The organism is Halorubrum aquaticum, assembly GCF_900113615.1.
Classification (GTDB): Archaea; Halobacteriota; Halobacteria; order Halobacteriales; family Haloferacaceae; genus Halorubrum; species Halorubrum aquaticum.
This window is the reverse complement of record NZ_FOPZ01000001.1, coordinates 277544-333589: the sequence shown is the minus strand read 5'-3', so window position 1 is coordinate 333589 and position 56046 is coordinate 277544. Positions and strand designations below refer to the sequence as shown.

The 56046-nt window shown below is 68.9% G+C and carries 55 protein-coding genes and 1 pseudogene (2 of these 56 only partly in view); 26 read left to right on the top strand and 30 right to left on the bottom strand.

Annotated elements, in window-relative coordinates:
* From trkA to F3H10_RS01620, 3 genes are all read right to left on the bottom strand, one after another.
* A protein-coding gene (gene trkA, locus F3H10_RS01630; RefSeq protein ID WP_149783112.1) for a Trk system potassium transporter TrkA crosses the window boundary here: on the bottom strand, nt 1–460 show its 5' portion. The gene continues 878 nt to the left of window position 1, outside the view; the window shows 460 of its 1338 coding nt (coding positions 1–460); the start codon lies at nt 458–460; its stop codon lies beyond the left edge, outside the window.
* A gap of 71 nt (nt 461–531) precedes the next feature.
* Entirely contained in the window at nt 532–1410 is an 879-nt protein-coding gene (locus F3H10_RS01625; protein ID WP_149783111.1) for a mechanosensitive ion channel family protein, read from the bottom strand.
* Nucleotides 1410–1655, bottom strand: a complete 246-nt coding sequence (locus F3H10_RS01620) for a YhbY family RNA-binding protein (protein ID WP_149783110.1) — start codon at nt 1653–1655, stop codon at nt 1410–1412. The genes F3H10_RS01625 and F3H10_RS01620 overlap by 1 nt, the downstream gene beginning before the upstream one ends.
* A gap of 197 nt (nt 1656–1852) precedes the next feature.
* Here F3H10_RS01620 and F3H10_RS01615 point away from each other — a divergent pair, with 197 nt between their 5' ends.
* The 3 genes from F3H10_RS01615 to F3H10_RS01605 are packed head-to-tail and all read left to right on the top strand — an operon-like array spanning nt 1853 to nt 4781.
* The gene (locus F3H10_RS01615) at nt 1853–2908 is read left to right on the top strand and encodes a metal ABC transporter substrate-binding protein (RefSeq protein ID WP_149783109.1); all 1056 of its coding nucleotides are present in this window, start codon (nt 1853–1855) and stop codon (nt 2906–2908) included.
* A 2-nt stretch (nt 2909–2910) separates the two neighbouring features.
* The gene (locus F3H10_RS01610) at nt 2911–3777 is read left to right on the top strand and encodes a metal ABC transporter ATP-binding protein (RefSeq protein WP_149783108.1); all 867 of its coding nucleotides are present in this window, start codon (nt 2911–2913) and stop codon (nt 3775–3777) included.
* Nucleotides 3774–4781, top strand: coding sequence for a metal ABC transporter permease (locus F3H10_RS01605; protein ID WP_223174159.1), 1008 nt, complete (start codon nt 3774–3776; stop codon nt 4779–4781). Before F3H10_RS01610 ends, F3H10_RS01605 begins: the two co-directional genes overlap by 4 nt.
* Before the next feature lie 52 nt (nt 4782–4833).
* On the opposite strand, the gene F3H10_RS01600 is transcribed toward F3H10_RS01605, so the two are convergent.
* From F3H10_RS01600 to ribH, 6 genes are all read right to left on the bottom strand, one after another.
* On the bottom strand, nt 4834–5340 hold the full coding sequence (locus F3H10_RS01600; RefSeq protein ID WP_149783107.1) for a DUF5797 family protein: 507 nt from the start codon (nt 5338–5340) through the stop codon (nt 4834–4836).
* Complete coding sequence (gene gatA, locus F3H10_RS01595) at nt 5337–6659, bottom strand: Asp-tRNA(Asn)/Glu-tRNA(Gln) amidotransferase subunit GatA (protein WP_149783106.1); 1323 nt, start codon at nt 6657–6659, stop codon at nt 5337–5339. The genes F3H10_RS01600 and gatA overlap by 4 nt, the downstream gene beginning before the upstream one ends.
* Nucleotides 6660–7016, bottom strand: coding sequence for an Asp-tRNA(Asn)/Glu-tRNA(Gln) amidotransferase subunit GatC (gene gatC, locus F3H10_RS01590; protein ID WP_149783105.1), 357 nt, complete (start codon nt 7014–7016; stop codon nt 6660–6662).
* 78 nt (nt 7017–7094) lie between these two features.
* Entirely contained in the window at nt 7095–7583 is a 489-nt protein-coding gene (locus F3H10_RS01585) for a universal stress protein (RefSeq protein WP_149783104.1), read from the bottom strand.
* 91 nt (nt 7584–7674) lie between these two features.
* Complete coding sequence (locus F3H10_RS01580) at nt 7675–8871, bottom strand: pyridoxal phosphate-dependent aminotransferase (RefSeq protein ID WP_149783103.1); 1197 nt, start codon at nt 8869–8871, stop codon at nt 7675–7677.
* A gap of 18 nt (nt 8872–8889) precedes the next feature.
* Nucleotides 8890–9294 (bottom strand): 6,7-dimethyl-8-ribityllumazine synthase, encoded by a 405-nt coding sequence (ribH, locus tag F3H10_RS01575; protein WP_149783102.1) that lies wholly within the window; start codon nt 9292–9294, stop codon nt 8890–8892.
* A 99-nt stretch (nt 9295–9393) separates the two neighbouring features.
* On the opposite strand from ribH, the gene msrA reads away from it, so the two are divergent.
* The 5 genes from msrA to F3H10_RS01550 all read left to right on the top strand — a co-directional run bounded on the left by msrA (nt 9394) and on the right by F3H10_RS01550 (nt 13579).
* Nucleotides 9394–9930, top strand: a complete 537-nt coding sequence (gene msrA, locus F3H10_RS01570; RefSeq protein WP_149783101.1) for a peptide-methionine (S)-S-oxide reductase MsrA — start codon at nt 9394–9396, stop codon at nt 9928–9930.
* A gap of 74 nt (nt 9931–10004) precedes the next feature.
* Entirely contained in the window at nt 10005–10970 is a 966-nt protein-coding gene (locus F3H10_RS01565) for a rhomboid family intramembrane serine protease (RefSeq protein WP_149783100.1), read from the top strand.
* Nucleotides 10971–11888, top strand: coding sequence for an endonuclease V (locus tag F3H10_RS01560; protein WP_149783099.1), 918 nt, complete (start codon nt 10971–10973; stop codon nt 11886–11888). It begins immediately after the preceding gene.
* A gap of 49 nt (nt 11889–11937) precedes the next feature.
* Nucleotides 11938–12561: an adenylate kinase gene (locus tag F3H10_RS01555; RefSeq protein WP_149783098.1), complete on the top strand. Its 624-nt coding sequence runs from the start codon at nt 11938–11940 to the stop codon at nt 12559–12561.
* Between the two features lie 112 nt (nt 12562–12673).
* The gene (locus F3H10_RS01550) at nt 12674–13579 is read left to right on the top strand and encodes a DUF106 domain-containing protein (protein WP_149783097.1); all 906 of its coding nucleotides are present in this window, start codon (nt 12674–12676) and stop codon (nt 13577–13579) included.
* Nucleotides 13580–13651: 72 nt separating this feature from the next.
* Here F3H10_RS01550 and F3H10_RS01545 read toward each other — a convergent pair whose 3' ends face one another.
* Nucleotides 13652–14953, bottom strand: coding sequence for a DHH family phosphoesterase (locus F3H10_RS01545; protein WP_149783096.1), 1302 nt, complete (start codon nt 14951–14953; stop codon nt 13652–13654).
* A gap of 115 nt (nt 14954–15068) precedes the next feature.
* On the opposite strand from F3H10_RS01545, the gene thiL reads away from it, so the two are divergent.
* Nucleotides 15069–15992, top strand: coding sequence for a thiamine-phosphate kinase (gene thiL / locus F3H10_RS01540; protein ID WP_149783095.1), 924 nt, complete (start codon nt 15069–15071; stop codon nt 15990–15992).
* A 33-nt stretch (nt 15993–16025) separates the two neighbouring features.
* On the opposite strand, the gene F3H10_RS01535 is transcribed toward thiL, so the two are convergent.
* Complete coding sequence (locus F3H10_RS01535; protein WP_149783094.1) at nt 16026–16934, bottom strand: PspA/IM30 family protein; 909 nt, start codon at nt 16932–16934, stop codon at nt 16026–16028.
* Between the two features lie 116 nt (nt 16935–17050).
* Between F3H10_RS01535 and F3H10_RS01530 the strand changes: the two genes are divergently transcribed.
* Together F3H10_RS01530 and F3H10_RS01525 are read left to right on the top strand one after the other, a co-directional pair.
* A complete protein-coding gene (locus F3H10_RS01530; protein WP_149783093.1) occupies nt 17051–18022 on the top strand; it encodes a sugar phosphate isomerase/epimerase family protein in 972 nt (323 codons plus the stop codon).
* 109 nt (nt 18023–18131) lie between these two features.
* Entirely contained in the window at nt 18132–19265 is a 1134-nt protein-coding gene (locus F3H10_RS01525; RefSeq protein ID WP_149783092.1) for a Gfo/Idh/MocA family protein, read from the top strand.
* Between the two features lie 9 nt (nt 19266–19274).
* On the opposite strand, the gene F3H10_RS01520 is transcribed toward F3H10_RS01525, so the two are convergent.
* Nucleotides 19275–19739, bottom strand: coding sequence for a type IV pilin (locus tag F3H10_RS01520; protein WP_149783091.1), 465 nt, complete (start codon nt 19737–19739; stop codon nt 19275–19277).
* 122 nt (nt 19740–19861) lie between these two features.
* Here F3H10_RS01520 and F3H10_RS01515 point away from each other — a divergent pair, with 122 nt between their 5' ends.
* Nucleotides 19862–20479 carry a YIP1 family protein gene (locus F3H10_RS01515; protein ID WP_149783090.1) on the top strand — a complete coding sequence of 206 codons (618 nt, stop codon included), beginning with the start codon at nt 19862–19864 and terminating at the stop codon, nt 20477–20479.
* 131 nt (nt 20480–20610) lie between these two features.
* The gene (locus tag F3H10_RS01510; RefSeq protein WP_149783089.1) at nt 20611–22866 is read left to right on the top strand and encodes an OB-fold nucleic acid binding domain-containing protein; all 2256 of its coding nucleotides are present in this window, start codon (nt 20611–20613) and stop codon (nt 22864–22866) included.
* Between the two features lie 44 nt (nt 22867–22910).
* Here the strand turns inward: F3H10_RS01510 and fer are convergent.
* A pseudogene (gene fer / locus F3H10_RS16485) lies at nt 22911–23574 on the bottom strand (ferredoxin Fer).
* Between the two features lie 147 nt (nt 23575–23721).
* Here fer and F3H10_RS01500 point away from each other — a divergent pair.
* Nucleotides 23722–24891 carry a CobW family GTP-binding protein gene (locus F3H10_RS01500; protein ID WP_149783088.1) on the top strand — a complete coding sequence of 390 codons (1170 nt, stop codon included), beginning with the start codon at nt 23722–23724 and terminating at the stop codon, nt 24889–24891.
* Nucleotides 24892–24935: 44 nt separating this feature from the next.
* Here the strand turns inward: F3H10_RS01500 and F3H10_RS01495 are convergent, their stop codons facing one another.
* The 7 genes from F3H10_RS01495 to F3H10_RS01470 all read right to left on the bottom strand — a co-directional run bounded on the left by F3H10_RS01495 (nt 24936) and on the right by F3H10_RS01470 (nt 32019).
* Nucleotides 24936–26111: an ABC transporter ATP-binding protein gene (locus F3H10_RS01495; RefSeq protein ID WP_149783087.1), complete on the bottom strand. Its 1176-nt coding sequence runs from the start codon at nt 26109–26111 to the stop codon at nt 24936–24938.
* A gap of 1 nt (nt 26112) precedes the next feature.
* Nucleotides 26113–27018 (bottom strand): carbohydrate ABC transporter permease, encoded by a 906-nt coding sequence (locus F3H10_RS01490; protein ID WP_149783086.1) that lies wholly within the window; start codon nt 27016–27018, stop codon nt 26113–26115.
* 4 nt (nt 27019–27022) lie between these two features.
* Entirely contained in the window at nt 27023–27907 is an 885-nt protein-coding gene (locus F3H10_RS01485) for a carbohydrate ABC transporter permease (protein ID WP_149783085.1), read from the bottom strand.
* An 18-nt stretch (nt 27908–27925) separates the two neighbouring features.
* Nucleotides 27926–29113 carry an extracellular solute-binding protein gene (locus F3H10_RS01480; protein ID WP_149783180.1) on the bottom strand — a complete coding sequence of 396 codons (1188 nt, stop codon included), beginning with the start codon at nt 29111–29113 and terminating at the stop codon, nt 27926–27928.
* Nucleotides 29114–29406: 293 nt separating this feature from the next.
* Nucleotides 29407–30471 (bottom strand): glycerophosphodiester phosphodiesterase, encoded by a 1065-nt coding sequence (locus F3H10_RS01475; protein ID WP_149783084.1) that lies wholly within the window; start codon nt 30469–30471, stop codon nt 29407–29409.
* A gap of 135 nt (nt 30472–30606) precedes the next feature.
* Entirely contained in the window at nt 30607–30759 is a 153-nt protein-coding gene (locus F3H10_RS15890) for a hypothetical protein (RefSeq protein WP_185955725.1), read from the bottom strand.
* A 90-nt stretch (nt 30760–30849) separates the two neighbouring features.
* On the bottom strand, nt 30850–32019 hold the full coding sequence (locus F3H10_RS01470) for a glutathione-independent formaldehyde dehydrogenase (protein WP_149783083.1): 1170 nt from the start codon (nt 32017–32019) through the stop codon (nt 30850–30852).
* Between the two features lie 255 nt (nt 32020–32274).
* Here F3H10_RS01470 and F3H10_RS15885 point away from each other — a divergent pair, with 255 nt between their 5' ends.
* A complete protein-coding gene (locus F3H10_RS15885; RefSeq protein ID WP_188127838.1) occupies nt 32275–32442 on the top strand; it encodes a hypothetical protein in 168 nt (55 codons plus the stop codon).
* Between the two features lie 45 nt (nt 32443–32487).
* Here F3H10_RS15885 and F3H10_RS01465 read toward each other — a convergent pair whose 3' ends face one another.
* A complete protein-coding gene (locus F3H10_RS01465; RefSeq protein ID WP_149783082.1) occupies nt 32488–33066 on the bottom strand; it encodes a hypothetical protein in 579 nt (192 codons plus the stop codon).
* A 724-nt stretch (nt 33067–33790) separates the two neighbouring features.
* Here F3H10_RS01465 and fdhF point away from each other — a divergent pair.
* A complete protein-coding gene (gene fdhF / locus F3H10_RS01460) occupies nt 33791–35941 on the top strand; it encodes a formate dehydrogenase subunit alpha (protein WP_149783081.1) in 2151 nt (716 codons plus the stop codon).
* 91 nt (nt 35942–36032) lie between these two features.
* Nucleotides 36033–37745 (top strand): formate--tetrahydrofolate ligase, encoded by a 1713-nt coding sequence (locus F3H10_RS01455; protein WP_149783080.1) that lies wholly within the window; start codon nt 36033–36035, stop codon nt 37743–37745.
* 19 nt (nt 37746–37764) lie between these two features.
* On the opposite strand, the gene moaC is transcribed toward F3H10_RS01455, so the two are convergent.
* Both moaC and F3H10_RS01445 read right to left on the bottom strand, forming a co-directional pair.
* Entirely contained in the window at nt 37765–38271 is a 507-nt protein-coding gene (gene moaC / locus F3H10_RS01450) for a cyclic pyranopterin monophosphate synthase MoaC (protein ID WP_149783079.1), read from the bottom strand.
* A complete protein-coding gene (locus tag F3H10_RS01445) occupies nt 38264–39763 on the bottom strand; it encodes an NAD(P)H-hydrate dehydratase (protein ID WP_149783078.1) in 1500 nt (499 codons plus the stop codon). The genes moaC and F3H10_RS01445 overlap by 8 nt, the downstream gene beginning before the upstream one ends.
* 166 nt (nt 39764–39929) lie before the next feature.
* On the opposite strand from F3H10_RS01445, the gene F3H10_RS01440 reads away from it, so the two are divergent.
* From F3H10_RS01440 to F3H10_RS01420, 5 genes are all read left to right on the top strand, one after another.
* Nucleotides 39930–40763 (top strand): MBL fold metallo-hydrolase, encoded by an 834-nt coding sequence (locus F3H10_RS01440; protein WP_149783077.1) that lies wholly within the window; start codon nt 39930–39932, stop codon nt 40761–40763.
* A gap of 104 nt (nt 40764–40867) precedes the next feature.
* Nucleotides 40868–42559 carry a hypothetical protein gene (locus F3H10_RS01435; protein ID WP_149783076.1) on the top strand — a complete coding sequence of 564 codons (1692 nt, stop codon included), beginning with the start codon at nt 40868–40870 and terminating at the stop codon, nt 42557–42559.
* A 48-nt stretch (nt 42560–42607) separates the two neighbouring features.
* Nucleotides 42608–43513: a hypothetical protein gene (locus F3H10_RS01430; protein ID WP_149783075.1), complete on the top strand. Its 906-nt coding sequence runs from the start codon at nt 42608–42610 to the stop codon at nt 43511–43513.
* 621 nt (nt 43514–44134) lie between these two features.
* The gene (locus F3H10_RS01425) at nt 44135–44515 is read left to right on the top strand and encodes a DUF5805 domain-containing protein (protein WP_149783074.1); all 381 of its coding nucleotides are present in this window, start codon (nt 44135–44137) and stop codon (nt 44513–44515) included.
* Complete coding sequence (locus F3H10_RS01420) at nt 44508–45542, top strand: tyrosine-type recombinase/integrase (RefSeq protein ID WP_149783073.1); 1035 nt, start codon at nt 44508–44510, stop codon at nt 45540–45542. The genes F3H10_RS01425 and F3H10_RS01420 overlap by 8 nt, the downstream gene beginning before the upstream one ends.
* 218 nt (nt 45543–45760) lie before the next feature.
* Here the strand turns inward: F3H10_RS01420 and F3H10_RS01415 are convergent, their stop codons facing one another.
* Nucleotides 45761–46540 (bottom strand): MOSC domain-containing protein, encoded by a 780-nt coding sequence (locus tag F3H10_RS01415; protein WP_149783072.1) that lies wholly within the window; start codon nt 46538–46540, stop codon nt 45761–45763.
* Nucleotides 46541–46634: 94 nt separating this feature from the next.
* Complete coding sequence (locus F3H10_RS01410) at nt 46635–47135, bottom strand: molybdopterin-dependent oxidoreductase (protein WP_149783071.1); 501 nt, start codon at nt 47133–47135, stop codon at nt 46635–46637.
* 109 nt (nt 47136–47244) lie between these two features.
* Here F3H10_RS01410 and F3H10_RS01405 point away from each other — a divergent pair, with 109 nt between their 5' ends.
* From F3H10_RS01405 to F3H10_RS01395, 3 genes are all read left to right on the top strand, one after another.
* The gene (locus F3H10_RS01405; RefSeq protein WP_149783070.1) at nt 47245–48609 is read left to right on the top strand and encodes an MFS transporter; all 1365 of its coding nucleotides are present in this window, start codon (nt 47245–47247) and stop codon (nt 48607–48609) included.
* A 58-nt stretch (nt 48610–48667) separates the two neighbouring features.
* The gene (locus F3H10_RS01400) at nt 48668–49396 is read left to right on the top strand and encodes an SOS response-associated peptidase (protein ID WP_149783069.1); all 729 of its coding nucleotides are present in this window, start codon (nt 48668–48670) and stop codon (nt 49394–49396) included.
* Between the two features lie 130 nt (nt 49397–49526).
* On the top strand, nt 49527–50465 hold the full coding sequence (locus tag F3H10_RS01395; protein WP_149783068.1) for a DUF4349 domain-containing protein: 939 nt from the start codon (nt 49527–49529) through the stop codon (nt 50463–50465).
* 33 nt (nt 50466–50498) lie between these two features.
* Here the strand turns inward: F3H10_RS01395 and F3H10_RS01390 are convergent, their stop codons facing one another.
* The 5 genes from F3H10_RS01390 to F3H10_RS01370 all read right to left on the bottom strand — a co-directional run bounded on the left by F3H10_RS01390 (nt 50499) and on the right by F3H10_RS01370 (nt 55810).
* Complete coding sequence (locus F3H10_RS01390) at nt 50499–51353, bottom strand: VOC family protein (protein WP_149783067.1); 855 nt, start codon at nt 51351–51353, stop codon at nt 50499–50501.
* Nucleotides 51354–51440: 87 nt separating this feature from the next.
* Complete coding sequence (locus F3H10_RS01385; RefSeq protein ID WP_149783066.1) at nt 51441–52922, bottom strand: small ribosomal subunit Rsm22 family protein; 1482 nt, start codon at nt 52920–52922, stop codon at nt 51441–51443.
* A gap of 53 nt (nt 52923–52975) precedes the next feature.
* Nucleotides 52976–53749 carry an NAD(P)-binding domain-containing protein gene (locus F3H10_RS01380; RefSeq protein ID WP_149783065.1) on the bottom strand — a complete coding sequence of 258 codons (774 nt, stop codon included), beginning with the start codon at nt 53747–53749 and terminating at the stop codon, nt 52976–52978.
* Nucleotides 53750–53828: 79 nt separating this feature from the next.
* Nucleotides 53829–55058 (bottom strand): MFS transporter, encoded by a 1230-nt coding sequence (locus F3H10_RS01375; protein ID WP_149783064.1) that lies wholly within the window; start codon nt 55056–55058, stop codon nt 53829–53831.
* A 77-nt stretch (nt 55059–55135) separates the two neighbouring features.
* Nucleotides 55136–55810 (bottom strand): DsbA family protein, encoded by a 675-nt coding sequence (locus F3H10_RS01370; RefSeq protein WP_149783063.1) that lies wholly within the window; start codon nt 55808–55810, stop codon nt 55136–55138.
* Nucleotides 55811–55864: 54 nt separating this feature from the next.
* On the opposite strand from F3H10_RS01370, the gene F3H10_RS01365 reads away from it, so the two are divergent.
* A protein-coding gene (locus tag F3H10_RS01365) for a methyltransferase domain-containing protein (protein ID WP_149783062.1) crosses the window boundary here: on the top strand, nt 55865–56046 show its start. Its footprint extends 838 nt past the window's final position; the window shows 182 of its 1020 coding nt (coding positions 1–182); its start codon is at nt 55865–55867; its stop codon lies beyond the right edge, outside the window.

The window sequence follows — 56046 nt, the reverse complement described above, 5'->3', positions numbered from 1 at the left end:
ACTCCGCCATCTGGACGAGCCCGCTCGCGAACGGGTCGACGTCGATCGCCGCGGGGAGCCCGATGACGCGGACGATGTTCTGGGCGGTCAACAGGTCCGTACACACCATGAAGTCGACGCCGAAGGCCCCCTCGTTGCCCTCCCACGTCCGGAGGTACTCGGTGCTTTTCACCCGCGCGATGGTGAAGCCGTCCCCGAGCGTCTTCGCGGTCCCGCAGGTCACGAGGTTGGTCCGGTCGTCGTCGGTACAGGCGATGATCATGTCCGCCTCGTCGACGTTCGCGGCCGTCTGGATCCCGGTGGTCGTCCCGTCGCCGGCGATCGTGAGCACGTCGAGTTCGTACTTGAGCTGTTCGGCGCGGTCGGGGTCGACGTCGACGACGACGACCTCGTGGTCGGAGGCGAGGCTCGCGGCGATGCTCGTGCCGACCTCCCCCGCCCCGACGATGACCACGTGCATGGGGGCACCCACTGTGCGGACTTACAAGTGGGTTACTATCGCGGGCGGGGCGTCTTCGGCCCCGACGCCCGCTACTCCCCGCCGCCGAACGTCCCCGGCTCGGACCACGCGTCCCGGCCCGCGACCGTCCGCTGCGGGAACGGGACGGTGATCCCCTCCTCGTCGAACCGTTCCTTGACCGCCTGGACGTACTCCGCACGCGTCCGAATGAAGTCCGCCCGCGAGGGGTCGTCGATCCAGATCCGCGACTGGAGCCCGACGTACGAGTCGGCGAGTTCGTTCAGCCGCACCGACGGAGCGGGGTCCTCGAGGATCCCCTCGTGAGCCTCCGCCTCCTCGACGATGATGTCTATCGCCTCGTCGATGTCGTCGTCGTAGTCGATCCCGAAGACGAACTTCAGCCGGAGCCGTCCCTTGGCGACGGGGTTCTTCACCACGCCGCCGGTGAGCACGTTGTTCGGGACGGTGAGGAGTTCATTGTCGAACGTCCGCACGCGGGTGACCCGGAACGAGATGTCCTCGACGATCCCGGAGTGGCCGTCCCACTCGACCCAGTCGCCGATGCGGAACGGCTTGTCGGTGTAGATGAAGACGCCGGCGACGAAGTTCTTGATCACGTCCTGGAGGGCGAACCCGACCGCGAGCGTGGCCGCGGCGGCGATCGTCGCCAGCGACCGAAGGAACCCCTGGTAGCCGGCCGCGCCGAACGCGACGGTGATGCCGGCGAAGAGCACGAGGAACGTGACGATCTTCTGGAGCGGTCTGCGCGCGTGCTCGTCGAGCCCCTGTCGGTCGAACAGTCGGCCGACTAGCGGGGCGATGACCGCCTTGTTGAGCACGTACGCGACCGCGACCACGACGAGGAATATCGCCGCGTCGAGGACCAGTTCGGTCGCCCCCCCGAGGTACGGCTCAAGCGTCCCGGTGACGGCGAGAGACGACCCGACCATCAGTGGAAGACGGCGGTGTTCCCGCGCGTCTCGACGAGGTCCGCGTTCACCGCCTCGGCGAGCTCGTCGGCGAGCTCGTCGGTCGAGGTCCCGCCGCGGGCGGCCCGCAGGAACTTCGCTTTCACCAGTTTCCGGTCGTCGAGCTGATCGGACAGCTCGTCGACGACCGCCTCGATACCTCCCTTGCCGACCCAGACCGTGACGTCGAGGTCGTGCGCCTCCTTCCGGAGCTCCTGATCGGTCATACCCGTTTCACTCGCTCGCCCGCATTGAACCTTGAGGTTCGCGGGTCGCGTTCGCGGCCCGTGACTGCGGTTCACGGCTCGCCGGGACGGTCCCGACCGTGACGGGGAGTTCCGGACTCCCCGAAAATATTTAGATATATCTAATAATTCTATTAGGGGCACAAGCGTTATGTCCGTCCCCGGCGGACGGTCCGGTAATGAACTCCGAACGAACCGGAACGACGAGCGTCTCCAGACGGGGCGTACTCGCGGTCGGCGCCGGCGGGGTCGCCGGCGGGATCGCGGGCTGTCTCGGCGGGTCCGCGACTCCCGACGACGCCGATGACGACGGGAGCGCGAGCCGCGACGGCCCCACCGTGGTCGCCTCCTTCTTCACGTTCTACGACTACGCTCGGCGGCTCGCGGCGGGTACGAACGTGACGGTCGAGAACCTGGTTCCGACCGGCCTCCACGGCCACGGCTGGGAACCCGACCCGTCGATCCAGCGGCGGATCACCGACGCGGACGCGTTCGTCTACGTGGGTCCCGACTTCCAGCCGTGGGCCGACCGCGCGATCGACACGCTCGCCTCCGAGACGGTGGAGACGACGGTCGTGAACGCTCGCGAGGGCGTCGACCTGATCGACCTCGGCGAGGGGCTCACCGAGGACGAGGCGGTGGAAAACGCGAAGGACCCGCACTTCTGGCTCGACCCCGAGCGCGCGAAACGTTCGGTCGAGAACGTCGCGGACGGGTTGGTCGAGACCGCGCCGGACGCCGAGGAGACGATCCGCGAGAACGCGACCGCGCTCGAGGCCGACCTCGACGACCTCGACGCGGAGTGGGAGTCGGCGTTCGAGGCCGCCGAGCGCGACGTGGTCTTTCTCGCCGCCCACAACGCCTTCGGCTACCTCTCGGACAGGTACGGGACCACCATCGAGCCGCTGGTGGTGAACCTCGCGGCCGACGGCGACGTGCGACCCGCGGACATGCGTCGGGCCCAGGAGACCATCGCCGCGAACGACATCCGGCACATCGGCGCGGCCGTCTTCGAGCCGATCCGGCCGGCGAGACAGCTGTTGGAACAGACCGACGTGGAGGCGTACTTCCCCGTCACGCCGTACGCCGGGACCGCGGACTCGTGGGCCGAGCGCGGCTGGGGCTACTTCGACATCGCGCGCCAGGTCAACCTCCCGACGTTCCGGATCCTGTTGGGGATCGACGAGCCCGAGGACGTCAGCTTCGCCGACTACGGCCGCAACTTCGAGCCCTGACCATGTCGCTCGAAGGGATTCCATCGGTCGGGGTCGGCGGGGTCGAGACGAGCCGGGAGAGCGCGGAGGCCGGCGAGGGGCGAAGGGGAGAGGGCACCGCCGACGCCGACCGCGTCGTCGACGCCGTCGACCTCACGTTCGGCTACGCCGCGGCGCCCGTGGTCGAGTCCGTCTCCTTCGGCGTCGACCGCGGCGAATACGTCGGGATCGTCGGACCGAACGGCTCCGGGAAGAGCACGCTGTTGCGGCTCGTGTTGGGGCTCCACGAGCCCGACTCGGGACACGCCCGGCTGCTCGGGCACCCCTCGCTCGCGTTCGCCGAGCGCGAGCGCGTCGGCTACGTCGCCCAGGACGTGACCGAGAACACGAAGCGGATGCCGATCACGGTCGCGGAGGTCGTGTTGATGGGGCGGTTCCCCCACGCCGGATTCGGCCGGGTGACCGAGACGGACCGCGAGCACGCCCGCGAGGCGCTCCGAACGGTCGGGATCGAGCGACTCGCCGACCGGAAGATCACGGCGCTGTCGGGCGGCCAGCGCCAGCGCGCCTACATCGCGCGGGCGCTCGCCGGCGAGGCCGAACTCCTCGTGTTGGACGAGCCGACCGTCGGCGTCGACGCCGAGTCCGTGGACGCCTTCTTCGATCTCCTCGCCGACCTCAACGACGAGGGGATGACGATACTGCTCGTCGAACACGACATCGGGGCGGTCCTCGAACGCGCCTCCCGGGTGATCTGTCTCAACCGCGAGGTGTACTTCGACGGGTCGCCCGCGGCGTTCGCCGGGAGCGACGCCCTCGAGCGGGCGTACGGGACGAACCTCGGTCTGGGGGCGAAAACGGAAACGGACTCGAGGGGTGACGGCTCGTGACGACCCTCGTCTCGGAGGCCATCCGGGCCCCCTACGACTTCCTCGCGTGGCTGGTCGGGCTGTGGAGCGACGCCCTCTACGCCGTCGGCGACGCGCTCGGGATCGGGATGCTGGAGTACGTCTTCATGCACCACGCGTTCCTCGTCGGGACGCTGATCGCGGTGATGGCCCCGCTCGTCGGGACGTTCCTCGTCCACCGGCAGATGGCGCTCATCGGCGACGCGTTGGCACACACGGCGTTCGCGGGCGTCGCCGTCGGGCTGTTCGTCAACTCGATCCTCGGGACGGGGATCTCCCCGTACCTCACGGCGGTCGTCGTCGCGATGCTCGCCGCGCTCGCCATCGAACTGATCTCCGAGGTCACGGACGCGTACAACGACGTCTCGATGGCGATCGTGCTCTCGACGGGGTTCGCGCTCGGCGCGGTGCTGATCAGCGTGAACACCGGCGGGCTCGCGGTCGGGATCAACCAGTACCTCTTCGGGAACCTCGCGACCGTCTCCCGGGAGAACGCGGTCCTGCTCGTCGTCCTCTTCCTCCTCGTCTCGGTCGTCGTGACGGTCACGTACAAACAGCTGTTGTACGTCACCTTCGACGAGACCGCGGCCCGCGTCGCCGGGATCGACGTGACGTGGTACAACCGGCTGATGACGACGCTGACGGCGCTGGTGGTCGTCGGCGCGATGCAGATCATGGGCGTAATCTTGGTCGCCGCGATGCTCGTCGTCCCCGTCGCCGCGGCCGCGCAGGTCGCCCGCGGGTTCCGCGAGTCGCTTCTCGCCTCGGTCGTGCTCGCGCAGATCGCGGTGCTCGTCGGGATCACCCTCTCGTACCGGTACGAGGCGACCGCCGGCGGGACGATCGTCCTCGTCGCCGTCGCGGTCTACATCGGGATGGTGCTGGCCGGGAAGCTCCAGTCCCGACGGGGCGTCTCCGAGGAAGCCGGGACGGGATCGGTCGCGAGGGAGATCGACGCGGGCACGGGCGAGTCCACGGACGACTGACCGTTCGCGTCCGATTCCCCGCCTCCGTCGGATTCTCCCGTTCCGCCGCCAGCTACTCGACGATCTCCACGTCGACGGCGTCCCGCTCGACGGCGAGCCGGAACGTCGGCACGGTCCGGTAGACGACCTCGACGACGTTCTTGCGCTCTAGGCTCCGGAGCGCGCGGCGCACCTCCCCCACGTCGGGGTCGACGTCGTACGTCTCCCGGAGGTCCTCGAGGACGCTCACGACCGACTGCGAGCGCTCCTCGGGGCCGGCGACGACCGCGAACACCCGGGCCTCGAGCTCCGGAACGCGGATCGTGTCGGGAGCGGCCCCCTTCGCGACCGCGTCCGCCTCGATGCCGGGCTCGACGTCGACGAGGTCGTTCGCCTCCGCCGTCGTCCGGATCAGGCTGTCGTCGTCGCGGTAGTAGTACTCCTTCAGGTGGTCCTCGAGGTAGCGGTGGACCTCGCTACCGCCGTCGACCCCCCACGCGTCCTCCAGCTCGGAGTTCTTCGTCGGCTGGAGGCGAACCACGTCGGCGAGGCGGTCCAGCTCCTCGTCGGTCAGGCTCATCGGTCCTCGACCGCGCTCGCCGCGCGGATCACCGTCTCCTCGTCGAACTTCGGCCCGACGAGTTGGAGTCCGACCGGGAGCCCGTCGGCCTCCCCCGCGGGCACCGAGATCGCCGGCAGGTTCGCGAGGTTGGCGGGCGTCGTGTTCGCGTCCGCGAGGTACATCCGCAGCGGGTCGTCGAGGCTCTCGCCGAGCTCGAAGGGGAGGACGGGCATCGTCGGCGACGCGATCACGTCCACGTCCGCGAAGGCCTCCTCGAAGTCCTGCCGGACCCACTCGCGGGCGTCCTGGGCCTTCGCGTAGTACTCGTCGTGGTAGCCCGCCGAGAGCGCGTAGGTCCCGAGCAGGATCCGGCGTTTGACCTCCGAGCCGAACGCCTCGCGGGTCTCGGCGAACGACTCGTTCCAGTTCTCGTCGGAGTCGGCTCGGTGGCCGTAGCGAACCCCGTCGAAGCGCGCGAGGTTCGAGGAGGCCTCGCTGGTCGCTATCACGTAGTAGGCCTGGACCGCGTGCTCGACCGAGGGAAGGGATGTCTCGGTCGTCTCCGCCCCCTGTGCCTCGAGGTCGGCGATCGCGTCCTCGACCGTCTCGACCACGCGCTCGTCCGCCCCCTCGAACAGCTCGGTCGGCACGCCCACGGTCAGCCCGTCCACGTCGCCGTCGGCGGCCGCGGCGTAGTCGATGCCGCCGTCGGCACCGGCGTCGGCGTCGCCATCCCCGCCGCCGTCGACGCTCGTCGGGTCACGCGTCGTCCCGTCGTTCGGGTCCGGACCCGCGATGACCGAGAGCGCTTCCGCCGCCTCCTCGACGGTGCTCGCGATCGGTCCGATCTGCTCGAGCGAGTTGGCGTACGCGACGAGCCCGTACCGCGAGACCAGCCCGTAGGTGGGCTTGATCCCGACGACGCCGCAGAACGCGGCCGGACAGCGCACGGAGCCGCCCGTGTCCGAGCCCAGCGCCACGTCGGCCTCGCCCGCGGCGACCGCGGCCGCCGAGCCGCCGGAGGAGCCGCCGGGGACGCGGTCGGGGTCCGCGGGATTACGCGTCGGGCCGAACGCGGAGGTCTCCGTGGTGGTTCCCATCCCGAACTCGTCCATGTTCGTCTTGCCGACGACCGTCGCGCCGGCGTCCGTCAGCCGATCGACCACCGTGGCGGAGTACGGCGGGACGTAGTCGGCGAGCATCTCCGAGCCGCAGGTGGTCCGGATCCCCTCCGTCGAGATGTTGTCCTTGACCGCGACGGTCGTGCCCGCGAGCGGGCCGTCTTCGTCGCCCTCGATCGTCTCCTCGGTGATGAACGCGTTGTACTCGGTCGCCATCTACGACACCTTCGGCCCCTTGAAGAAGCCGTCCTCCGTCTCCGCGGCGTTCGCCAGCGCCTCCTCCTGGGCGAGTCCCGCCTCGACCTCGTCGGCGCGCATCACGTTGACGAGCTCCTCCTCGCGGTCGAGGTCGGGTACCTCGTCGAGCGCCTCGAAGTACTCGAGGATCTCCGCGAACTGGTCGGCGAACGTCTCCGTTTCCTCCTCCGCGAGACGGACGCGGGCCAGCTCCGCGACGTGCTCCACTTCGGCGGCGTCGACGACCGGCTCGCCGGAACCGGCCTTCGTGTCCCCGTCCGCGTCGCCGGCGTCGGGACCGGCGGACTCGCCGTCGGGGTCCGAGGTGTCTGTCATACGTGGGGGTACGACGGACCGGGAGTAAGGGTTTCGGAACGGCCGACCGGCCGGGAGCGAGCGGCCGCCAGTCCGGCGCTACTCGTCCTCGCCGTCGTCCTCGGCGTCGGCTCGAACCGTCACGACCGGCGGGTCGGCGAGCCGTACGACCTTCTCGGAGACGCTGCCGAGCAGGTAGCGCCTGACGCCGGACCGACCCTCGGTCCCCATCACGACCATGTCGATGTCGTTCTCGTCGATGTACTCGAGGATGACCTCGTGGGGGTTTCCGCCCCGGACCGAGGCAACCGTCTCGATCCCCTCGAAGTCGTTCGCGACCTCCTCGACGAACGGCGTGGCGCGCTCCTCGAGCTCGCGTTTCCGGTCCTCCTCGGACGGTCGGTCCCCCGAGTAGCCCTTCGGCCCGGAGATGTAGTTGCCGCTCATCCCGAGCGTGAACTGACGCGTGTCGACGACGTGTAACACGTGAACCGTCGCGTCGAACGCCTCGGCGATCTCCCGTACGTGTGATATCGCGGCCTCGGAGCCGGCACTCCCGTCCGTGGGGTACAGTATGTGCTTGTACATGTCGTCACCAAGGCAACGATCCGCACAGGTGTATAAAAATCCCACCGGCGAAACCGGGACGAAACGGCGCTCGACCGCACGGAGCCGGCGTTCAGAGCAGGTCGTTCGCGACCAGCCGGTCGACCGCCTCGCGCAGTCGCTCCTCGCTCGCGGCGTAGGAGATCCGTGCGAAGCCGGGCGCGTTGAACGCGCTCCCGGGGACGCACGCCACGGACGCCTCCTCGATGGCGCGCTCACACCAGTCGGCGTCGTCCGCTCGCGGCCCGTCGCCGCTCGCACTCGAGCCGCTCCGCGGCTCGCCTACCGGGATCATCATGTAGAACGCCCCGTCGCCGACGTCGACATCGACGCCGTGCTCGTCGAACAGGTCCACGAGCAGGTCGCGGCGGTCGGCGAACGCCTCCCGCATCTCCTCGACCGACTCGTCGGTGTTCTCGAGCGCCTCGATCCCGGCGCGCTGGACGAAGTTGGTCGCACACGAGACCGAGTGCGAGTGGAGCTTGCCCGCCTGCCCGACGAGCTCCTCGGTCGCGTGGAGGTACCCGAGCCGCCACCCGGTCATGGAGTACGCCTTCGAGAAGCCGTTGACCGTGACCGTGCGGTCGGCCATCCCGTCGAGGCTCCCGAGCGAGACGTGGTCGGCGTCGTAGACGATCCGCTCGTAGATCTCGTCGGAGATCACGGCGAGGTCGTGTTCGACCGCGAGGTCCCGGACGCCCTCCAGAGCGGCCTCCGAGAACACCGCGCCGGTCGGGTTCGACGGCGAGTTGACGACGAGCAGTTCGGTGTCCGCGGAGACCGCCTCGGCGAGGTCGTCGAGGGCGGGCTCGAGCTGGAAGCCGTGCGGGGCGAGGTCGACGCGGGTGAGGTCGCCGCCGGCGAGTTTCGCCATCGCCTCGTAGGAGACCCACGCGGGGTCCAGAAGCACGACCTCGTCCCCGTCGTCGATCAGCGTCTGGAACGTCTCGTACAGCGCCTGCTTGCCGCCGGGGGTGACGATCACCTCGTCGGCGTTCGCGTCGATCCCGTCGTCGCGGAGCTTCGCCGCGATCGCCTTTCGAAGCGGTAGGATCCCGTTCGAGGAGGTGTAGCCGGTGTGGCCGGCGTCGAGCGCCTCCTTCCCGGCCTCGACGACGTTCTCCGGCGTGTCGAAGTCGGGCTCGCCGACCGAGAGGTCGACGACGTCCGCCCCTTCGGCCTCCTTCTCGGCGGCCAGGTTCGATATCGCCAGCGTCGCGCTGGGCTCTACGCGTCCGATCCGGTCGGAGTAGTCGTATGCGTCGGTCATTGTGTTCCGTTGGTTCGGTCAGTCGAGTTCCTCCGCGAGGTCGACGGCGGCGCGTGCGGCCTCCGCGCCCTTGTCGATCCGCTCGCGGGCCTCCGCGCCGGACATCCCCGGGCCGCTCACGCCGAAGGTGACGGGGGTGTCGCGGTCGAGGCTCACCTGCGTGAGCTTCTCCGCGGTCGCGTTCGCGATGACGCGGTCGTGATCGGTGTCGCCGGTGACGATCGCGCCGATGACGGCGACCGCGTCGACGTCCTCGCGCCGCGCCAGCCGGTCGGCGGCGAGCGGGCTGTCGTACGCGCCCGGCACGCTCACTTCGTCGACGACGACGGCGTCGCGCTCGGCCGCCGCCTCCCGGGCGGCCTCGGCCATCGGCTCCGTGACGGAGTCGTTGAACCGCGCCACCACCAGTCCCAGCGAGACCATACCACGGCTCGGAGGGGGGACGCCAAAGGTTTACCGTTCGCCGCTGACGGCCGACTCGCTCGGACGGTGTTTAAGGGGTTCGCGCCCCTACGGGTAGGTATGACGAACCACCTCGAAACGGCGACGTTCGGCGGCGGCTGCTTCTGGTGTGTCGAGGCGGCGCTCGAGGAGCTCTCGGGCGTCGAGTCGGTGACCTCCGGGTACGCCGGCGGCCACGCGGAGGACCCGACGTATCGGGAGGTCTGCTCCGGGAACACCGGCCACGCCGAGGTCGTTCAGGTGGAGTACGACCCCGAGGTCGTCGGCTACGACGACCTCCTGGAGGCGTTCTTCACGATCCACGACCCGACACAGCTCGACCGGCAGGGCCCCGACGTGGGGAGCCAGTACCGGTCCATCGTCCTCACGCACGACGAGGAGCAACGCGAGCGGGCGGCGGCGTACATCGAGGCGCTCGACGAGGAGTACGACGACGAGGTCGTGACCGAGCTCGAGCCGCTGGAGACGTTCCACCGCGCCGAGGAGAAACACCAGGACTACTTCGCGAAGAACCCCGACGACGCCTACTGTACGTTCCACGCCCAGCCGAAGGTCGAGAAGGTGCGCGAGAAGTTCGAGGCGAAGGTCGCGAAGTGAGGGACCGGCCGGAGCGAGCGACGGGTCGACCGGAGAGCCAAACCGCTTTAGGACCGCCGCCGTAAGGGACGGTAATGGCGACGTGCGACGAGTGCGGGGAGTACGAGAACCTCCCGTACCAGTGTCGACGGTGTGGGCGGACGTTCTGTGCTGACCACCGCCTGCCGGAGAACCACGACTGCCCGGGGCTCTCCGAGTGGAACGATCCCGGCGGCGTCTTCGACAGCGGCTTCGACGACGGCGTCGAGGGCGGGAACCGCGGCGACGACGGCGTCGCGGGTCGGGTGAAACGACGGATCGAACGCGAGACGGGGACCGGCGGTCTCCTCGGCTACTTCCGCGGGAACGCGACCTACGCCATCCTGGCGGCGATGTGGATCACCTTCCTCGCGCAGTGGATCGCGCTCTTCGTCGGCGGAGAATCCCTACACAACACCCTGTTCGTCCTCCGCTCCGATTCGATAACCAACGTCTGGACGTGGGTGACCTCGGTGTTCTCACACGCTCCCGGACAGCTGTTCCACATCATCGGCAACAGCATCGTGATCCTGTTTTTCGGCCCGCTCGTCGAGCGCGCGGTCGGATCGAAGCGGTTCGTGGGCTTCTTCTTCGGGGCGGGGATCCTCGCCGGGCTCGGCCACGTCCTGTTCGCGATCGCGACGGCTCCCCCGGGTGCCCCGCCGACGGGAGTGCTCGGCGCCAGCGGCGCCGGGTTCGCGATCCTCGGCGTGCTCACCGTGTGGCGACCGAACATGCGGGTGCTCCTCTTCTTCGTCATCCCGATGAAGATCAAGTACCTGACGTGGGGGATCGCGCTCGTCTCCGCGATCCTCGTCGTCCAGACCGGTACGGGCGGTGTCGGCGGCATCGCGCACCTCGCGCACCTGATCGGCTTCGCGATCGGGCTCGCGTTCGGCAAGCGAAACGAGGGGCTCGCCGGGTCCGCGCGCGGTCCCGGCGGGATGCGTATGGGCGGCGCCGGCGGACCGGGCGGTCCCCGAGGACCGGGCGGACCGGGCGGTCCCGGCGGGCGGTTCTGAATGTCGCCGCCGGAACGATCGCCCTCGTGGACGCCGTCCGTCGACCCGACCTCGCTCGCGCACTCGGAGTTCCTTCCCGATCTCGGCCTGTCGCGCGAGGAGATGGAGTCGCTCCAGCGCGAACTGGCGGCGGAGGCGACGTTCGCGGACGAGATCGGATTCACTCCCGACGACGTCGCGATCGACGAGGCCGCGGACCTCTCGACCGGACTGCCGTCCCCGTCCCCCGAACCTACCGGCGACCTCGACGCCGACGCGCCGGTCGTCGTCGGGATCGACCAGGCGTTCCGTCCCGAGCACGACGAGGCGGTGTCGGCCGCGGTCGCGATCCGGAACGGGCGCGTGATCGAGTACGCGGACGCGGTCACGCCGCTCTCGATCCCGTATGTTCCGGGATTACTGGCCTTCCGCGAGGGTGAGCCGATGCTCGCCGCGCTCGAGGACCTCGCCGCGACCCCCGACCTCCTCGTCTGTGACGGGTCCGGCCGGATCCACTTCCGGCAGGCCGGGATCGCCACCCACGTCGGGGTGATACGCGACCTGCCGAGCGTCGGCGTCGCGAAGAGCCTCCTGTGTGGCGAGCCCGACGAGCCGGTCGCGGAGCGACCCGAGGGATGGTCGACACCGGTCCGCGCCGACGACTCGGTCGAGCGGGTCGGCACGACCACCGGCACCGGCGCGGCGACCGACTCCCCGAGGACCGACCCGCCCGTCATCGGTCACGCCTACCAGTCGCGGCAGTACCCGAACAGCCGTCGGGTGAATCCGCTGTACGTGAGTCCCGGCCATCGTGTCTCGTCGGAGACGACCGTCGAGCTCGTCGCGGCGCTGTGTGCCGGCTACAAGCTCCCGGAGCCGACCCGGCTCGCGGACGCACACGCGGACCGGGTGAAACGTCGACTCGACGGCGGCGAGTGACCGGCCGCGGATCTTCAAGGCTTTACGTGCGCGGGATGACCGCCCCGATATGAGTCACCGGATCCTGCTTTTGGGTGCGCCGGGCGCCGGCAAGGGGACACAGAGCGCGAAACTCGCCGAGGAGTACGGGATCGACCACGTCACCACCGGCGACGCGCTCCGCGCGAACAAGGACATGGAGACCGAGTACGGGACGCCTCGTTCGTTCATGGAGGCCGGCGATCTCGTCCCGGACCCGGTCGTCAACGAGATCGTGAAGACCGCCCTGGAGGACGCCGACGGCTTCGTGCTCGACGGCTACCCGCGCAACCTCGAACAGGCGGAGTACCTCTCTCAGATCACGGACCTCGACGCCGTGGTCCTCCTCGACGTCGACGACGAGGTGCTCGTCGACCGGCTCACCGGCCGCCGGGTCTGTGAGGAGTGCGGCGCGAACTACCACGTCGACTTCCAGCCGCCCGAGGAGGCGGGCGTCTGTGACGAGTGCGGCGGCGAGTTGGTCCAGCGCGAGGACGACACCGAGGAGACCGCGCGCGAGCGGCTCGAGGTGTTCGAGGAGAACACCGAGCCCGTGATCGAGCACTTCCGCGAGGAGGGCGTCCTCGTGGAGGTCGACGGGGAGGCGACCCCCGACGAGGTCTTCGACCGGATCCGCGGCGTCGTCGAGGCGTAGTCGGCGTCGTCGAGGCGGTCTCCCGTCGGGAGACGATCGGCTCCGTCGAGGCGGCCGTCTCGCGACGACGATCCTACAAGGTTCTTAACCGTCGACCGCTAACCGCTCGATAATGAGTAAGGTCGAACGGCGGGTCCGCTCGCTCGTCACCGAGGACGGCGAGATGCGGGACGCGATCGAAACCGTCCTCGATCGCGCCACCGACGGCGAGGTCCGCTGGGTCGAGGTCCGCGACGAGATCACGAGCGGACAGTGGGGACGGCTCATCGAGAAGGAGATCCTCGTTGACGGCGAGAGCGGCTTCGCGATCGCCGACCGCGAGGGGATCGAGGCGGGACTGAGCGAGGACGATGACGGGGGCGGCGACGTCGAGACCCCCGAGACCACCTCGTGGACGAAGTGGGACAAACTGGCCGCGCTGGCGACGATCGGCGCGTTCGTCGGCTACGCCGTCCCGCCGGTCCGGAACGTCATCGCCGGCGCGATCGACCTGGTGTTGGGGCCGCTGATCGAGCTCGTCCCCTTCTACGTCATCATCATGGTGATCGCGTTGGGGACGGGCCTCTACTCCACGCTGTTGCGCGCGGGGCTGATGGACATGGAGAAGATGAGCCAGTACCAGGACCGCATGAAGGACATCCAGGAGCGCCGCAAGGAGGCCAAAGAGCGCGACGACCAGGAGGCGCTCGACGCGATCCAGGAGGAGCAGATGGACGCGATGGGCGACCAGCTCGGGATGTTCAAAGAGCAGTTCCGCCCGATGGTGTGGATCATGTTCCTGACCATCCCGGCGTTCCTCTGGATGTTCTGGGTCATCGGCTACCGCGGCTCCGACCCCGCATACCCCGCGATCGCCGCACAGGAGCTCGTCGTCCCGCTCGCCGGCGCGGTCACCTGGGACGCCGGCCTCGTCGGCCCCATCCAGATGTGGATCGTCTGGTACTTCCTCTGCTCGATGGCGTTCACCCAGCTGGTACAGAAGAGCCTCAACATCTCGATGTCGCCGTCGTCGTCGTAGACGACGGGTCGACACGGAGTCGCTCGCGGCGTAAACCGCCCGCGCTTGGTCGCCGTCCTATCGATCGCCGTTCTACTGGTCGTCGTCAGCGACTTCGTCGTCGCCTTCGGCCTCCTTGCTTTCGATCTCCTCGGCGACGGCCTCGAACGCCGCGAGGATCACGCGTTTACACGCCTGTCCCTCCGTCGTCCAGTGGTGGGCGTAATCGAGCATGTCGTCGTAGATGTCGGGTTTACACCCCGCCGCCTGGGGGTGGCCGCCGCCGTTCACCTTCCCGGCGACCTCGTGGGCGTGTTCGAAACCGTCGGAGCCGCGGATCGACGCCGACCCCGCGGGCTTGACGATCACGGCGGCGTCGGCCCCCCGCTCGCGGAGCGACTCGGCCACCTCGTTCTGTGAGCACCGTCCGTACGTCACGGCGACGCGCCAGTCGCCGACCTCGTGGACGGCGGCGCGGTCGACGGCGGCGTCGATCCGCGCGGACTTCTCGACCCGGCGCGACTCGACGTACTCGCGGACGACGGGCGGGAGGTCCGCGCCGTGGGCACCGATCACGGTCGCGTACTCCTCGCTTCCCGACCAGTACGAGTAGTCGGCGAGGTCGTCCGACCGCGGGTCCTCCTTGATCCAGAGGTCGTGGTCGCGGGTCACCGCGGCGAGTTCGGTCCAGCGGTCCTCGAAGGAGTGTTCCAGCGAGCGGAGGGTCACGTCCGCGGTACACTCCTCGTCGGACTCGCCGACGACGAGGTCGACGCCGCGCTCGCGGACCGCCGCCGCGACCGCGCCGTCCCACTGGTGGTGGTCGAACCACCGGATCGACGCACACGACTCCGAGAGCGCGTCCAGCGCGTCCGCGATCGGCTCGAACTGGTCGGGACACAGGTCACAGACGTAGAGGTCGATCCCGTCGTCCGCGTACGCGACGACGCGCTCGAGGGCGGTGTCGAGCGAGTACGGCCCGGCGGAGACCAGCCCCACCGGCGATTCGGCGTGGGCGTTCTCGGTGGGGTCGTCGTCCTCGTCGTCGCCAGCGTCGACGTCGGCGTCCACGGGAGCGTCGTCGTCCTCGCCGTCGGCGGCGTCCCTCTCGTCCGACTCCTCCTCGTCGTCCTCGGCGATTCGTTCCGCGATGGCGGCCTCGAAGTCCGCCACGTCGAGGGCGGCGTCGTGGGCCTCGCGGATCATCGCCGCGCAGGCGAGCCCGTCGGCGTCGCCGTCGGCGATCACGACCGCCTCGCCGTCCTCGATGGTCTCGCGGGCGCGCCGCTCCGCGCGTTCGTCGTCGAGCGAGTCGGGATAGAAGAACCCCGTTCCGGGGAGCTTGGTGTATCGAGACAGGGGCGTCCCGGTCTCGCGGATGAGGTCGTCGTCCATACGCGCAGGCCGGGCGGCAGCGGGAAAACTCCGCCGCTCCGTGTCGGACCGGGGACGGCGTCGTCCCGCGCCGGCGACCGAACCATCTAACCCCTCGCCGGCCCGTTCGGGGAGCGTGAACGAGCGCGACGCCCTCCGGAGACTCGCGGCCGACCTCCCCCGCGCCGGCGACGACGCCGCCGTCGTGGACGGCACCGTCATCACCACGGACATGCTCCACGAGCGGACCGACTTCCCGCCGGGGACGACCCGGTACACGGCCGGCTGGCGCGCGGTCGGCGCGTCGCTGTCGGACGTCGCGGCGATGGGCGCCGAGGCGACCGCCGCGGTGGCGGTCTACGCGGACGAGACGTTCGATCCCGGCGACCTCGACGAGTTCGTCGCCGGCGCGGTCGACGTCTGTGCGGCGGTCGACGCGGAGTACGTCGGCGGCGACCTCGACACGCACACGGAGTTCACGACCGCGACGACCGCCATCGGGAGCGTCGTCGACGAGGCCGACCGCGACGACGCGGGCGCCGGCGTCGGCGCGGTGACCCGCTCCGGCGCGTCACCCGGGGAGGCGCTCTGTGTCACCGGCGAGTGGGGTCGATCGGCGGCCGCGCTCCGTCTCTTCGAGCGCGGGACCGAATCCGCGCTCGACCGGGCGAACGACCTCTTCCGGTTCACGCCGCGGGTCGCCGACGGCCGCGCGCTGGCGGGGAACGCGACGGCGATGATGGACTCCTCGGACGGGCTCGCGCGCTCGCTCCACCAGCTCGCGGAGGCGAGCGGAGTCGGGTTCGCACTCGAGAGCGACGCGGTCCCCGTCCACCCCGCCGTCGACGACGTGGCCGACGACGAGGCGGAACGGTTCGAGCTCGCCGCGCACTTCGGCGAGGACTTCGAACTGGTGTGTACGGTCCCGGAAGGGAAGCTCGACCGGGCTCGCGAGGCGTGTCCGGCCGGGCTCGTCAGGGTCGGAACGGTTCGTGAGGCGGACGAGGGCGTGACCGTCGACGGCGACCCGCTCCCGGATCGCGGGTACACCCACGGCTGAGTCGACGGGGAGGGACGACCCGGAAAAGCGTCCTCAGCTCCGCTGTTCGTCGGCGTCGACCTCGGACTCCTCGAGTTCCACGTCGGTCTCGACGTCCTCCTCGAGGTCGACCTCCACGTCGTCGTCCGAGAGGTCCGCCTCGAGGTCCGCGCCGTCGACCTCGGCCTGGAGATCGTCGAGTTCGGCGTCGATCTCCTCGTCCGTGCTCTCGGTCGCGCCGTTCGCGTCCCCGCTCGAGGCGTCCGACTTCCCGAGCTCGCCCTTGAGCGTCTCGAGTTCGGCGTCGACCTCGCTGTTCGTCGAGAGCTCGTCGAGCTCGCGGTCGATGTTGTCCTTATCGGAGAGCGCGTCCTCGAACGCGCCGGTCTCCTCGAGCTCGTCCATCGCCTCCGAGCGCGCCTCCATCTCCTCGGTGCGCTCCTCGGCGCGCTCGATCGAACGGCTCACGTCCTCCATCTCGTCGCCGACGCCGGTCATCGCCTCGGAGACGCGCGAGGAGGCCTCCGCCGCCTCGTAGCGGGCCTTCATCGTCTCCTTCTTCGTGCGGAACTCCTCGATGCGGTTCTGGAGCTTGTTCTTCTTCTCGACGAGCTGATCTTGGGTGTCGTTCAGCTTCGCGATCTGTCCCTCCAGCTCCTCGATCTGGGTCATCTTCGACTTCTTCTTCTCGAGGGCCTTCCGCGCGAGGTCGTCGCGGTCCTGTTGGACCGCCTCCCTCGCCTGTCGGTTGTGCTTCTCGACGTTCTCCTCGAGCTTGCGCTTCTGGATCTCCAGACGCTTCTTCTGGGTCGTGAGGTCCGCGATCCCCTGTTTGACGTCCTGGAGCTCGTCGCGCATCTGCTCGTAGGAGTAGTCGAGCGACTCGGTCGGGTCCTCGGCCCGGTTCAGGAGGGCGTTCACCTTGGAGCGGATGACGTAGGAGGCGCGCGAGAGGATTCCCATGGGCGTCATACACGCTCCATCCGTTAAAACCTCATGTGGTTCGGCCCCCGATCGTCGATCCCGCCATGTCGACCGTATCCTAAAGGTTTATTCGGGATGTAGTTAGATTCACACGCATGGACATCGGCGTACTGACCGTTCCGCTCGGTGAGGAATCGATCGAGGACGCGTTCGCGTACCTCTCGGGGATCGACGTCGACGCGGTCGAGGTCGGCGTCGGCGGCTTCCCCGGCGAGGACCACGTCGACCGCGAGGCGTACCTCGCTGACGAGTCGAAGCGGGCGGCGCTCGCCGACCTGCTCGACGAGCACGACCTGCGCGTCTCCGCGTTGGCGACCCACAACAACCCGCTTCACCCCGACGAGGAACGCGCCGCGGAGGCCGACCGGGAGCTGCGCGAGGCGATCGAGCTGGCCGACCTGCTCGGCGTCGACACCGTCACCTGCTTCTCCGGGCTGCCCGCGGGCGCGCCCGGCGACTCGACGCCGAACTGGGTCACCGCGCCGTGGCCGACCGAGCACGCGGAGGCCCACGAGTACCAGTGGGACGAGGTCGCGATCCCGTACTGGAGCGACCTGGCCGAACACGCCGACCATCACGGCGTCGACCTCGCGATCGAGATGCACCCGAACATGCTCGTCTACGAGCCGACCGGAATGCTCGCGCTCCGGGAGGCGACGAACGAGCGCGTCGGCGCGAACTTCGACCCCTCACACCTCTACTGGCAGGGGATCGACGTGACGGAGGCGATCCGCTTCCTCGGCGAGCACGACGCGATCCACCACGTCCACGCCAAGGACACGCGGGTCTACGAGTCGAACGCCCGCGTGAAGGGCGTGCTCGACACCACCGACTACACCGAGGAGCCCGACCGTTCGTGGCTGTTCCGCTCGATCGGGTACGGCCACGACGAGGCCCACTGGAAGGACTTCGTCTCGACGCTCCGGATGGTCGGCTACGAGGACGCGCTCTCGATCGAACACGAGGACTCGCTCACCTCCCCGCGCGAGGGGATGGAGAAGGCCGTCGACGTGCTCTCGCGGGCCGTCTTCGAGACGCACCCCGGCGACGCGTACTGGGCGGAGTGAACGAGGGCGAGGGCGAAAAACGATCACCGCGACGACGATGACGAACCCACGACAACGACAGCGATGACGAACCCACGACAACGACAGCGATGACGAACCCACGACAACGATGACCGACGAACCACTGAAGATCGGCGTTCTGGGGTATCGATTCATGGGCAACGCACACGCGAACGCGATGGCGAGGCTCCCGATGTTCTTCCCGGACGCGCCCGCGATCGAGCGGCACACGCTCGTCGGGCGCGACGAGGAGGCCCTCGCGGAGGCGGCCGACCGGTTCGGCTTTTCACACACCGAGACCGACTGGGCCGACGCCATCGAGGCGGTCGACGTCTTCTACAACCTCGGACCGAACCACGTCCACGTCGAGCCGTCGGTCGCCGCGCTGGAGGCGGGCGTCCCCGTCCTCTGTGAGAAGCCGCTTGCACCCACCCTCGAGGGGGCAGAACGGATGCGCGACGCGGCCGCCGACGCCGACGTGCCCTCCGGCTGCGCGTTCAACTACCGGTTCGTCCCGGCGATCCAACACGCGAGGAACCTGATCGCGGACGGCGAGATCGGCGAGATCCGCCACGTCCGCGGGCGATATCTCCAGGACTGGCTCGTCGACCCCGACGCGCCTTGGGCGTGGCGGATGGACGCCGACCTCGCCGGGTCCGGGGCGCTCGGCGACCTGGGCGCGCACTCGATCGACCTCGCCGGGTTCCTCGTCGGCGACGCCGTCGGCGGGATCGACCGCGTCTCCGGCCACCTCGAGACGTTCGTCGAGGAGCGGCCCGTCCTCGACGACGACGGGAACGTCGAGGAGTACCGCGACGTGACCGTCGACGACGCGTTCTCCGCGCAGGTCGCCTACGAGTCCGGCGCGATGGGCACCTTCGAGGCCTCGCGGTTCGCGACCGGCCACAAGAACGACCACACCGTCGAGGTCCACGGGTCGAAGGGGAGCCTGCGGTTCTCGCTCGAGCGGCTGAACGAGCTCGAGGTGCTCCGCGAGGGCGACCGCGGCTACGAGACGGTGCTCGTCACCGACGAGTCGGACCCCTACGTCGACCACTGGTGGCCGCCGGGCCACGTGCTCGGCTGGGAGCACACGTTCGTCCACGAGAACTACGAGTTCCTCTCGGCGGTCGCGGCGGGCGGCGAGTTCTCGCCGTCGTTCGAGGAGGGGTATCAGGTCCAGCGAACCCTCGACGCGATCGAACGCTCCGACGAGCGCGGCGAGTGGGTCTCGGTCGAGTAACCCGCCCGATCACGCGGCGACCGGAGCGGCGGCCGGGCCGTTCTCCTCCGCCCACTCGTCGATCTCGGAGTCCTCCTCGGGCTCGTAGCTCCCGAGCGTCTCGCTGCGGTCGAACGCCACCGGTTCCCAGACGACCTCGACCGTCTCGTCGCCGGTGGCGTTGGGCACCGCCACCCGGTCGTTCGGCCGCACGACGCCCTCGCCGGGCCAGCCTCCGAACGTCACCGAGCCGTCGGGGTCCTCCCCGCGGACGTACAGCTCCTCGGCCGGGACCGGCTCGGGGCCGACCGCGGTGACGACGAGGCTCCCGTTCTCCCGTTCGACCTCGAACTCGGCGTCCGGCGGGGCGACCCCGTCGATGAGCCCGAAGACCGCAGCACCGACGACCGCCAACACCAACACCACGATGCCGACGAGCACGCCGGTCCCCGCCATCGGCGCGAATCCCCGTTCGTCGTCCCGATACCCGCTCATTCGTCTCCCGCTCCGCCGGGGACGATATAAGGGTTTACCCGCCGGCTATCAGTCCGGATAACGGCGGGTCGGCGGGCGACCGAACCGGAACCCCGTTATTCGGGGACCCCGTATCGTCCGGCGTGAACTCGTGGATCGAGCGGCCGGAGGGCGGTCGGGACCGCGGCCTTCGGGGACTGGCACGCGCGTGGGTCGAGGTGTTGGTCCGGCCGCGCCGCTTCTTCGCGAACGGCATCGCCCCCGGCGACCAGGCGCCCGGACTGACGTTCGCCGCGGCCGTCGCCGGCGTCTTCACCCTCGGCTGGGTCGTGACCGAGCCGGCCGTGGTGCCGCCCATCGCCGGGAACGACGCCCTCTCCGCGGCCGTCGTGGTGTTGCTCGTCACGGCGCTCGCGGCCCCCGTCGGGCTCCACCTGACCGCCGCGGTCGCGACGGTGTCGCTCGTGATCGCCAGCCTGGAGGTCGCCGGCGGCCTCGCGTTCCGTGACCGCGGCGGCGTGAGCGAGACGGTTCAGGTGGTCGCGTACGCGAGCGCGCCGATGGCGCTCGCGGGTCCGGCCGTTCCGACGCTCCGAGTCGTCTGCGGCGGATACGCGACGCTACTGCTGTTGCGGGGGTTTCGGATCGTTCACGAAACGACCCCCTTCCGGACGCTCCTCGCGGGGCTCCCGGCGGCGACCTTCGGATACGGGATCGGATATCGCGTCGTGTCCGCGGTACGGACGGTCCTCGGCGGGTGACTCGTCGGCCCACTCGCCGATCGACTCGCGACTGGCTCGCCGCCGGACTCGTCGGCGCGGCGGATGCCAACGACTCCCGTCCGGACGGCTTTCGACAACCGTTTTAGGCGTGAGACACTCGAGACACTCAAATGGGATCCTGTATCATCTGTGGCGTCGACGTCGACGGCGGCGGTCGTATCTGTCGCTCACACCAGGAGGACGTGGTCTTCGACTTCCGGGGCGACAACCCCGATCAGCTCGTCGCGAACCGGTTCTACCGCGGCGTCGTCGACGGCTACGCCGAGTTCGGCGTCTTCATCGATCTCGCGCCCGGCATCACGGGACTGCTCCACCGATCGGAGCTGGACAAGCGCCTCGACAGCCTCGAGTGGGAGCCGGGTGACGACGTGTTCGTCCAGGTGAAGGGCGTGCGGGACAACGGCAACATCGACCTGTCGTGGTCGATCCGCCAGGCCGACCGCGAGTTCCGCGGAGCGCTCGTCCAGGACGGCGAGACCGAGTACGTTCCCGACGAGGACGACGAGGGCGCGGACGCCGCGGACGACACCGACGCGGAGACCGGAGACGCCGCGGACGACGAGCCCGACGCGACCCGCGACGTCACGGGAAATGAGCGCTCCGGGGAGCCCGACGCGACGGAGGCGACGGGTTCCTCGGACGACGCGAAGGACGCGGAGGACGCGGAGGATACAGAGGACGCAGAGGAGGCGGACGACTCCGAAACGGTCGACGGGACCGTCGGTGCTCCCGACGACGCGGAAGCGTCGGCGGAGCCGGAGATCGAAGAGTCGGACGCGGAGGACGAGGCCGGGTCGGACGCGGAGGACAAGACCGGATCGGACGCGGAGGACGAGACCGGATCGGACGCGAACGAACCGGACGCGGAGTACGAGCGAGTCGACGTCGAGACGCTCGGCGACCTCGTCGGCGAGACGGTGCGGCTGGAGGGCGAGGTCGTGAGCACACACCAGACGGGTGGTCCGACGATCTTCGAGCTCCGTGACGCGACCGGCGTCGTCGACGCGGCCGCGTTCGTCGAACCCGGCGTCCGGGCGTACCCCGAGGTCGAGGTCGGTGACGCCATCCGGATCGACGGGGAGGTCGAACGCCGTCGCGGCGACATCCAGGTCGAGACGGAGGCGCTCGCGGTGCTCGAGGGCGAGGACGCCGAGGCGGTCCGCCGCCGACTCGCCGAGGCGCTCACCGCGAAGGCCCGCCCCGAGGGGCTCCAGCCGCTCGCGGGCGACGAGGCGGTCGCCGGGCTCGGCGAGGGCCTGCTCGACGCCGCCGAGGCCGTCCGGCGCGCGGTTCTCGAGTCGCGACCCATCGTGGTGCGTCACCCCGCCACCGCCGACGGCTACGTCGCCGGCGCGGCCGTCGAGCGCGCCGTGCTCCCGCTCATCCGCGACGAGCACGCCAAGAGCGACGCGGAGTACCACTACTTCACCCGCCGGCCGACCGAGGAGCCCGTCTACGACATGGACGCGGCGACGAACGACGTCACCCGCATGCTCCAGGACCGGGACCGCCACGACGAGAAGCTCCCGCTCTTCCTGCTCGTCGGCACCGGCTCGACCGTCGAATCCGCCGACGGGCTCGACCTGCTCTCCGTCTACGGCGTGGAGGCGGTCGTCGTCGACGCCGCGGTCGCGGACCCCGAGACGCGCGATCAGGTCGACACCCTCGTGTCGCCGGAGCTCGCCGAGGTCGACGACGACCTCTCGACGGGCGCGCTGGTCGCGTCGCTCGCGTCGGCGATAAACGACGAGATCCGCTCGGACCTCGTCCACCTGCCCGCCGTGAGCTACTGGGCGGACGCGCCGGAGCGGTACGTCGACCTCGCGCACGACGCCGGCTACGACCGCGAGCGGATCGCGGAGCTTCGCGAGGCGGTCGCGCTCGAGGCGTACTACCAGTCGTATCAGGACAAACGCGAGCTCATCGCCGACCTGCTGTTCGAGGACGGCGGCGACCTCGCCGCGCACGTCTCCGAGCAGTTCCGCGAGAAGCTCGAGACCGAGATCGAGACCGCGAGCGCCAACGTCGTCACCGAGTCCGTCGACGGCGTCGAGTTCGCGCTGCTCGACACCGACGAGTACACCCACCGGTTCGACTTCCCGCCGACGCCGCTGCTTCTCGACGACCTCCACCGGCGGCACGCGAACGGCGACCCGCTCGCCACGGTCGGCATCGGCACCGACGAGCTGTACGTCCGGTCGACCGCGGAGCTGTCGGTACGGGAGGTCGCCGCCCGGGCGGACGAGATCGCCCCCGCCGCGGACGTCTCGACCGCCGGGCTCCGCGAGGGGAAGATCGGCTTCCTCTCCGGCGAGCGCGACGCCGTCGAGGACGCCGTCGTCGCCGCCATCGCCGAGCAGTTCTAGGACGAATACCCGTCCTTCGCGATCCCCTCGCGGCCGGGTCCCTTTCACTCCGAGGCTGCCCGCCGGAACGGGCCGGGCGGCAGTCGGAGCTCGTCGAGCTCCGGGAGGTGTTTGACGTTGAAGACGACCTTCAGCTCCTCGGAGAGCGGATAGCCGTTACACGAGAGCCGGAAGCCGCGCTCCGCGTGTTCCTCCGAGAGGATGTGGTTCGCGGGCTGGGAGAGTTCGCCCTCGACGAGGTAGACGGCGCAGTTCGCGCACGCGCCGCCGCGACACGAGAAGGGCCAGGAGAACCCGCGGTTCTCGGCGGCCTCGAGCAGGCTCTCGTCGGGTTCGACGAGCAGGCGACCGTGGTCGGCCGGGGCGAGGTCGGCGTCGGCCGCCTTCGCGAAGAGGTCGGCGTCCTCGAGGTCCCACCCGCGGTCGGCGATCGCCTCGTAATCGAGGAACTCCACGCGGATCGATCCCCGTCCCTCCCCTTCCGTGAGGTCGATATCGGCGGGATCGTCCCCGTCGGCTCCGTTCGTTCCCGTACCGTTCAGGTCGCGCTCGGACAGCTCCCGGTAGGCCCGCCTGACGAGTTGGAACTCCTCGACCGACCCCCCCCGTGTCCGGGTGCGCCTCCTTCACCCGCTCGCGGTAGGCCCGTTCGACGTCATCGTCCTCGGCGTCCTCGTCGAGGTCCAACACGTCGAACGGGGAGACCATTCGGTGTCAACCCTAACCGATCGAGACACATAAACGTCTCACAAACGCCGTCCATCGCCGGTATCCGGAGGGATATGTCTCGGCCCCCGCGCTGGATCCGACCGATCGATCGTTTCATACTGCCGGCACGGTTGGGTACGAGTACGCATGACACGCGACGATCGGATCCCCGTCACCGTCCTCAGCGGGTACCTCGGCGCCGGGAAGACGACGCTCGTGAACCACCTGCTGGAGAACCCGGGCGACCGACGGATCGCCGTGATCCTGAACGACATGGGCGAGGTGAACGTCGACGCGGAACTGATCGCGAGAGAGAACGACGAGGAGGGCGTGATCGACCTCTCGAACGGCTGTATCTGCTGCCGGCTTCAGGACGACCTGTTGACGGAGGCGGACGCGCTCGCGGACTCCCGCGAGTTCGATTACCTCCTCGTCGAGTCCTCGGGGATCTCCGAGCCGGTCCCGGTCGCGCGAGCGTTCCTCGAGGGCACCGACGGGTCGGAGATCGACCCCACGGAGCGGTTCCGGCTGGACACGATGGTGACCGTCCTCGACAGCTACGGGTTCTGGAAGGAGTTCGACGCGGGCGAGGACCTACCCGGCGGTGCGAACGCCGGCGCGGGCGCGGACCGGCCCCTCGCGGACGTGCTCGTCGAGGGGATCGAGTTCTGTGACGTCCTGCTCTTGAACAAGACCGACATGGTCCCCGACGACGTGATGGACCGGATCGAGTCGGTGGCCGACAGGCTCGGCCCCCGCGCCGAGCGGATCCGGACGACCTACTCCGAGGTCGACCCCGAGCGCGTGCTCGACACGGGGCGGTTCGACTTCGAGGAGGCGAAGCGCTCGGCCGGCTGGAAGCGCGCCATCGCCGAGAGCGAGGCGGAGGGCGGCGACGACGAGGACCACGCACACGGCGGTCACGCACACGACCACGCCGAGGGCGCGGCCGCCGCCCACGGCGTCGACTCGTTCGTCTACCGCAGCGATGACCCCCTCGCCGCGGGACCGTTCGCGGACTGGCTCGGCGACTGGGACGGCTCCGTGATCCGCGCGAAGGGGTTCGTCGCCGTCGCGGACTCCGAGGAGGTGATCGGCGTGAGTCAGGCCGGCCCGTCGGTCCAGGCCGGCCCGATCGGCGAGTGGGACCCCGACGACGACCGCCGGACGCGACTCGTCCTCATCGGGGAGGACATGGACGAGCGTCGATTACGGGCGGAGCTCGACGACTTGACCGTTGGAAACGGGAGGGGAGCGGACGACGACCGGACCGCCGACGGCGACGACCGGACCGTCGAGGACGTCTTCCCGATCTGAGTGCGAACCGGGTGGAGTCGAACGCCCGACCCGGGCCGCGCCGTTCAATCGTTTACGACCCGTTCGAGCCTGTCCGACGGAGCGGGCGCGGTCGCGGAGTGGTAGAACGCCTCGCCGGTCTCCGGCTCGAAGAGGTGGAGTCGCTCCGGGTCGTAGGTCACGGAAACGGTTCCGCCCGGCTCGAGCGACGACCGCGGTTCGGCGCTCATCTTGAAGGTCGCGTCCCCGACCGAACAGTGGACGAGGAGGCTGTCGCCGAGCGGCTCCGTGACGTCGACGGTCGCGTCGAACTCGGTCTCGCCGAGATCGGGCCGCTCGCGGGCCGGATGGAGGTCCTCGGGTCGGATTCCGAGGACCGCGTGGGGGCGATCGCCCGCATCGGGATCGGCGAGCGACTCGGCCTCGCTCCCGGTCTCGCCAGCCGCGTTCCCCGCCGGTAGCGGTATCCGGAACGCGTCGTGGACCGCGACTCCCCCCTCGACCGCCACGTCGATCATGTTCATCGCCGGGTCGCCGATGAACTCCGCGACGAACCGGTTCGCCGGGAAATCGTACAGCGACTGGGGCGGGTCGACCTGCTGGATCCGGCCGTCGTCCATCACGACGACCCGTTCGCCGAGCGTCATCGCCTCCGTCTGGTCGTGGGTGACGTAGACGGTCGTGGTGCCCAGTTCGGCGTGGAGCCGCGTGAGTTCCGCACGCATCTGGATCCGTAGCTTCGCGTCGAGGTTCGAGAGCGGCTCGTCCATCAGGAACGCGTCCGGGTCCCGGACGATCGCTCGCCCGAGCGCGACGCGCTGGCGCTCCCCGCCGGACATGGCCTGTGGCTTTCGATCGAGCAGACCGGTGATGTCGAGCGTCTCGGCCGCCTCCGCGACGCGCCGGTCGATCTCCTCGTCGGTGAACGACCCGCCGGCGTTCATGCCGAACGTGATGTTTCGTCGCCCCGTCATGTGCGGGTACAGCGCGTAGTTCTGGAACACCATCGCGACGTTCCGTTCCGGCGGCTCGGTGCCGGTGACGTCGCGGTCGTCCATGCGTATCTCGCCGTCGGTCGCCGTCTCGAGTCCGGCAAGCAGTCGGAGCGTCGTGCTCTTGCCGCAGCCGCTCGGGCCGACGACGACGAGGAACTCGCCGTCCCGGATCGTCAGGTCCAGCCCGTCGACTGCGACGACGTCGTCGAACTCCTTGCGGAGGTTCTCTAGGGTTATCGTTGTCATGTCATTTCTGTTGGATCGCGAACGTTTCCAAGAGCGGTTTCCGGAAGAGGACCATGAGCGCCAGCGGGGGGAGAAGCGTCAGCACCGAGCCGGCCATCACGAGCGACCAGGAGAGCTGTCCCCCCTGAACGTCGCCTTGAAGCAGCTGTAAGCCGACCTGTGCGACCTGGTTCGCCTCCGAGTCGATGATCACCAGCGGCCAGAGGTACTGGTTCCACGCGTAGACGAACATGATGATCGAGACGCCGACGAGGACGCCCTTCGACATCGGAACGAGGACCTGAAGCGTGAACTTCACGGGTCCCACGCCGTCGAGCTTGGCCGTCTCGACGATCGAGGTCGGAATGGAGAGGAAGTGCTGCCGGAGGATGAAGACGGTCGTCGCGCTCGCGAGGTACGGGACCGTGATCGCGAGCAGGCTGTTTCCCCAGCCGAGGTCGTTGATCAGCTGGAACAGCGGGATGAACCGGACCGGCACCGGCAACAACAGCGTGAACAGCACGAACAGGAAGACGAGGTCCTTGTACGGGACCCGGTAGTAGACGATCGCCATCGCGGCGAGCACGGAGATCACGAGCTTCCCGACGACGACCACGACCGACATCAGAAGCGAGTTCCACATGAACCGGCCGAAGCCGTAGTCGACGATCGCCTCCCGGTAGTTCTCGACGGCGTACGTCCCGGGGACGAGATCGGGGAGGCTCGTCACGATCCCCTGCTGTTTGGTGCTCACGACGACCGCGACGAGGATCGGGAAGGCCACCATCCCGACCAGTAACCAGAGCTGGAGGTGGACCCCGACGCTCTCTTCGGACCCGGTCAGCGCCGCCGATTCCTCCTCGTCGTCTCCGCCGATCGCTCGTCTCAACGCCTCGAACCGACGTTTCGTGTACTGGATCGCGCTCATCGTCTCATGCTCCGTAGTAGGAGTACTCCTCGGTCAGTCTGAACTGTATCACCATCAGGACCGCGACGACGAGGAACAACACGACCGACTTCGTCGAGGCGACCCCGAAGTTGAAAAAGGAGAACCCCTCGCGATAGAGGTCGAATATCAGGACGTTCGTCGCGTTCGCGGGTCCGCCGCTCGTCAGCAGGTCGACGAACGCGAACGTGCCGAAGAACGCGTAGATCGTGTTGATGATGACGAGGAAGAACAGCGTCGGGGTCATGATCGGGACGTACACCGAGACGAGCCGGTGGAGCCGGCCGACGCCGTCGAGCTCGGCGGTCTCCGTGAGCGCGTCCGGGATGTTCTTCATCGCCGCGATCATGAAGATCACGTTGTACCCGATCTGCTTCCAGATCGCCACGAGCAACACCACGAGGAACGCCTGCGGGCCGTCGTTGAACCAGTCGACCTCGAGACCGAGCGCCTCGATCGGTCCGGTGAGCACGCCGAGCGTCGGGTGGAAAACGAACAGGAACACGAGCGCGGCGACCGCGGGCGGGAGGGCGTACGGCCAGATCACGGAGATCAGGTACCACCCCTGTCCCGTGTCGACCTCGTGGATGAGGAACGTGAGATACAGCGAGACCGCGATCGTGCCGGCGACCACGAGCGCCGCGAAGACGACCGATATCACGACGCTGGAGTGGTACGCGGAACTCCCCAACAGCGTGAGGTAGTTCTCGAGGCCGACGAACTCCTCGGCTCGGCCGAAGCCGGAATCGAAGAGGCTGGTCCGGAACGCGAGCGCGGTCGGGTAATAGAGGAAGACGACCGAGACGAGAAGCGTCGGCGCTAGGAGCAGGGCCGCCTCCAGTCGACCGTCGAATATCTCTCGTGTGGACATGTGGGCCGTGGGTCTCGATCACTCGTAGTACTCGGTCAGCACGGACTCGACCTCCGATTTCATCGCCTCGATCTCCGAACCGATGTCGTCAGAGTTGACGACGTCGACCGACTTGTCCTGTATCACCGTCTGGACGTTTCGGGCCGGACCGAGGAGCGCCCGCTTCGTGGCGGGGTCGGAGGCGTCGCCGTTCTGGAGCTGTTCGAGCGCGACGTTGTACATCGGGTTCTCCTCGAACCACCCCTCCTCGCGGAGCGAGTCGACCGAGGGTTGAGTGATCGGGTAGTACCCCGACCCCTTGTGCCACTCCGTCTGGACCTCCGGTTGGGCCATGTACCGGAGCAACTCCCCGATCTCCTCGTATCGGTCCTCCGGCAGTCCCTCGGGAACGTAGAAGGACGCGCCGCCGATGACCGGCCCCACCCGGGTGTCGCTGATGCTCGGATACGGGGCGGCGTCGACGGTGAAGTCCTCGGAGTCGGCGATCAGTCCGGCGACCGACGCGGTGCTCGTGAGGACCATCGCGGCCTCCCCTTCGATGAACAGCGAGGTCGCCTCGCCCCACGCCTCGATCCCCGGATTGGTGTAGAGGCCGTCGTCGGCCATCCCCTTCCACCACTCGTAGAGGTCGTAGACGGCGTCGGGGGCGTAGAACGTCGAAGGGTCGCCGGCGTGGCCGTTCTCGGCGTCGGTCATGAGCTCTCCCTCGAAGCCGTACCACGTCTCCACGAACCAGACGTGGTTCGGCCAGGTGATGCCGTACTGGGTGACGCCCTCGTCGACGAGCGTCTCGGAGGCGGACCTGACCTCCGCGAGCGTGCTCGGCGGGTCGTCGGGGTCGAGACCCGCCTCCTCGAAGGCGTCGCGGTTGATGTACATGATCGCGTTCGAGTTGTTGAACGGCAGCGAGGCGAGCTCTCCGTCGACCGTGAAGAACTCGGCCACGTTGTCGAGGAAGACGTCCGTGTCGAAGTCGTCGGGGAGGATCTCCGCGACCGGCCGAACCTGATCGGTGTCCAACACCTGTTGGGCGAACAGGCTGTCGACCTGGAGCATGTCCGAGACGTTCCCCGAGTCGAACGCCGCGAGGGTGTTCGTCAGGACGTTCTCGTAGGAGTCCTGGAACTCCATGTTCGCCTCGATCCCGTGTTCCTCCTCGAAGTCGGCGGCGATCGAATCGAGCGTCTCGCCGTTCGTCCCGCCCATTGCGTGCCAGACGGTCAGCTCGTCGGCGATCGGCGAGAACTGTGCCTCGTTCCCCCCGCTCCCGCCCATACATCCCGCCAGCCCGGTCATCGCGCCCAGCGCCGCTCCGGCGGTGGCGAGCGTGTTTCGGCGTGAGATCCCGCGCGTCGAGTCGTTGTTCGACGTCATGCGACCGAAGGTGACGAAAGCCGCCTAAAAGCCTCTGCTAAGAGCCGTACGGACCGATTCGAGACGTACGGAGCGATATATATGGCTCCGTTCCCGGTCGACCCGCGTCGTCGCGTGTTCGCGGGTCACGGCCATCCCTCGAGCAGCCCGGCGTAATCGGCGATGACCCCGTCGACGCCGACGCCGGCGAGCCACCGGGCCTCGTACCACGTCTCGACCGTCCAGACGTTCACCTCGCGACCCTCCTCGTGGGCCGTCTCGACGAGGTCGACGCCCGCGTTCTCCGTCTCGGCGGCGAAGGGCGTTCCGCGGATCAGGTCGATCGGCGGATGGATCGCCTCGGCGTCGTACGCCCGCGCGATCGCGAGACCGTCCTCGGCCGATTCGTACGGGATCGGCGCGACCGCGTACGACGAGGTCTCGCGACTCGCCGCCAGCGCGGCCTCGTGGAACGACGAGAGGAGGACCTCGTTGCCGTAGTCGTCGAGGACCGCACACACGCGGTCGACGAACGGCCGCCAGATCGCGGTTCGGTCGGCCAGCTCGTCCCCCGAGAGCTTCTCGGCGAACCGCAGGTCCCCGCGGCCGGGGTTCTTCAACTCGACGTTGACGCCGACGTCGGCGGGCAGCGCCTCGAGCACCTCGCGCAGGAGTGGCACGGTCTCGCCGCTTCCGAGCACCTCGGCGCTCGTGACGGTCTCGGTGTCCGTCTCCCACACGACGCCCTCGGCGTCGGTGAGTCCGAGCGCGCCGCCGGCACGTTCCGCGAGCCGGTCGTCGTGAAAGACGACGACGTCGCCGTCGGCGGTCGCGACGGCGTCGACTTCGACCATGTCGGCCCGTCGGTCCTCGGGGACGTCGCGGCCTGCGGCCGCCTCCACCGCCGCGACCGTGTTCTCCGGGTTCTCGCCGGCGAACCCGCGGTGGGCGATGAGCGCGGGTTCGTCCCCGGACGGGGGATCGGGCGGTTCGATCGTCCCGGTCGTCTCCGGGTCGGGCTCGCGCGACCCGCCGTCCGTGTACGCGAGCCCGACCGCTCCCGCGGTCGCGATCCCGGCGGTCCCCGCGAGGAGGGTTCGACGGCGGGCGACGGGCGTCCCGGTCGCGTCGGACGTCTCGGACGTTTCGGTCGCCCGACTCGCCTCCCCCGCGTCGGCCGTCGACCGCTCCGGGTCGTCGGATCGGGTCATGGCTCGTCGGTGTCGCGTTCCGTGTATAGGACCTGCTATGAGGTCTCCGGAGGGATCCGTATCCGAACGTACCGGTCCCGCGGGACCGTCGAACACCGCCGGGTCGCCGTCTCGATCGCGGTCGCGAGAGCCGCCTCAGATCCCGAGTTCCGCCTGGAGGTCGTCCCAGTCCTCGTGGAAGCCGTGGGTCGACTCGGTCTCGGCGCCGACGGCGGACTGGTACACCTCGTCGTACTGGAGCAGTTCGCCCCACCCGTCGTGGAACGCCCAGTTACAGTATTGGCACATGTATCGGGAAACGCGTCGGTGAGTGATAAGCGTTGGCGGGTCGAAAAAACGTGAGAACGGGGTCGCGGATCGACGACGCGTCGACCGGACTCAGGGCTCGAGCAGGACCTTCGTGACGCCCTCCTCGCGGGCGTCGAACGCCTCGTACATCTCGGGGGCCTCCTCGAGGTCGACCCGATGGGAGACGACCCAGCTCGGGTCCGCGCGGCCCTCGATGATCATGTCGCGGAGGTACCGGTTGTACGCCTTCACGTTACACTGGCCGGTTCCGCACTTGAGGCCCTTCTCGAAGAACTTCCCGAAGTCGATGCCGAGTCGACCCTGCGCGGCCATGTCGTCGGGCGCACCGGGGTCCTCGGGAACGTACAGCCCGGGGACGCCGAGCTGTCCCGTCGGCCGGACGACCCGGATCAGGTTGTTGATCACGACCGCCGGGTTCTCCTTGGCCGGCTGGTAGGAGTAGTCCTCGGTGTCGGTGTCGACGTCGTCGGGGTCCGTCGCCTGGTACCCGACCGCGTCGACGCCCTTGTCGACCATTCCGCCGTGTTCCTCGAGGATCTGATCGACCGGGTCGCCCTCCGAGAAGTCGATCGCGTGGGCGTCACAGTGCTCCTCGGCCAACTCGAGCCGGCTCGGAACCTGGTCGACCACGTAGATCTCGGCCGCGCCCTTGATCTTGGCGCTGTAGGCGGCCATCAGCCCGACCGGACCGGCTCCGAAGATGGCGACGGACTCGCCGGGCTGGAGGTCGGCCAGCTCGGTGCCGTGCCATCCCGTCGGGAAGATGTCGGCGAGAAGCGAGAACGCGTCCTCGTGTTCGCGTCCCTCCGGCAGCTTCAGCGCGTTGTGGTCGGCGTACGGGACGCGGAGCTTCTCCGCCTGTCCGCCCGGGTACGGTCCCATGGCGACGTACCCGTACGCGCCGCCCGCGAATCCGGGGTTGACGTTGGTACAGAAGCCGGTGTATCCCTCCTCACAGTTCTGACAGAATCCGCAGGAGACGTTGAAGGGCATCACCACGCGGTCGCCCTCCTCGAGCGTGGAGACGGCCTCGCCGACCTCGCTTACGATCCCCATGTTCTCGTGGCCGAAGACGATCCCTTCCTCGGCCGCGGTTCGGCCCTCGTACATGTGGAGGTCCGATCCACAGATGCACGACGTCGTGATGTCCACGACTACGTCGTTCGGGTGTTCGATCTCCGGTTCCTCCACGTCCTCGACAGCGACCTCGTACGGTCCCTGGTACACTACTGCTTTCATAAGTGATCCATGACAACAGTGGGCAGCATGTGACGTAAGTCTATTTACAAGTCAGTTACCATTAACAATACTGTAACGATCGATAGCAATAGTGTCGCCGATGGATCGATATCGTCGATGGAACGGACCGGGATCGTCGATGGACCGACGTCGTGTGACGAGTCGACGGCGGGACCGCCGATCGCGCCGCGAGGTTCAAACCTTTCGAGCGCTTCCATGTGATCGAATGACTCTCACGCGGGGAACGGGAAGGACATGGTGAGCTATCGGCGGGGCGGATACGTCCGGAACGGCGACGACGGGGTCGAACGGGAGTGTGAACACTGCGGCTGGCACGCCGTCGCCGACTCCTATCCGGAGCTGATCGGCGCCTACCAGCGACATCTCAGGGAGGACCACCCGAAGGCGTGGCTCAGGGCCTGAGATCCGACCGACCCGGGAGGCCGAACCCCGCTCCACGAAGTCACGTCACGGCTCGGCGTGTTCCGTTCGACGCCGCCAGACCAGCATGTACACCTCCCACGGGTCGATCTCGCACCGTTCCGCGAGTTCGTCGCACGCCGCGAGGTACTCGTCGTACTCGTCGATGGAGGGCGGGTCCGGGTACGTCCCCTCGAGACCCGTCAGTTCACGGACGACCGCCCACTCGTCGGGGCCGACGACGACGAACCGGTTCGGGTGGACGAACGCGAGGAACGCCGAAGCGACCGGGAGGTCGACGCCCGGCAGCGTGGTCAGCGCGTCGATCGCCGCTCCGTACGCCCCGCGATCCGCCTCGACCGCGGTCGAGATCGCGTCGCGAACCGCCTCGAAGTCGGCTCCCTCGAACGCGTCCTCCCGTCGGCTGCGGTCCATGTCCGCCGGCTCGTCGCCGAGGTACCGACGACCGTACCACCGTACCACCCACTGGGCGTCCCGACGGCCGTACTCGCCGCTCCGGAACGCGTCGGGCATGGTCTCGACGGCCTCGGATTCGACGGTGTACAGCGGCTCCGTCGACCGATACGCCTCGAGGGCGGCCTCGACGTCGGCTCGCGAGAGCTCCATGTCGTCGCGGTCGGTCGCCGCACACCTAACGCTTCCGCGCGACGGATCGGGCCGGGAGACGGAGTCCGAGACGCGGGTGAATCCTTCGGACGAGACGCGTCGCGACACGTCGTGTGCTTATAGAACGATCAAGTCGTTCGGGATGAGATCGCTACTTCGGCGGTGAACACATCCAAAGCCCCAGCCGAGAGGACGCCGCACGCTCGCTGTGGTCCTCGGTCGCTCACTGTGTTCGCTCCCTGCGGTCCTTACGTCGCCTGCGGCGTCCTCTCGACTGCCTCTTTGCGTCTCTCCCTCCCCGCGACCGCACCTCAGACCTCCCCAGCCTCGCTGCTCGCGCTTTCCAAGCGCTCGCAGCGTCCCTCGCGGGCTCCTCGCGGCCCTTCGGGCCACTCGAGGCGCGCCACAGCACAGCAGAATCGGTCGTTGTTTCGACTGTATTGAACAGTGGGGATCGAGCATCCGCGAGCGAAGCGAGCGGTTCACCGACGGAGCCGTCGAAGACGGCGGAGTCGGCTTTTTCCCTCCAGGGTTTTCGAGGAGTGGTTCCCGAAGCGAACGTAGTGAGCGGCGGAACCCGACGAGAAAAAGGTGGGTGTTGATCGGACCGGATCCGACCCGGTCTCTCGGGAGATCGGTTCGGAAAAAGGAGCGCCACCGACACACTCATGGAACTAGCGGCATAGATCGTGACACATGAACACGCTCCGAGCGGGTGATCGGAATGTCCAGTGAAGGGGACGACGCGGTCAAGACGATCTGCCCGTACTGTGGCGTCGGGTGCGGGATCCAGATACAGCAGGGAGAGGACCTCGGCGACGTGAACTTCAGGCCGTGGGGTGACGCCCCGGTCAACGAGGGCCGGATCTGTATCAAGGGCGGCGCGGCGACGCAGGTCATCGACCACGAGGACCGACTCACGGAACCCCTGATAAAGGAGGACGGCGAGTTCCGCGAGGCGACGTGGGAGGAGGCCTACGACCGGATCGTCTCGGAGATGGAGCGGATCCGCGAGGAGCACGGCCCCGACGGGATGGGCTTTTACGGCTCCTCGAAGACGATGAACGAGGAGAACTACCTCCTCCAGAAGCTCGCGCGCCGATACGGTACCAACAACGTCGACAACTGTACCCGGATGTGCCACGCCTCGACCGTCTGGGCGCTCCGGACCAGCCTCGGCGCGGGCGCGATGACGAACAGCATGGAGGACTTGGAGGAGGCCGCGGACGTGTTCTGGATCCAGGGCGCGAACCCCGGCGAGCAGCACCCGATCGCCAACAGCCAGTACTTCCGACAGGCGGTCCTGGAGGGCGCGACCGTCATCCAGGTCGACCCCCACGCCAACAAGACCACGCGCTCGTTCGACATCGAGGAGACCGACCGCCACATGCACCTCCAGTTGAATCCGGGCGCCGACATCCCGCTCTTGAACGTCGTGCTCAAGACGATCCTCGAGCGCCACGAGGCCGAGCCCGACGCGGGCTGGATCGACGAGGACTTCATCGAGGAGCGGACCGAGGGGTTCGAGCACCTCAAGGAGACGCTCGCGGACTTCGACAAGGAGGAAGCCGCGGAGGAGGCGGGCGTCCCGCTCGAGGACATCGAGCTCGCCGCCGAGAAGTACGCGATGGCGAACAACGCCGCCATCTTCACCGGGATGGGGATGAGCCAGCACACCTGCGGCGTCGACAACGTCCAGAACGAGATCAACCTCGCGTTGATCACGGGCAACCTCGGCAAGCCGGGCACCGGCGTCAACCCGCTCCGCGGACAGAACAACGTCCAGGGGACGAGCGACGTGGGCGCGATGCCGAACGTCCTGCCCGGCTACCAACTCGTCGACGACGACGAGGCCCGCGAGTCGGTCGAGGAGGTCTGGGGCTTCGAGGTACCCGACGAGCCCGGACTCACCAACGTCGAGATCTCCCACGAGGCGGGCCACTCGGTCCACGGTCTCTACGTGATGGGCGAGAACCCCGTGATGAGCGAGCCCGACGGCAACGAGGTCGAGGAGCGGCTGAAATCGCTCGAGTTCATGGTCGCTCAGGACATCTTCATGACGGAGACCGCCGAGTTCGCCGACGTCGTCCTCCCGGCGACGACGTGGGCCGAACGCGGCGGCACCGTCACCAACACCGACCGCCGCGTCCAGCGGATGCGCGGGGTCGAGAAGGTCCACGAGAACACCAAACACGACCTCGAGATCCTGATGGAGGTCGGTAGCCGCCTCTTCAGCGAGGACGAGTTCCGCTTCGAGGACGTGGAGGCCGTCTTCGAGGAGTTGCGGGAGGTCTGTCCGATCTACCACGGGATGACCTACGACGGGCTCGGCGAGGAGGGGCTCCACTGGCCCTGCTACGAGGAGGGCGACGAGGGCGACCAGTTCCTCTACGAGGACTCCTTCGACACGGAGAGCGGGCTCGGGCAGATCGAGGGCGTCCGCCACCAGCCGCCCGCGGAGGTCCCCGACGAGGAGTACCCGCTGATCCTCACCACCGCGCGGCTCGAGGAGCACTACAACACGGGAACGATGAGCCGGCGCTCGCCCACGCTCTCGCGACAGCACCCGGAGAACTTCGTCGACGTCCACCCGAACGACGCCGAGAGCTACGGGATCGAGGACGGCGACATGGTGACGCTCCGGTCGCGACGCGGCGAGATCGAGGTGAAAGCACAGGTGACGGAGGACATCAAGGAGGGCGTCGTCTGGACGACGCCGCACTTCGCGGCCGCCTCCGCGAACCGGCTCACGAACGACGTGCTCGACGACCGCGCGAAGATCCCCGAGTACAAGGCCGCCGCCGCGGACATCGCCGTCACCGTCTCCGACGGCGGCGAGCCGGCCGGCGACGACCCCGAACCCGCCGACGACTGAGCCGTCTCGGTGCCGGGAGCGATCGGTTCCTCCCTCCCACGCGATCGGAACGACCTCCAACGCTCTTGACCCGTCCCCGTGAAGGGCCGGTATGGTGACGACCGATACGGACGTCGACGATGGAGCCCCGGAATCCGACCTCGCCGTCGCGCGCGCGACCGACACGCGCCCCATCGAGGAGGTGGCCGGGGACCTCGGCCTGACGCCCGAGGACATCGAGCCGCGAGGCGAGGGCGTCGCGAAGCTCACACAGGAGGCGGTTCGGTCGGCGACCGCGGACGACGCCGACGGCACGACCGTCCTCGTGACGGGGATGACGCCGACGCCGAAGGGCGAGGGGAAGACGGTGACGACGGTCGGGCTCGGACAGGCGCTCGCGGGGCTCGGCGAGTCGACGACGGTCGCGCTCCGCGAACCCTCGCTGGGCCCGGTCTTCGGGATCAAGGGTGGCGCGGCCGGCGGCGGCTACTCACAGGTGTTGCCGATGGAGGCGATCAACCTCCACTTCACTGGCGACATCCACGCGCTGACGGCCGCACACGACCTGATCGCCGCGGCGCTCGACAACCACCTCCACCAGGGGAACGAGCTCGGGATCGACGTACGACGGATCGACTGGCCGCGGGCGCTCGACGTCAACGACCGGGCGCTCCGAGAGACGGTGCTCGGGCTCGGCGGTCCCACCCGCGGCGTCCCCAGAGAGGACGAGTTCGTCATCACCGCGGCCTCCGAGCTGATGGCGGTGCTCGGGCTCGCGACCGACCTCGAGGACCTGAAGGCGCGGATCGGCCGGATCGTCCTCGCGGAGGACGACGACGGCGAGCCCGTTACCCCGGCGGACCTCGGCGTCACCGGCGCGGTCGCGGCGCTGCTCCGGGACGCGTTCCGACCGAACCTCGTCCAGACGGTCGAGGGCGTTCCGGCGCTCGTCCACGGCGGCCCGTTCGCGAACATCGCACACGGCACCAACACCCTCGTGGCCGACCGCGTCGGCGCGTCGCTCTCGGACTTCCTCGTCACCGAGGCCGGCTTCGGCGCTGATCTGGGCGCGGAGAAGTTCGCACACATCGTCGCCCGGGAGGGGATCGTCCCGGACGTCGCGGTCGTCGTCGCGACGGTTCGCGGGGCCAAACGCCACGGACTGGAGATGTGGCCGGCCGACTTCGACGCGCTCGCGGACCCCGACCCCGACGCCGTGCGTGCGGGCGTCGACAACGTCCGACGACACGTCGAGATCGTCGAGTCGTTCGGAGTCCCGACGGTCGTCGCGATCAACGTGTTCCCGGACGACACGGAGGCCGAACTCGCCGCGCTGGAATCGGCGCTCGACGAGGACGGGATCGCCGTCTCCCGGTCGACGGCGTACCGCGACGGCGGTGACGGGGCGACCGACCTCGCCGAGCGGGTCCGAGACCTGGCAGGGTCCGGCGAGTTCGCGCCGCTGTACGACGTCGAGCGGCCGGTACGGGAGAAGATCGAGACGGTCGCCCGCGAGGTGTACGGCGCGGACGGCGTGGAGTACGTCGACGGCGCGGGGGACGACGTCGACCGCCTCGAGGAGTGGGGATACGGCGACCTCCCGGTCTGTCTCTCGAAGACGCCGTACTCCTTCTCGGACGACGCCTCGCTGACCGGCGTTCCGAAGGGATGGACGCTCACGATCAGGGAGGTGACGCCCTCGGCCGGCGCGGGATTCCTCGTGGCGAAGACCGCCGACGTGATGACGATGCCGGGGCTCCCCGCCGAGCCGGCCGCCGAGGAGATCGACGTCGACGCGGACGGGAACGTCTCCGGACTGTTCTAGCCCGTCGGTTCACCCCGTCCTATATCGTTCGCTTCTCCTTCGAGACGACCTCGACGTCAGAGATACGCGTGTCCGGGTAGTCGCCGTCGGCGTCCTTCTCCGCGGCCTTCACCATGTCCCAGACGGTGTTGAGCCCGGTCGTGACGCCCTCGAGCGCCTCCATCTCGCAGCCGGTCTTGCCGGTCGTCTCCACGGTGACGGTCAACTCGACCCGGTCGTCGTCGACGGCGAACTCGGTGTCGACGTTCGTGATCGGGATCTGGTGACACATCGGGATCGTCTCCCAGGTGTGTTTGACGGCCTGTATCGCGCCGATCCGCGCGGTCGCGAGCACGTCGCCCTTCCCGATCCCGTCGGCGCGGATCGCCTCGACCGTGGAGGGCGTGAGCCGGATCTCGCCGCGTGCGACCGCCCGTCGGGCCGTGTCGGGCTTTTCGCCCACGTCGACCATCTGGACGTCGCCGTCGGCGGTCGTGTGGGTCAGCTCGTCGTCCCGAGTCGTCTCCGGGTTCGGCTCCTCACTCATCGTACAGCGCGTGCGGGAGCCGGTCGATTAAGTCCGTCGCCACGAGCCCGTGTCCGTTCGCCTCCGCGGCCGCGTCGCCGGCGAGCCCGTTGACGTACGCGCCCGCCGCGGCCGCCTGAAACGGGTCCGTTTGAGCCGTTCGCGGGTCCGTTTGAGCCGCGAGCGCGCCGACCGTCCCCGCGAGCACGTCACCGGTGCCGCCGACGGTCATTCCCGGATTTCCGGTTCTGTTCTGTCGAACCCGCTCCCCGTCGTCACTCGCTATCACGTCGTACCGCCCCTTCACGAGGAGGGTGTGGCCCACGTCCGCGGCGAAGTCCCGAACCAGTTCCGCCCGCTCCGCCGGGTCCGCGGCGGTCTCGCCTCCCATCCCGCGCAGCTCCCCCTGGTGTGGCGTACAGATCAGCTCAGCGTCCGTGTCGACCTCGGGGACGACTCGGAGGGCGTCGGCGTCGACCACCGCCCGGCGGGCGAAGTCGTCGAGGAACCGTCGGACCAGTTCGATCGACCCGTCCCCGGTCCCCATCCCCGGCCCGATCACGACGACGTCCCGGTCGGCGGCGAGGTCGGCGATCCGATCGAGGTGATCGGGTGCGAGCGCATCCCCCGGGAGCTCCCGGACGATGAGGTCCGCGGAGTAACCCTGGACCTCGTCGGCGACGCTCGCTGGACACGCCACCCTGACGAGGTCGGCTCCGGCCCGCAGCGCGGCCCGCGCGGACAGCGCCGGCGCGCCGGTGTAGGGACCGCCGCCGACGACGAGGACCTCCCCGTTCTCGCCCTTGTGTGAGTCGGGGCTCCGGCCGAGCCCGAGGAGGTCGCCGGGGCCGGTGTACCGCTCCGCGGCCGCCGGGATCCCGATGTCGGCGACCGTTACGCTCGCCTCGAGCCGCTCGAGCCCCGGCTTCGCGTCGTGGAAGGTCACGACGCGGTCCGCCTCGACGGCGACCGCCCCGTCCCCGCCCGTCGGCTTCCCCGTGTCGGCGTCGATCCCCGAGGGTACGTCGACGGCGATCACAGTCGTGCCGGTCCCTCCCTCGTCGCTCCCGGCCGACCGCAGCGCGTTCATCCGTTCGGCCGCGGTCCGTGCCGGCTCGCGTAGCTCCCCCGAGACGCCGGTGCCGAGCACCGCGTCGACGACGACGTCCGGCGAGCCGAGATCGAGGGCCGCGGAGTCCGTGACCGTGACGGTCGGGACCTCGGCCGCCCGGAGCGTCTCCCAGTTCTCGCGGGCGATCGCGGTCCCGATCGACTCCGGTCGCCCGAGCAGATGGACCGCCACGTCGCGGTCGCCGAGGAAGCGGGCCGCGACGAACGCGTCCCCGCCGTTGTTCCCGCGGCCACACACGAGCGCGACCCTCTCGCCGGGGTCGCTCGCCGACCGGACCGCCCGGGCGACGGCGTTGCCGGACGACTCCATCAGCTGTTTCCGTGGAACGCCGAGCGCGGCCGCGTTGGCGTCGACGGCCGCCATCCGTTCACTGGAGATCACGTCGAGAGATCCGCCGGTGACGGTCATAACGGTGGTGGCCGACGCTAACTCTCTATTTTATATAGCGAAATGAAGTTTAATTGATCGGGTTCGGACGCGAGTTTCGACTCGATCGATCCCCACCGACTCCGGAACGGTTAGGGGGCGAGCCGAGACAGGGTCATACATGACGAGTTCCGACTGGGGCGACTGGCTCCCGCGCGCGGTCGCGGAGGCCGACCCCGAGACGGTGTCGCTGTGGTACCTCGGCTGTAACGGCTTCGCGATCAAGGGCCGCGACGGAACGGTCCTCTGGATCGACCCGTACGTGGGCACGGGCGATCCGCCGCGGACGGTCCGCATGATCCCGGTCCCGTTCGATCCGGAGGACGTCGAGAGCGCCGACGCGGTGCTCGCGACCCACGAACACACCGACCACGTCCACGGCCCCTCACAGGCCCCGATCCTCGCGAACACCGACGCGGAGTTCATCGCGCCGGACGACTCGCTTACGGTCGCGCACGAGGAGGAGTCCTGGACGGAGGAGTGGGACGTCGACGACGAGCAGTTCAGCGAGGTGACGGAGGGCGACGAGCTCCGAATCGGCGAGTTCACCGTCCACGTCGTCGAGACCCACGACGCGGACGCCACGCACCCGGTCGGATACGTGATCGACCACCCGACGGGGACGGTGTTCCACGCCGGGGACAGCAAGCCTTCCCCGGCGTTCCCGGCGCTCGCCGAGGAGTACGACATCGATCTCGGGATCCTCGCGTTCGGGTCGATCGGGACGATCCCGGACAAGGAGACCGGTGAGCCGGTCCGAACCAAGTGGTACAGCGACGAGAACGAGATAGTCGAGGCCGCGAGCGCGCTGGAGCTCGACCGGCTCGTGCCCACCCACTGGGACATGTGGAAGGGGCTCACCGCGGACCCGACGGCGCTCCACGAACACGTCCGCAGCTTCGAGCATCCGGAGCGACTACAGGTCGTCGAGATCGGCGACCGGATCGAACTGTAGGCGTCCGGGCTGTAGGCGTTTCACGGTCGACGCGCGCCGAGATCAGTTATCACGCTTGAGAGGTCGCCCGTGGAATTTAAGCCCTCGCTTACGGAGGGTACCGTATGAACGAACGGACGACGGAAGCGACGACGACCGTCGAGGAGGACGGCGTCCGCGTCGAGAAGTCCTTCACCGACGACGCGTTCCCGGTGCCCGCGGTGACCTTCGATCTCTCCTCCCGCCGCGAGGACGCGGTTCGGGTACGGATAGTCGACCGGATCCCCGAGGAGTTCCCCATGGACCGCGTGGGCTTTCACCCCGACTACGAGAGCGAGAACTGGACGGCCTACAAGGACCACCGCGTGGAGTTCGAACGCGTGCTCGAGCCCGGGGAGTCCGTCGAGACGGTCTTCGGGATCCGCGACGACGACCCCGACTTGGACGGATTCCTCGGGACGCCGGTCATCGAACACGTCCCGGTCGGCGAGGAGATCGGCGACGTGCTCGGAACCGGCGAGACCGACGCGGTCCGCGAGGTGCTCTCGGGGGACCGTGCGACGCTTCCCGGCATGGAGGACGCGCCCGAAGCGGACCGAGACGCAACGGACGACGAGGACGACGTGACCGACTCGGAGGACGCCGACGACGCGGATACGGCCGTCGAATCGACCGACGACACGGATGCGGTCGCCGATCCCGTCACGACCCCCGAGCCGCGAAGCGTCGACGACGGAACGACGGCAGCGGTCACCCGACGGAAGGACGCGGAGACGGCGGAGTCGGTCGAGGACGCGGACGACGAGGCCGATGCGGACGTTGAGCCGACGGAGGACGCCGAACCGGCGGAGGGCGTCGAATCGGCAGGGGACGGCGAGTCGGACGAGGACGGCGAACCCGATACGGACGCGACCGCGGCTTCCGCTCCCCAGGGCGGGATCGCCGCCGCCCTCGCGGAGGAGATCCGGTCGGGAGCGGTCGAGGAGGAGGACATGGAAGTCCTCCGATCGGAACTCGATCTCGGCGTTCCGAGAAGCGTCGACGTCCGGATCAGCAGGCTCCAATCGAGCGTGGCCGACATCGAGGCGTACGCCGACGCGCTCGCCGAATTCATCGACGAGGAGGGAACGGCGAAGGAGGTACTCGACGGACTCGATGCCCGCGTGGACGAGGTCGAATCCACGGTCGAGTCCCTCGACACCCGAGTCACGGCCGGCGAGCGGGCTCACGGAGAACTCTCGGACGACGTCGAGGCGGTCGAAACGACCGTGGACGAGGTGGAAGCGTCCGTCGAGACGGTCGAAACGACCACCGACGACCTCTCCGAGACCGTCGGGAGCGTGGAGGACGACCTCGCCGTCGTACGCGAGGACGTCGACGGAGTCGAGACGACGGTCGAGGACCTCGAAGAGACCGTTTCGGCGGTTCAGGCGACGACCCACGGTCTCGAGGAGACCGTCGAGGGCGTCGCCGCGGACGTGACCTCTCTCGAGGCCGATATCGCCGGACTCGACGACGCGCTCGACGACGTCGATGACGACGTCGAGACCCTCTACGAGGAGGTCGACGACGCGGCGGCCGGGATCGAACGGACCGACGAACGGGTCGACGAGGTGGAAGACCGGTTCGGCCGCTTCGACGAGGAGTTCGACGACCTGTGGGACGACCTCGCGGAGGTCGATTCGCGCCTGACCGATATCGAGGGACGGCTCGGGGACGACCTCGAGGACGTCGAGACGGAGATCTCGGAGATCAACGACCACCTCGAGGAGCTCGAGGCCTTCCGGAAGCGACTCAACGAGGCGTTCGGCCCGTAGTCGATCGAAAGCGCAACCCGTTTTAGCCGCGGCGACCCACCACGGGTAATGACGCACCCGCTCCCGGTGGCCGTTCCCCGCAAGGGTCGTCCGCTGGAAGCCGTCCTCGAGCGGATCGCCGACGCCGGCCGAACCGACGAGCTCGACGCGCTCGCCGATCGGGTGAGCAACACGCTTCGCTACGAGAAGGCCGTGACGAAGGGCTCAATCGAGGCCGACGACGGCCCCTACCACCGACTGGCGGAGTACTCCGACCCGTCGGATCCGAGCAAGCCGGAGTTCACGCTGCTTCGCGACGACCGCGAGGGGAAGCCGCGCCGGATCGTCTTCGACGCGGCGACCGTGACGGTGGACGGCGTCGAGCTCAAACTCGTCGGTCGCGAGGAGCCCTTCCGGGCGCTTCGCACACACGAGTTCGCGCTCGGATTCGACTCCGCGGACCTCGTGTTGGAGGAGGTGGTCGGGATCCGACCGACCGGGCTCGCGGGGCTCGCGGACGTCAACGACCGGATCGATCCCGTCGATACCGACGTCCGCGTGGTGAGCGGGCTCGGAGACACCGTGTATCACACGCTGATGGGCCGTCCCGACTCGCTCGCGCCAGGCCAGGAGTTGGGTCGGGAGTTCCTCGCGAGCTACGAGGGGCCGCTCTGTATCTCGCCGCGATACGAGCGGCTCGTCACCGCCGTGTTGGGGACGGACACGCTCGAGAACGTCGATTTCGTCTATCCGGGTCCCGAACGATCCGAGGAGGCGGCCATCGCCGACGCGGGGATGGGCGTGTACCTCACCGTCACCGGTTCGACGGCACGGGATCACGGTCTCGTGCTGGGCGAACATCTCTTCCCGAGCGAGACTGTCGTGATGCGCAACACCGCGGAGGACCACCCCGACCTGAAGCGCGCGCTCGCGTTGTTCGACGGATTGGACGCCGAATCGGAACTCGCCGTCTGATCGGATCCGAACGGTCGATCTCGGGTCGATCGCCTCCACGCCTAGACGGACTCCGTATCGCGAGATGCGATATATACGCCCGGATTCGACCATCAACTGACGTAGCATCGCGTACCAAGTGGGGTCTCACCCCGGGACGGATCCATAGTCGCCGCATTTCACTCGGCGTTGACGGACGGTCTGCCCGACGGGACTACGTCCAATGGCCGGACACGCTCCACCGGAGACGACGTGACCCCTCCGGCGAGGGAACTGGCGCTACAGCGGTCGCGCCGAGTACCGTAAGACGAACCCGTCTTGGACCGACCCGCTCCGGGCGATCGTGCTCGAGGTGGGCTTCGACTATCGGCCGCCTGAGGAACTGTCGACGAACGGTCGATTCAGAAGGACGACCACGCGGCGAACGCGCTTCGACCGGGGTCGTACCGCCCGTGAGATATCCGGAAATCCGTACCCACCGGCAGATGTACGCTAATCCAGAAATCTGTACCTTTACATCGGATAATCCCGAAAATATAGTACCGTATCACCGTTCAGATACGGTGTCAGAACTGACGATAAGTGACCTTATCCGTGATTCTGGGATAGATTCAAGTCGGCCCGGTGAGACGGGTGTCACGAATGAGCGACGACCGCCGATCGGTGAAGACGTACGTGCCGGCCGATCAGAAAACGCGGTGGCAACGACACGCCGACGAGCTCGGGATGTCACAGAGCGAGTTCGTCAGAACGATGGTACAGGCCGGCAGACGGGGTTTCACGCTCCCGGAGGAGAGTAGCCCGGAGGAGAGCCACTCCGAGAGGTCTGACCCCGGGGGTCACGACCTCGAGACACGGATCGAATCGGCGATCGCCGAGGGACACTCGTCGTGGGACGACCTCGTGAACGCGGTGTTCGACGACTTCGAGGACCGATTGGAGGAGACGTTGGATTCGTTACAGGAACGGGACCGCGTCCGGTACAGCGGACGCGAAGGAGGGTACACGCTCGTCGATGAGTAGCCCGGAGACGGCAGCGGACGTCGAGGATCCGGTGGGATACTTCATCGAGGACCTCATGTATCACGGAAAGGCCGACCGGACGAGGGAGTCCTATGAGCGCGTTCTCAGGCGATTCGAGGCGTTTCTCGACGACGGGACGGTCCCGTCGACCGCGACGCATCGCGACTGTATGGCGTTCGTCCACTCGCTACGCGGCGACGTCACGGAGAGCACGGTCGCGACGTACGCGGCGTACCTCCACCGGTTCTACGGATACATGACCGAAGTCGGCGTCTTCGAGGGGAACCCGATGACGCTCGTGATGGAGGAGATGGACGAGACGATAGACAAGGACCCCGCTCGTCGGGACGTCTCGATCCCGCGGATGCGGTCGTTCGTGGCCGGGATCACCCATCCGCTCCACCGCGCGCTCGTCTGTACGCTGTTGAAGACGGGGATGCGGGTCGGGGAGCTGTGTAACCTCGACCTTCGTGACTTGGCGATATCGGACCCGGAACTCGAGTCGGCGTATCCGTTGGGCACGCGCCCGACGCTGACGGATCGACCGAACTCCCTGTACGTGACTCCCGACGCGACGGTCGGTGAGGAGTTGAACGGCGAGGTGCGAACCGCCTCGAACAAGCGCAAGCGGGAGACGGTGATCCCGGTCGACGACGAACTCCGGGCGGTTTTGAAACGCTGGCTCGCGATACGGCCCGACGCGACGTCTCCGGCCGAACCGCTCTTCGTCGGCACGTCGGAAGGGTGGGGCGAACGGGTCGACCCGCAGTCCGTGCGGCACGTCGTCGAGCGCTACGCGCGCGAGGAGGGATGGTATCGAACGGGCGGCGGAGCCGGCGAGAACGTCACGCCACACTACTTCAGACACTTCTTCACGACGCATCTCCGGGATAGGACCGGCGATCGGGGCGTCGTGAAGTACCTCCGGGGGGACGTCGCCGACGACGTGATCGACACGTACACGCACAACTGGGGCGACCGGGTTCGAGAGACCTACGAAGCCAACGTGTATCGACTGTTCGGGTGAACGGTACCGGTCTTCTCGTGGCGAGTTCGTATTTAGTCGTTTCCGACACGACGGGAGTTCGTCGTGTTTCGTCCGTATGAATCATATGGCGCTATATCAATATTCGGCCGTGACCGAAGCTCGGAGCGTCCGGGAGTTGGACCCGCACCACGGAGGATGAGTCGTCCACTTGGTGGGCACGGTATCGGTCTCGAAGTCCGTGTTACCGCCGTCGATACCTATCCACTCGATGGTTGCCATGAAACGTCGTCGCCGACGCGGAGCGTCTCTCCCCGGTCGTGTTCCGGAACTCGAGCGATGATCATGAGCGTAAATAGGTGGTCGAACGCGTCCGGGTCCGCCCACTCGGGGAACGTGGCCTCGCGTCGCTCCACGAACCGTTCGCGGAACTCGGGGATCGAGTCGCCGGTGTCGGGATCGCGCTCCGGAACGACGCATCGACCGCACGGCGTCACGCCCTCGATCCGGACCCCGCCGACCTCGAAGCCGGGAGCCCCTTCGCCGACGAACCGGTCCTCCCAAAACGCCGGCACGCCCGACACCTCGACGTTCGCCCGGAGGCGCCGGCGTGCGCCCTCCACCGTCATCGAATCGAACCACGAGGCGACGGTCTCGAGCGTGGCCGTGCTGATGATCGACGGCCCCATCTCCCGGCGATCGACGAATCCCAGCGACGCGTCCCGCCGAAGCGCCAGTTCCGTGTCGAAGAAGTCGCCGAACCACTCCGCCGCCCGCGTCCGATCCGCGTCCAGATCGAATCGATGGGCGTCGCCGTCGGGGGTTTCGACCCGCAGCGTGCGTGACTCGGGAGAGTAATCGGTCGCGAGGTCGTGTACCCGATCGGTCCGTTTTCCGTTGATCACGTCCCCGTCGTCGTCGAACAGCGCGAACTCGCGGTCGTGTTTCAGGGTCCCGCCATCGAGGATCGAGGTCGTTTCGACGTCGATCCCGTCCAACCCCTTCACCGGGTACACCGTGAGCCGCTCCAAACGGGCCATGGTTCACGTCGGTGCGCCGGTCCCAATAACCTTCCTTCGAACCCCGTTCACGAGACGCGACACTCGAGACGGTTCGTCCGCGCGGGCGGACCGCTCACTCCGCATCCCCGAGCGCGATCCCCTCGGCGGTATCGTCCGCGATCGGTTCGGAATCGCGGACGTCCAGCGACCGCACCCACTTGACGCTCTCCCAGCAGTCCGACCCGGCGGCGGTCGGCACGAGTCGGGCCGGACCGCCGTGTACCACCGACAGCGATCGACCGTCGAGTTCGACCGCGAGGAGCGCGTCGGCCGCGCGACTCCTCGGGAACGAACACGCGTACCCGTCGTCCATCGCTCGGACGAGCACGTGATCCGCGTCGCCGTCGGGGTCGGCGCGATCCAACACGGACCCGACGCGTATCCCCCGCCACGAGAGGTCCTCCGCGACCCACCCCTCGACGCACTCGAACTCGTCCGTCACCGTCTCGAGGGGAAACTCCGACGACTCCTCCCGCTCGATGTGAAGCGGTTCGGAGACCGCACCGGTGACACGGAGCGTCCAGTCGCTCGGGTCGACCTCCTCCGGAACGTCGTGGGGTCGCAGTCCCGACATGTGGCCCGAGTAGGCTCCCGAGCCACGTACGGATCGTCACGAACGTCTTCGCCTCCGACCCACGGCAACGGAATCGATAACACCCGAGGCGTTCGATACGCACTCGATCATGAGTCGGGAACGATCCGCGGGAGGATCGGAGGGATCGGGACCGCTGGACGTGTTTCGGCGGTTCTTCGCTCTCGAGCGGGACGTGCTGGTGTTGTCGCTGGCGATGTTCGCGTTCAGCCTCGGCTTCCAGATGACCAACCGGTTCCTCCCGGAGTACCTGGTCGCCTTGGGGGCGTCCGGGTTCGTCGTCGGCCTCTTCGGAACGGTCGGAAACGTCGTCTCGGCGGTGTTCCCGTATCCGGGCGGCGCGATCTCGGACCGGATCGGTTCGCGGTACGCGCTCACGCTGTTCGGGCTGGTCTCGACGCTCGGGTTCGGCGTCTGGCTTGTCGCGCCGAACCTGGGCGTCGTCACCGTCGCCGGCGTGGCGATCCGGCCATGGGTCTGGGTCTTCGTCGGCCTGCTCTTCGCACAGGGCTGGAAGTCGTTCGGGCTCGGCGCGACGTTCGCGGTCGTCAAGCAAGCGACCGACCCCTCGCGGTTGGCCGCCGGATTCGCCAGCACCGAGACGTTCCGTCGGACGGCGTTCCTCGTCGGGCCGGTGCTCGCGGCCGTGCTGATCGGCTTCCACCCGGAGTTCACGGTGAGCTTTCGGTACGTTCTCGCCGTGGCGGTCGTCTTCGGGGTCGTCGGGACGGTCGCCCAGCACGTCCTCTACGACGTCGACGAGGACTCCATCGGCGACTCCTTCGAGGGGATCGAGCAGATCGGACGGGATCTGCGCGAGATGCCCGAGCCGCTCCGGCCGCTCCTGGTGGGTGACACGCTCGTCCGGTTCGCGAACGGGATGGTCTACGTCTTCTTCGTGTTGGTGATCACCCAGTTCTACGAGGTCGGCCTCGAGACGACGGTCGCGCTTGGCGAGTTCTCCTACGGCATCGACCTCTCGCCGGAGGCCTTCTTCGGCTATCTGCTCGGCGTCGAGATGCTCGTCGCGCTCCTCACGATGGCACCCGCCGCGAAGGCCGCGGAGCGCGTCGGCCTCAAGCCGGTCGTCGCCTTGGGGTTCGCGGTCTACGCCCTCTTCCCCGTCGTCCTCATCGCCGGCCCGGAGGTCCTCACGGGGGTGATGCCGCTCCCGTGGGCGATGGTCCTCGTCTTCGCGTTCTCCGGGCTCCGATTCGCGGGGCTCCCCTCCCACAAGGCGCTGATCGTCGGCCCCGCCGAGCGGGGTGCCGGCGGTCGCGTCACCGGGTCGTACTACCTGTTGCGAAACACGATCGTGATCCCGAGCGCCGCGCTCGGCGGCTACCTCTGGGAGTACGTGAACCCCGAGGTCGCGTTCACCGTCGCGGCGGCGATCGGCGTCGTCGGCACGGGATACTTCCTGGTCTTCGGGAAGGAGTTCGAGGCGTACCGCTGATCGGGACCCGTGGGCGAGACTCGACCGTTTAAGCCCACGCGAGCCGAACGAGATCCCGATGTGTGGCCGCTACACCCTGTTCACGCCCGAGTCGGAACTCGAGTCCCGTTTCGGCGTGACGTTCGGGGACGGCTTCGAGCCCAGCTACAACCGCGCGCCCGGCGAGGACCTCCCGGTCGTGACGTGCGAGGAACCGGAGCGAGCGACCCGGATGACGTGGGGGTTGACCCCGTCGTGGGCCGAGGAGCCGTTCGACCTGATCAACGCCCGAGCGGAGACCGTCCGGCGCAAGCGGAGCTTCGCGGACGCCTACGAGTCCCGTCGATGTCTCGTCCCCGCGGACGGCTTCTACGAGTGGGTCGACGAGGACGGCGCCGGGAAGCGGCCGTACCGCGTCGCCTTCGAGGGCGACCGTCCGTTCGCGATGGCGGGCCTGTACGAGCGGTGGGAGCCGCCCGAACCGGAGACGACACAGACCGGGCTCGGCGCGTTCGGCGGCGGGGCGGGTGGAGACGGTGGCGACGGAAGCGAGGACGACGCGGTCCGCGAGACGTTCACCGTCGTGACGACCGACCCGAACGACCTGATCGCCGACCTCCATCACCGGATGGCGGTGATACTCTCGCCCGACGAGGAGGAGGAGTGGCTCCACGGCGATCCCGACGAGGCGGCGGAACTCATGGACCCGCATCCGGCCTCGGAGATGGAGGCGTACCCGGTCTCGACGCGCGTGAACGGCGCCGGAACCGACGGCGCGGCGCTGATCGAACCGGTGGGTGCGGAGTGAGGGCTTAGGCGAGGACCTCGGCGAGAACGTCGCTGAAACCGCCGACGAGGCCGAACGCGTCGGATCCGAGGGACAAGCGCCCGTTTGTGTCTTGCGAGCCTTTACCGCGATCGCGACGCGTCTCACGCACATGGACACGAGACGACTGCTGCTCGTCGTGACGGTCGCGGGCCTCGTGGCGCTCGCCGGCTGTGCCGGTGCCGGAACGGGAGGTGCCGGAGGGGGCGCGGACGCCGGCGGCGACACGCCCGAATCGCGATCCCTCGAGGGGGACGGAGCCGGTGCGTCGAACGGAGGCGAGGACGGCGGGGGCGATACGGCCGAGGCCTCCTACGCCGTGAGCGAGGACGGCGAGACGGTCGCGGCGGTGGCGGAGCGGCGACTGATCCGGACCGGCGACGTCCGGCTCACCGTCGATTCCTTCGCGGAGGCCGACGCCGAGGCACGCTCGATCGTCGATGAGCGTGGCGGGTTCGTGAGCGACGCGACGCGGGAGACACGCGAACGGGGCGACGAGAACTACACCGTCGGGGAGCTCACGCTTCGCGTCCCGAGCGAGGAGTTCGACGCCACGATGGCCGACCTGGAGTCGCTCGGCGAGGTCGAGCGTGCGACGACGGAGAGCCGGGACGTCACGGACCGGATCACGGACCTCGAGGCGCGCTTGGAGAATCGCCGAGCGGAGCGCGATCGGCTCAGGGAACTCTACGAGGACGCCAACACGACGGAGGACGTGCTGGCGGTCCAGTCGGAACTCGCCGACGTTCAAACGGAGATAGAACGGATGGAGACGCAGTTGGCGTCCCTCGAGGAGCGCGTCGCGCTGTCGACGATCCGGGTCGAACTCCGCGAGGAGCCGCCCGAGCCCTCGACCGTCTCGACCGCGTGGTACGACACCGGGGTCGTCGCCGCGTTCGTGGAATCCGTCCACGGCCTCGCAACGGTCCTTCGGGCGATCGTCGTCGGTGCCGCCTACGCCGCGCCGTACCTGCTCGCGGTCAGTCTGCCGCTCCTCGGCGTCGGATTCGCGGTTCGTCGTCGGCTCTCACGGTCGAGCGCCGAGGACTGACGGGAAGTCTCGACGACCTCGCCGTCACCCCGGCTACGACCCGTCGATCACCCGTATCTCGATCCCGTCCGGGTCGATGACCGCGAACCCGTTTCCGGCGAGCGATTCCGAGACGTCCTCCGGGAGCCGTTCTCGGAGGGCGCGGCGGGCCTCGTCGTCCGGGACGACGACCTCGTACCAGTCGATCCCGCGTCCCGCGGCCGGTTCGGTGCGTCCGTTCCACGTGTTCGCCCCGACGTGGTGGTGATACCCGCCGGCGGCGACGAACCGCGCGTCGGGGTAGGTCGCCCGGAGGTCGAAACCGAATCCCGCTATATAGAACCGCTCGAAGGCGTCGATCGAGGTGACCTCGAGGTGGACGTGGCCGACGTCGGTGTCGGCCGGGGCTCGGTCCTCGCCGGTCGCGGACGCGGCGACCCCCTCGAGATCGAGCGGCTCGGTCACCATGCGGACCTGTCCGTCGCCGACCGTCGACCACTCCTCGCGGGGGCGGTCGCGGTACACCTCGACGCCGTTACCCTCCGGATCGGCGAGGTACAGCGCCTCGCTCACGTCGTGATCGGACGCGCCGTCGAGCTCCCACCGGTCCCGGATCCGCTCCAGGGCGTCGCCCAGCGCGCCACGGGAGGGGACCCGAAACGCCGTGTGGAACAGTCCCGCGTCCCCTCGGCCGCGCTCGGGTGCGTCGGGATCCGCGGCCAACTCGAGAAGCGGCGTCCCGCCCGCGCCGAGCGTCGCGGCCGCGTCGTTCCGTTCGAGCACCGAGAGGCCGATCACGTCCCGGTAGAAGGTGATCGTCGACTCGAGGTCGCCGACGCGGAGCGCGACCCGGCCGATACACGTCGCCGCAGGGAGCGTCCGGTCGCCTGCGGCCGGTGGTGTGTCCATGTCGGAGGGAGGTCGAGAGGACCAATCAGGATGTCGGTCCGACCCGTTTTCGCCACCGTTCGCCTTCGATCGCCCGGTTCCCGCCGGTCAGGGCGCGACGACGTCCACGACGGTCTCGTCGTCCACGACGACGTTGTACGCGCCCTCGTCGTCGTTCCAGAGCACGAGCCCGTTCTCGACGAAGAGGACAGCGCCGTAGTCGGCCCCGCGGAGCCCGTCGTTGAGGACCGTCTCGCGCGTACAGACGAGGTAGTGGTCGACCCGCTGGGAGCCGTCGCCGACGCGGTACACCGCGTTCGACCCGTCGCTGAGGTCGTGGCTGAGCTTCACCGCGAGGAGGTTCACCCGGTCCGTGACGTGGTCCTCCGAGTCGGCCATCCGCGCACAGCGGTCGTCGCTCGCACGGACGTCGACGCGGCGTTTCCCGTCGGTCCGCAGGACCGAGTAGGCGAACTGGACGTCGACGTTGCGGAACTCGCCCGGCTCGTCGGTCGCCTCGCGGGCGGCCGCCTCGTCGAGCCGGCGCTGGAACGGCGGGACGGCGAGGTCCCCGCGGACGTCGAAGGACCATCCTCGGTCGCTCGGGGACGCGTCGGACCAGAGTCGGATCCCCGGCGAGTAGACCTCGATCCCGCTCTCGGGGGTCGCGACCGCCCGCTCCGCCTCACGGAGCCCGATCGCGGTCTCGCGGTCGGCCGGCGCGAGCGCGAGGAGGCTCCCGTCGGCGGCCAGCGCGTCCACGGCGGCCTCAAGGACGGCCACCGGGTCCTCGAGCTCGGAGAGGACGTTGCCGAAGACCACCAGATCGAAGGGTTCCTCGAGGGGAGACGCGTCCGCGGTGACGGCGGCTCGATCGTCCGTCGCGTCCGCCTTCGAGGAGTCGTTCAGTCCGAACAGCGACTCTGCGGTGGTCCGGTGGATCGACGATCGGAAGTTCCGGCCGGTCTCCTCGAGCAGTCGGTCGAGCACGTCGGCGGCGGCGCTGGGCTCGACGGCGTGGTACTCCACGACCGCGTCCTCGGGGAGGTAGTCGTGGAGGCCGAGCGCCGGGCCGCCGACGCCCGCGCCGATATCGAGGACCCGGAGCGTCCGGTCGAGCAGGCCGTTCTCGGCGAGGTCGTCGAGGACGTAGCCGATCGCGGCGTAGTAGCCGGGGAGGTGATAGATCGCGTAGCCGAGCGCGGCGATCCGGTCGTACTCGACGTCGTTGCCGTAGAGGTAGTCGGCCTTGAGCCGGCGGATCGTCTCGCGGAGCTCGTCGCCGGAGTCGCCGACGTGCCAGTTCGCGCCGAACTCCGCGACGAGGAGGTCCTCCAGGGCGAAGGCGTACTCCTCGGGGAAGGCGTTCGGAGCCCACCCCGGCGGGCGGACCGGGTCGTCGTCGACGGGGACGAAGCAACCGTCCTCGCGTTCGCGAAGCCGGAGGTCGAACGCCTCCTCGCGAAGCGTCTCGCGGACGACGGCTGGATGGGGCGTCCCCTCGATGTACTCCGTTATCTCCTCGGGGTCGATGGGGCGGACCCGGCGCAGGTAGTTGGCCGTGTCGCGGACCGCCGTTCTGTCGATCATGGATGGTGTCGGTCGGGTTCGGTGTGGAGGGGTTCCGGTCGGGTCGTGGCGGGTCAGTCGTGTCGTTCGCGGGGGTCGCGCTCGCCGCGGGCGCGCTCGTAGAGTTCGGCGAACCGGTCCGGGTCGGCGTCGGCGATCTCGCGGGCCGCCTCGGCGACGTCGTCGGCCCCGTCGAAGGCGCGCTGTATCTCGGCGTACACCGCCGGTGACCCCTCCGTGACCGTGTCGGCGACGTCGTCGAGGGCGGCCGAGACCGGGGTGTGGAACTCCTCTCGAACCGCCCCTCCGGCGAGCCGCCACGCGAGCACCGCGGCGTGTGCGCCCGCCTGAACCGTCTCCATCGCGCGGTCGTGTTCGGCCGCCGTGGTCTCGAAGACCTCGTTCCCGCCGGCCTCGATCGCTTCGGAGACCGCCTCGATCGCCGGTCCGGGTTCGTCGACGACGGCGGCGACGTTGCCGGGGACCCGCGGCGGCGCGAACAGCGGGTGGTAGCTCGCTCGTTCGAGGTCGGGGGCGTGCTCGCGCATCGCCGCGATCGACGCCGTCATCTCGCCGGAGACGTCGAGGATCGCCCGGTCGGCCCGCGACGCGTACGCCGCGACCGCGTCGGGCACCGCCGACATCGGGACGGAGAGACAGACGGCGTCGTGCGTGGTCTCCGCGTCGACCGGGACGGTCCCGGCGTCGCGTCCGGCGGCCGCGTCGGCCGCGACGGCGGGGTCGCGGTCGGTGAAGGTCACGCTCGCGTCGACCGGCGAGCCGTCGGCTGTGAGGGTGTCCGCCACCCAGCGGCCGATCTCTCCCGCGCCGACGACGAGCATATCCATTCGTCACTCGAGTCGAGGACACGCGAGCGGTAAAAAGGCTCGACTCGCCCCGTTCGGTCCGGTCGTTCCACCACCCGGCTCAATCGCTCCCGGTCGACGGGGCGGAACCGACCCGCGGCGCGACCGCGCGAACGGCCGGAAGCAACGCCAGCGCGATGGCGAGCTCGAGTCCCCCCACGGCGAGGAAGGCGGCCCGGTAGCCGAACGCGCCGGTCGCGCCGCCGCCGACGAGAAAGCCCGTCAGGAACCCGAGCGAGCCGAACACGTTGAACGCCCCCATCGCCGCCCCGCGGGCGGCCGGGTCGACGAGGTCGGTGACGAGCGCCATCGTTGCCGGAGCCATCAGCGCGCCGCAGACCCCGACGAGCACCATCAGCCCGGCCGCGACCGGGTAGACGGGCGCGACGCCGACGCCGATCGTGACGATCCCGTAGGCGATCGACCCGAGGACGACCGGAAAGAACCGCCCGATCCGGTCCGACAGCGTTCCGAACGGGGACTGTAACAGCGCGAACGGGACGAAGAAGAGCGCGAGGGTCGCGCCGGCCCCGGTCGCCGAGAGCCCGAAGGTGGCCGGGTCCTGGAAGTAGTACACCCCGACCAGCGCGAAGAAGCCGGCGGTCAGGCGGTCGACGAAGCCGAACGCGAAGGGAACGAGGAGTCCGGGCGTCTCCCGGGCGCGGGAGAGCACCTCCCGGAACCCGGGGTCGGGGTCGTCGCCCGTTTCAACGGCGTCTCCGGCGGCGCGGTCGTCGACGGTCGCCGCGAGCAGCCCCGCACCCGCGAGCACGACTGCGCCGGCGTACACGGGGTAGAACGGTCCGAGGTCGGCGAGCGCCCCGCCGACGACGGAGCCGACCGCCGCGCCGAGACCGATGGCGAGGCCGGCGGCCCCCATGTTCCGTCCGTTGCCGCCGCCCAGGTCCATCAGCATCGTGATCGCGAGCGAGAACGCCCCGATCGTGAGCGATCCGCCGACGACGCGGACGAGGAGGACCGCCGGAAACCCGAAGCCGAGCCGCGGCACCGCGGCGAGCGCGGCGTAGGAGGCGGCCCCGCCGAGCGCGCCGACCACGACCAGCGGCACGCGTCGACCGAGCGCGTCGCTCGCGGCCCCCCAGGCCACGGCGAACGTCACGAACGCCGCGAACTCCGCGACGAGGAACCACATCCCCGCGTCGATGCCCGCCGGCGCGCCGAGTTCGACCACGAGGTCGGGAACGCCGGGATACAACAGCACCTGCGAGACCAGCACCGCGAGCACGACGGCGACGAGCCGTCGACGGTCCCCGCGGTCGTCGCTCGTCATTGGTTTATAAAACGGGTCGAACGGTCAAAAGGCCGACGTTCGGGGGTCGCCGTGTCCCTCGTCTCGCGGTCGACGGCTCAGAGCGCCGACTCGATGGCGTCGATGATCGCCCCCGAGTCGTAGCCGTCGACCGCCTCGCCGTTCACGAATATCGTCGGCGTTCCGGAGACGCCCATCGACTCGCCCTCGTCGCGGTCGTCCATCGACGCCTCCTCGTACGTCGAGAACTGGGCGTCGGCGATGGCCGCACAGGGGTCCGCGCCCGCGGCCTCCGCGGCGGCACCGAGCGTCGGACCGTCGTAGTCGCCCTGCGACTCGTAGGCGGCCGAGGAGAACTCGAAGAAGGCCTCGTCGCCGGCACGTTCGCCGACGCCGCGGGCCGCGCTGGCGACGGGGACCGCCCACGTCTCGTTCACCGGGATCGGGAAGTCCCAGTGTTCGTACCGGATCTCGCCGGAGGCGACGAACTCCTCGCGGACCGCCGGGAAGTGCTCGAGCTTGTAGGTCGCACAGTGGGGGCAGGTGAAGTCCTCGAACGCCCGGACGACGACGTCCGCCTCGGGGTCGCCGAGCGTCGGGCGGTACTCGAGGTCCGGGTCGGACGGTTCGGTCAACTCACAGCCGTACTCGCCCGTCTCGAGCGAGTTCCCGCCGTCGCCGCCGCTTCCTCCGCTCCCGCCGAGACAGCCGGTCACCCCGACGACGCCGCCCGCCGCGACGCCGGAGAGCATCGCCCGCCGCGTGTGTTCCATGTCGTCGGCTCGGGGTGGGACGCACTTAACCACACCGAGAGCCTCGGAGCGGACGTGACCCGACCGTCGACGTACGAACACTCCCGGTACCTGGAGGCCAAACGCACCGTCGACGACCGCGCGCTCCACCGCCCGACGCTCGACCGGCTTCGGGAGTCGCTCGCGGGTCGGTCCGCCCCCCTCCGCGTCGTCGAGGCGGGCTGTGGAACGGGAACGATGCTCCGGCGACTCCTCGC

Coding starts and splice junctions, on each gene's coding strand:
- F3H10_RS01615 (WP_149783109.1), top strand. CDS start 1,853: ATGAACTCCGAACGAACCGGAACGACGAGCGTCTCCAGACGGGGCGTA.
- F3H10_RS01485 (WP_149783085.1), bottom strand. CDS start 27,907: ATGTCCACACGAGAGATATTCGACGGTCGACTGGAGGCGGCCCTGCTC.
- F3H10_RS01465 (WP_149783082.1), bottom strand. CDS start 33,066: ATGGAGCTCTCGCGAGCCGACGTCGAGGCCGCCCTCGAGGCGTATCGG.
- F3H10_RS01555 (WP_149783098.1), top strand. CDS start 11,938: ATGAGTCACCGGATCCTGCTTTTGGGTGCGCCGGGCGCCGGCAAGGGG.
- F3H10_RS01385 (WP_149783066.1), bottom strand. CDS start 52,922: ATGATCGACAGAACGGCGGTCCGCGACACGGCCAACTACCTGCGCCGG.
- gatA (WP_149783106.1), bottom strand. CDS start 6,659: ATGGCGACCGAGTACAACGCGTTCATCACCGAGGAGACGATCGAGGGC.
- F3H10_RS01405 (WP_149783070.1), top strand. CDS start 47,245: ATGAGTCGGGAACGATCCGCGGGAGGATCGGAGGGATCGGGACCGCTG.
- msrA (WP_149783101.1), top strand. CDS start 9,394: ATGACGAACCACCTCGAAACGGCGACGTTCGGCGGCGGCTGCTTCTGG.
- F3H10_RS01390 (WP_149783067.1), bottom strand. CDS start 51,353: ATGGACACACCACCGGCCGCAGGCGACCGGACGCTCCCTGCGGCGACG.
- F3H10_RS01525 (WP_149783092.1), top strand. CDS start 18,132: ATGACCGACGAACCACTGAAGATCGGCGTTCTGGGGTATCGATTCATG.
- ribH (WP_149783102.1), bottom strand. CDS start 9,294: ATGGTCTCGCTGGGACTGGTGGTGGCGCGGTTCAACGACTCCGTCACG.
- F3H10_RS15885 (WP_188127838.1), top strand. CDS start 32,275: ATGGTGAGCTATCGGCGGGGCGGATACGTCCGGAACGGCGACGACGGG.
- F3H10_RS01395 (WP_149783068.1), top strand. CDS start 49,527: ATGGACACGAGACGACTGCTGCTCGTCGTGACGGTCGCGGGCCTCGTG.
- F3H10_RS01510 (WP_149783089.1), top strand. CDS start 20,611: ATGGGATCCTGTATCATCTGTGGCGTCGACGTCGACGGCGGCGGTCGT.
- F3H10_RS01565 (WP_149783100.1), top strand. CDS start 10,005: ATGGCGACGTGCGACGAGTGCGGGGAGTACGAGAACCTCCCGTACCAG.
- F3H10_RS01420 (WP_149783073.1), top strand. CDS start 44,508: ATGAGTAGCCCGGAGACGGCAGCGGACGTCGAGGATCCGGTGGGATAC.
- F3H10_RS01500 (WP_149783088.1), top strand. CDS start 23,722: ATGACACGCGACGATCGGATCCCCGTCACCGTCCTCAGCGGGTACCTC.
- F3H10_RS01380 (WP_149783065.1), bottom strand. CDS start 53,749: ATGGATATGCTCGTCGTCGGCGCGGGAGAGATCGGCCGCTGGGTGGCG.
- F3H10_RS01435 (WP_149783076.1), top strand. CDS start 40,868: ATGAACGAACGGACGACGGAAGCGACGACGACCGTCGAGGAGGACGGC.
- F3H10_RS01495 (WP_149783087.1), bottom strand. CDS start 26,111: ATGACAACGATAACCCTAGAGAACCTCCGCAAGGAGTTCGACGACGTC.
- F3H10_RS15890 (WP_185955725.1), bottom strand. CDS start 30,759: ATGTGCCAATACTGTAACTGGGCGTTCCACGACGGGTGGGGCGAACTG.
- F3H10_RS01520 (WP_149783091.1), bottom strand. CDS start 19,739: ATGAGCGGGTATCGGGACGACGAACGGGGATTCGCGCCGATGGCGGGG.
- F3H10_RS01400 (WP_149783069.1), top strand. CDS start 48,668: ATGTGTGGCCGCTACACCCTGTTCACGCCCGAGTCGGAACTCGAGTCC.
- F3H10_RS01550 (WP_149783097.1), top strand. CDS start 12,674: ATGAGTAAGGTCGAACGGCGGGTCCGCTCGCTCGTCACCGAGGACGGC.
- F3H10_RS01610 (WP_149783108.1), top strand. CDS start 2,911: ATGTCGCTCGAAGGGATTCCATCGGTCGGGGTCGGCGGGGTCGAGACG.
- F3H10_RS01490 (WP_149783086.1), bottom strand. CDS start 27,018: ATGAGCGCGATCCAGTACACGAAACGTCGGTTCGAGGCGTTGAGACGA.
- F3H10_RS01370 (WP_149783063.1), bottom strand. CDS start 55,810: ATGGAACACACGCGGCGGGCGATGCTCTCCGGCGTCGCGGCGGGCGGC.
- F3H10_RS01475 (WP_149783084.1), bottom strand. CDS start 30,471: ATGACCCGATCCGACGACCCGGAGCGGTCGACGGCCGACGCGGGGGAG.
- F3H10_RS01425 (WP_149783074.1), top strand. CDS start 44,135: ATGAGCGACGACCGCCGATCGGTGAAGACGTACGTGCCGGCCGATCAG.
- F3H10_RS01455 (WP_149783080.1), top strand. CDS start 36,033: ATGGTGACGACCGATACGGACGTCGACGATGGAGCCCCGGAATCCGAC.
- F3H10_RS01415 (WP_149783072.1), bottom strand. CDS start 46,540: ATGGCCCGTTTGGAGCGGCTCACGGTGTACCCGGTGAAGGGGTTGGAC.
- F3H10_RS01535 (WP_149783094.1), bottom strand. CDS start 16,934: ATGGGAATCCTCTCGCGCGCCTCCTACGTCATCCGCTCCAAGGTGAAC.
- F3H10_RS01620 (WP_149783110.1), bottom strand. CDS start 1,655: ATGACCGATCAGGAGCTCCGGAAGGAGGCGCACGACCTCGACGTCACG.
- F3H10_RS01580 (WP_149783103.1), bottom strand. CDS start 8,871: ATGACCGACGCATACGACTACTCCGACCGGATCGGACGCGTAGAGCCC.
- F3H10_RS01560 (WP_149783099.1), top strand. CDS start 10,971: ATGTCGCCGCCGGAACGATCGCCCTCGTGGACGCCGTCCGTCGACCCG.
- F3H10_RS01430 (WP_149783075.1), top strand. CDS start 42,608: ATGACGCACCCGCTCCCGGTGGCCGTTCCCCGCAAGGGTCGTCCGCTG.
- F3H10_RS01600 (WP_149783107.1), bottom strand. CDS start 5,340: ATGAGCCTGACCGACGAGGAGCTGGACCGCCTCGCCGACGTGGTTCGC.
- F3H10_RS01480 (WP_149783180.1), bottom strand. CDS start 29,113: ATGGGCGGGACGAACGGCGAGACGCTCGATTCGATCGCCGCCGACTTC.
- F3H10_RS01545 (WP_149783096.1), bottom strand. CDS start 14,953: ATGGACGACGACCTCATCCGCGAGACCGGGACGCCCCTGTCTCGATAC.
- F3H10_RS01625 (WP_149783111.1), bottom strand. CDS start 1,410: ATGGTCGGGTCGTCTCTCGCCGTCACCGGGACGCTTGAGCCGTACCTC.
- F3H10_RS01440 (WP_149783077.1), top strand. CDS start 39,930: ATGACGAGTTCCGACTGGGGCGACTGGCTCCCGCGCGCGGTCGCGGAG.
- F3H10_RS01530 (WP_149783093.1), top strand. CDS start 17,051: ATGGACATCGGCGTACTGACCGTTCCGCTCGGTGAGGAATCGATCGAG.
- F3H10_RS01375 (WP_149783064.1), bottom strand. CDS start 55,058: ATGACGAGCGACGACCGCGGGGACCGTCGACGGCTCGTCGCCGTCGTG.
- fdhF (WP_149783081.1), top strand. CDS start 33,791: ATGTCCAGTGAAGGGGACGACGCGGTCAAGACGATCTGCCCGTACTGT.
- F3H10_RS01410 (WP_149783071.1), bottom strand. CDS start 47,135: ATGTCGGGACTGCGACCCCACGACGTTCCGGAGGAGGTCGACCCGAGC.
- moaC (WP_149783079.1), bottom strand. CDS start 38,271: ATGAGTGAGGAGCCGAACCCGGAGACGACTCGGGACGACGAGCTGACC.
- gatC (WP_149783105.1), bottom strand. CDS start 7,016: ATGACAGACACCTCGGACCCCGACGGCGAGTCCGCCGGTCCCGACGCC.
- F3H10_RS01470 (WP_149783083.1), bottom strand. CDS start 32,019: ATGAAAGCAGTAGTGTACCAGGGACCGTACGAGGTCGCTGTCGAGGAC.
- F3H10_RS01585 (WP_149783104.1), bottom strand. CDS start 7,583: ATGTACAAGCACATACTGTACCCCACGGACGGGAGTGCCGGCTCCGAG.